Source organism: Flavobacterium sp. J27, assembly GCF_004303025.1.
Classification (GTDB): domain Bacteria; phylum Bacteroidota; class Bacteroidia; order Flavobacteriales; family Flavobacteriaceae; genus Flavobacterium.
This window is the reverse complement of record NZ_PJQW01000014.1, coordinates 10,889-68,559: the sequence shown is the minus strand read 5'-3', so window position 1 is coordinate 68,559 and position 57,671 is coordinate 10,889. Positions and strand designations below refer to the sequence as shown.

Annotated in this window: 43 protein-coding genes and 4 tRNA genes (1 of these 47 cut by a window edge); 15 read left to right on the top strand and 32 right to left on the bottom strand. The window is 32.9% G+C overall.

The annotated features are described in order from the left end of the window. The 21 genes from secE to CX675_RS16805 all read right to left on the bottom strand — a co-directional run. Positions 1-127 carry the 5' portion of a preprotein translocase subunit SecE gene (gene secE, locus CX675_RS16900; RefSeq protein ID WP_130736427.1) on the bottom strand. It extends 68 nt beyond the left edge of the window, so the window shows 127 of its 195 coding nt (coding positions 1-127); the start codon lies at positions 125-127; the stop codon falls past the left edge of the window. Between the two features lie 16 nt (positions 128-143). Then, positions 144-215: transfer RNA gene (locus tag CX675_RS16895), tRNA-Trp, on the bottom strand. A 62-nt stretch (positions 216-277) separates the two neighbouring features. Then, positions 278-1,465, bottom strand: coding sequence for an elongation factor Tu (gene tuf / locus CX675_RS16890; protein ID WP_130736426.1), 1,188 nt, complete (start codon positions 1,463-1,465; stop codon positions 278-280). Positions 1,466-1,522: 57 nt separating this feature from the next. After that, positions 1,523-1,594: transfer RNA gene (locus tag CX675_RS16885), tRNA-Thr, on the bottom strand. A 28-nt stretch (positions 1,595-1,622) separates the two neighbouring features. Then, a tRNA-Tyr gene (locus CX675_RS16880) sits at positions 1,623-1,703 on the bottom strand. A gap of 34 nt (positions 1,704-1,737) precedes the next feature. After that, positions 1,738-1,811 (bottom strand) — tRNA-Thr (locus CX675_RS16875). Positions 1,812-1,901: 90 nt separating this feature from the next. Beyond that, positions 1,902-2,204: a ribosome hibernation-promoting factor, HPF/YfiA family gene (hpf, locus tag CX675_RS16870; RefSeq protein WP_130736425.1), complete on the bottom strand. Its 303-nt coding sequence runs from the start codon at positions 2,202-2,204 to the stop codon at positions 1,902-1,904. Positions 2,205-2,237: 33 nt separating this feature from the next. Further along, positions 2,238-3,134 carry a tyrosine-type recombinase/integrase gene (locus CX675_RS16865; RefSeq protein ID WP_130736424.1) on the bottom strand — a complete coding sequence of 299 codons (897 nt, stop codon included), beginning with the start codon at positions 3,132-3,134 and terminating at the stop codon, positions 2,238-2,240. A gap of 67 nt (positions 3,135-3,201) precedes the next feature. Further along, complete coding sequence (rpsU, locus tag CX675_RS16860; protein ID WP_130736423.1) at positions 3,202-3,396, bottom strand: 30S ribosomal protein S21; 195 nt, start codon at positions 3,394-3,396, stop codon at positions 3,202-3,204. 263 nt (positions 3,397-3,659) lie between these two features. After that, positions 3,660-4,829 (bottom strand): acyl-CoA dehydrogenase family protein, encoded by a 1,170-nt coding sequence (locus CX675_RS16855; protein ID WP_130736422.1) that lies wholly within the window; start codon positions 4,827-4,829, stop codon positions 3,660-3,662. Positions 4,830-4,867: 38 nt separating this feature from the next. Continuing rightward, on the bottom strand, positions 4,868-5,755 hold the full coding sequence (locus CX675_RS16850) for a helix-hairpin-helix domain-containing protein (RefSeq protein ID WP_240723676.1): 888 nt from the start codon (positions 5,753-5,755) through the stop codon (positions 4,868-4,870). 40 nt (positions 5,756-5,795) lie between these two features. Next, positions 5,796-5,954, bottom strand: coding sequence for a hypothetical protein (locus CX675_RS19900; RefSeq protein WP_165396072.1), 159 nt, complete (start codon positions 5,952-5,954; stop codon positions 5,796-5,798). Between the two features lie 18 nt (positions 5,955-5,972). After that, on the bottom strand, positions 5,973-7,643 hold the full coding sequence (locus tag CX675_RS16845; RefSeq protein WP_130736421.1) for a sodium-dependent transporter: 1,671 nt from the start codon (positions 7,641-7,643) through the stop codon (positions 5,973-5,975). A gap of 83 nt (positions 7,644-7,726) precedes the next feature. Beyond that, a complete protein-coding gene (locus CX675_RS16840; protein WP_130736420.1) occupies positions 7,727-7,945 on the bottom strand; it encodes a PspC domain-containing protein in 219 nt (72 codons plus the stop codon). Between the two features lie 28 nt (positions 7,946-7,973). Next, positions 7,974-9,242, bottom strand: a complete 1,269-nt coding sequence (locus CX675_RS16835) for a DUF2851 family protein (RefSeq protein ID WP_130736419.1) — start codon at positions 9,240-9,242, stop codon at positions 7,974-7,976. 112 nt (positions 9,243-9,354) lie between these two features. Beyond that, on the bottom strand, positions 9,355-10,716 hold the full coding sequence (locus tag CX675_RS16830; protein ID WP_130736418.1) for a pyridoxal-phosphate dependent enzyme: 1,362 nt from the start codon (positions 10,714-10,716) through the stop codon (positions 9,355-9,357). A gap of 171 nt (positions 10,717-10,887) precedes the next feature. Next, a complete protein-coding gene (locus CX675_RS16825) occupies positions 10,888-12,810 on the bottom strand; it encodes a putative porin (RefSeq protein ID WP_130736417.1) in 1,923 nt (640 codons plus the stop codon). 97 nt (positions 12,811-12,907) lie between these two features. After that, the gene (locus CX675_RS16820; protein ID WP_130736416.1) at positions 12,908-14,836 is read right to left on the bottom strand and encodes a S8 family serine peptidase; all 1,929 of its coding nucleotides are present in this window, start codon (positions 14,834-14,836) and stop codon (positions 12,908-12,910) included. 73 nt (positions 14,837-14,909) lie between these two features. After that, positions 14,910-15,674: a hypothetical protein gene (locus tag CX675_RS16815; protein WP_130736415.1), complete on the bottom strand. Its 765-nt coding sequence runs from the start codon at positions 15,672-15,674 to the stop codon at positions 14,910-14,912. A gap of 12 nt (positions 15,675-15,686) precedes the next feature. After that, a complete protein-coding gene (locus tag CX675_RS16810; RefSeq protein WP_130736414.1) occupies positions 15,687-17,159 on the bottom strand; it encodes a RagB/SusD family nutrient uptake outer membrane protein in 1,473 nt (490 codons plus the stop codon). A gap of 10 nt (positions 17,160-17,169) precedes the next feature. Then, entirely contained in the window at positions 17,170-20,340 is a 3,171-nt protein-coding gene (locus CX675_RS16805; RefSeq protein ID WP_130736413.1) for a TonB-dependent receptor, read from the bottom strand. A 199-nt stretch (positions 20,341-20,539) separates the two neighbouring features. Between CX675_RS16805 and CX675_RS16800 the strand changes: the two genes are divergently transcribed. Next, the gene (locus CX675_RS16800; protein WP_130736412.1) at positions 20,540-21,199 is read left to right on the top strand and encodes a ribonuclease HII; all 660 of its coding nucleotides are present in this window, start codon (positions 20,540-20,542) and stop codon (positions 21,197-21,199) included. A gap of 10 nt (positions 21,200-21,209) precedes the next feature. Here CX675_RS16800 and lipB read toward each other — a convergent pair whose 3' ends face one another. Then, positions 21,210-21,914 (bottom strand): lipoyl(octanoyl) transferase LipB, encoded by a 705-nt coding sequence (gene lipB, locus CX675_RS16795; RefSeq protein ID WP_130736411.1) that lies wholly within the window; start codon positions 21,912-21,914, stop codon positions 21,210-21,212. Then, positions 21,907-22,677 carry a hypothetical protein gene (locus tag CX675_RS16790; RefSeq protein WP_130736410.1) on the bottom strand — a complete coding sequence of 257 codons (771 nt, stop codon included), beginning with the start codon at positions 22,675-22,677 and terminating at the stop codon, positions 21,907-21,909. The genes lipB and CX675_RS16790 overlap by 8 nt, the downstream gene beginning before the upstream one ends. Positions 22,678-22,914: 237 nt before the next feature. Between CX675_RS16790 and lysS the strand changes: the two genes are divergently transcribed. After that, complete coding sequence (gene lysS, locus CX675_RS16785; protein WP_130736409.1) at positions 22,915-24,612, top strand: lysine--tRNA ligase; 1,698 nt, start codon at positions 22,915-22,917, stop codon at positions 24,610-24,612. A 43-nt stretch (positions 24,613-24,655) separates the two neighbouring features. On the opposite strand, the gene CX675_RS16780 is transcribed toward lysS, so the two are convergent. From CX675_RS16780 to CX675_RS16765, 4 genes are all read right to left on the bottom strand, one after another. Continuing rightward, the gene (locus CX675_RS16780) at positions 24,656-25,606 is read right to left on the bottom strand and encodes a transporter (protein ID WP_130736408.1); all 951 of its coding nucleotides are present in this window, start codon (positions 25,604-25,606) and stop codon (positions 24,656-24,658) included. Positions 25,607-25,622: 16 nt separating this feature from the next. After that, positions 25,623-26,660, bottom strand: coding sequence for a cytochrome-c peroxidase (locus CX675_RS16775; protein ID WP_130736407.1), 1,038 nt, complete (start codon positions 26,658-26,660; stop codon positions 25,623-25,625). 164 nt (positions 26,661-26,824) lie between these two features. Next, positions 26,825-27,604 (bottom strand): MbnP family protein, encoded by a 780-nt coding sequence (locus CX675_RS16770; RefSeq protein WP_130736406.1) that lies wholly within the window; start codon positions 27,602-27,604, stop codon positions 26,825-26,827. A gap of 102 nt (positions 27,605-27,706) precedes the next feature. Further along, positions 27,707-28,081 carry a hypothetical protein gene (locus CX675_RS16765; protein WP_240723675.1) on the bottom strand — a complete coding sequence of 125 codons (375 nt, stop codon included), beginning with the start codon at positions 28,079-28,081 and terminating at the stop codon, positions 27,707-27,709. 130 nt (positions 28,082-28,211) lie between these two features. Between CX675_RS16765 and CX675_RS16760 the strand changes: the two genes are divergently transcribed. Then, positions 28,212-28,637, top strand: coding sequence for a Spy/CpxP family protein refolding chaperone (locus CX675_RS16760; RefSeq protein ID WP_130736405.1), 426 nt, complete (start codon positions 28,212-28,214; stop codon positions 28,635-28,637). 79 nt (positions 28,638-28,716) lie between these two features. Then, positions 28,717-29,040, top strand: coding sequence for a hypothetical protein (locus tag CX675_RS16755; RefSeq protein WP_130736404.1), 324 nt, complete (start codon positions 28,717-28,719; stop codon positions 29,038-29,040). A gap of 26 nt (positions 29,041-29,066) precedes the next feature. Here the strand turns inward: CX675_RS16755 and hemL are convergent, their stop codons facing one another. The 4 genes from hemL to CX675_RS16735 form a co-directional block, all read right to left on the bottom strand. Continuing rightward, positions 29,067-30,353, bottom strand: a complete 1,287-nt coding sequence (gene hemL, locus CX675_RS16750) for a glutamate-1-semialdehyde 2,1-aminomutase (RefSeq protein ID WP_130736403.1) — start codon at positions 30,351-30,353, stop codon at positions 29,067-29,069. Continuing rightward, on the bottom strand, positions 30,353-31,219 hold the full coding sequence (locus tag CX675_RS16745) for a glucosaminidase domain-containing protein (RefSeq protein ID WP_130736402.1): 867 nt from the start codon (positions 31,217-31,219) through the stop codon (positions 30,353-30,355). Before CX675_RS16745 ends, hemL begins: the two co-directional genes overlap by 1 nt. Further along, the gene (locus CX675_RS16740) at positions 31,216-32,109 is read right to left on the bottom strand and encodes a 1-aminocyclopropane-1-carboxylate deaminase/D-cysteine desulfhydrase (RefSeq protein WP_130736401.1); all 894 of its coding nucleotides are present in this window, start codon (positions 32,107-32,109) and stop codon (positions 31,216-31,218) included. The genes CX675_RS16745 and CX675_RS16740 overlap by 4 nt, the downstream gene beginning before the upstream one ends. Positions 32,110-32,174: 65 nt before the next feature. Next, on the bottom strand, positions 32,175-34,085 hold the full coding sequence (locus CX675_RS16735; RefSeq protein WP_130736400.1) for a T9SS type A sorting domain-containing protein: 1,911 nt from the start codon (positions 34,083-34,085) through the stop codon (positions 32,175-32,177). A 332-nt stretch (positions 34,086-34,417) separates the two neighbouring features. Between CX675_RS16735 and CX675_RS16730 the strand changes: the two genes are divergently transcribed. The 3 genes from CX675_RS16730 to CX675_RS16720 all read left to right on the top strand — a co-directional run bounded on the left by CX675_RS16730 (position 34,418) and on the right by CX675_RS16720 (position 47,081). Continuing rightward, on the top strand, positions 34,418-40,366 hold the full coding sequence (locus CX675_RS16730; protein WP_130736399.1) for a GEVED domain-containing protein: 5,949 nt from the start codon (positions 34,418-34,420) through the stop codon (positions 40,364-40,366). A 168-nt stretch (positions 40,367-40,534) separates the two neighbouring features. Continuing rightward, a complete protein-coding gene (locus CX675_RS16725; RefSeq protein WP_130736398.1) occupies positions 40,535-45,496 on the top strand; it encodes a GEVED domain-containing protein in 4,962 nt (1,653 codons plus the stop codon). 175 nt (positions 45,497-45,671) lie between these two features. Next, the gene (locus tag CX675_RS16720; protein ID WP_130736397.1) at positions 45,672-47,081 is read left to right on the top strand and encodes a hypothetical protein; all 1,410 of its coding nucleotides are present in this window, start codon (positions 45,672-45,674) and stop codon (positions 47,079-47,081) included. On the opposite strand, the gene CX675_RS16715 is transcribed toward CX675_RS16720, so the two are convergent. Next, positions 47,078-47,404, bottom strand: coding sequence for a hypothetical protein (locus CX675_RS16715; protein WP_130736396.1), 327 nt, complete (start codon positions 47,402-47,404; stop codon positions 47,078-47,080). The genes CX675_RS16720 and CX675_RS16715 overlap by 4 nt on opposite strands. Before the next feature lie 116 nt (positions 47,405-47,520). Between CX675_RS16715 and CX675_RS19895 the strand changes: the two genes are divergently transcribed. From CX675_RS19895 to ilvC, 8 genes are all read left to right on the top strand, one after another. Beyond that, the gene (locus tag CX675_RS19895; protein ID WP_165396071.1) at positions 47,521-47,697 is read left to right on the top strand and encodes a DUF5522 domain-containing protein; all 177 of its coding nucleotides are present in this window, start codon (positions 47,521-47,523) and stop codon (positions 47,695-47,697) included. 187 nt (positions 47,698-47,884) lie between these two features. Beyond that, positions 47,885-49,870 carry a urocanate hydratase gene (locus CX675_RS16710; RefSeq protein ID WP_130736395.1) on the top strand — a complete coding sequence of 662 codons (1,986 nt, stop codon included), beginning with the start codon at positions 47,885-47,887 and terminating at the stop codon, positions 49,868-49,870. Positions 49,871-49,958: 88 nt separating this feature from the next. After that, complete coding sequence (locus tag CX675_RS16705) at positions 49,959-50,480, top strand: DUF4136 domain-containing protein (protein ID WP_130736394.1); 522 nt, start codon at positions 49,959-49,961, stop codon at positions 50,478-50,480. 587 nt (positions 50,481-51,067) lie between these two features. Next, complete coding sequence (locus tag CX675_RS16700; RefSeq protein WP_130736393.1) at positions 51,068-51,970, top strand: branched-chain amino acid transaminase; 903 nt, start codon at positions 51,068-51,070, stop codon at positions 51,968-51,970. A 4-nt stretch (positions 51,971-51,974) separates the two neighbouring features. Continuing rightward, positions 51,975-53,654, top strand: a complete 1,680-nt coding sequence (gene ilvD, locus CX675_RS16695) for a dihydroxy-acid dehydratase (RefSeq protein ID WP_130736392.1) — start codon at positions 51,975-51,977, stop codon at positions 53,652-53,654. An 11-nt stretch (positions 53,655-53,665) separates the two neighbouring features. Beyond that, complete coding sequence (gene ilvB, locus CX675_RS16690) at positions 53,666-55,414, top strand: biosynthetic-type acetolactate synthase large subunit (protein WP_240723674.1); 1,749 nt, start codon at positions 53,666-53,668, stop codon at positions 55,412-55,414. A gap of 2 nt (positions 55,415-55,416) precedes the next feature. Continuing rightward, positions 55,417-56,004 (top strand): acetolactate synthase small subunit, encoded by a 588-nt coding sequence (gene ilvN / locus CX675_RS16685; protein ID WP_205728647.1) that lies wholly within the window; start codon positions 55,417-55,419, stop codon positions 56,002-56,004. A gap of 182 nt (positions 56,005-56,186) precedes the next feature. After that, positions 56,187-57,665: a ketol-acid reductoisomerase gene (ilvC, locus tag CX675_RS16680; protein WP_130736389.1), complete on the top strand. Its 1,479-nt coding sequence runs from the start codon at positions 56,187-56,189 to the stop codon at positions 57,663-57,665. Positions 57,666-57,671: the final 6 nt, after the last annotated feature.

Below are 57,671 nucleotides of genomic sequence, written 5' to 3'. Positions count from 1 at the left end.
GGGCAAAAATCACTGAAAACAAAGCCACTATAATTGTTAGACGTTGCACTTCAGCCCATTCTGGCCAAGTTACGTTAGATTTCAATTCTTGAAATGCTTCTGAAATATAATTAACAAAATTCGCCATTACTTTATATGATTTGCACGGGCGGAGGGATTCGAACCCCCATCAATGGTTTTGGAGACCACTATACTAGCCCTTGTACTACGCCCGTTTATTATAAGCCAGTTGAAAACAATCAACTGGCTATTTATTTATTTATAGACTTAAAATTAATTAGTCTAAGATTTCAGTTACCTGACCAGCACCAACTGTTCTACCACCTTCACGAACCGCGAAACGTAATCCAACAGATAATGCAATAGCGCTTAATAATTTAACTTCAATAGTTAAGTTATCACCTGGCATAACCATCTCTACACCAGCTGGCAAAGTAATAGTACCTGTAACATCAGTTGTACGTACATAAAACTGAGGACGGTAGTTATTATGGAATGGAGTATGACGTCCACCCTCTTCTTTTTTCAAGATATACACCTCTGCTTTGAAATGAGCATGTGGCTTAACAGATCCCGGTTTAACAATAACCATTCCTCTTTTAATATCTTCTTTAGCAATACCTCTCAACAAGATACCCGCGTTATCTCCAGCCTCACCTCTATCAAGGATCTGACGAAACATCTCAATACCTGTAATAGTTGATGTTAATTTCTCAGCACCCATACCAACGATCTCAACTGGATCTCCTGTATTAGCAATACCAGTTTCGATACGACCTGTAGCAACAGTTCCACGACCTGTAATTGTAAATACATCTTCAACTGGCATCAAGAATGGCTTATCAACATCACGAGCTGGTAATTCAATCCAGTTATCAACAGCTTCCATTAAAGCCAATACTGTATCAACCCATTTTTGCTCTCCGTTTAATGCTCCTAAAGCTGAACCTTGGATAACTGGACCATTATCCCCATCATACTGATAGAAAGACAATAAATCTCTAATCTCCATTTCAACAAGCTCTAATAACTCAGCATCATCAACCATATCAACTTTGTTCATGAAAACAACCATTCTTGGAACACCTACTTGGCGACCTAAAAGGATGTGCTCACGAGTTTGTGGCATAGGACCATCAGTAGCAGCAACCACCAAGATAGCTCCATCCATTTGCGCAGCTCCAGTAACCATGTTCTTAACGTAATCCGCGTGACCTGGACAGTCAACGTGAGCATAGTGACGGTTTGCTGTAGCATATTCTACGTGAGAAGTATTAATTGTAATACCTCTTTCTTTTTCTTCTGGTGCATTATCAATTTGATCAAACGATTTTGCTTCAGAATAACCAGCATCTGATAACACTTTAGTTATTGCAGCAGTTAAAGTTGTCTTACCGTGATCTACGTGTCCAATAGTACCAATGTTTAAGTGTGGTTTGGAACGATCAAAATTTCCTTTTGCCATGATTTAATAATTTAATCTTAGTTATATATTAGTGTTCAAAAATTATAACATTTCCAGAGCCAATGACGGGATTTGAACCCGTGACCTCTTCCTTACCAAGGAAGCACTCTACCCCTGAGCTACACCGGCTTACATCTGTCATCAACAGGAATGTTAGTGGGGAGAGCAGGATTCGAACCTGCGAAGGTTTCCCAGCAGATTTACAGTCTGCCCTCGTTGGCCGCTTGAGTATCTCCCCTATCTTTTTTATTATCAGTTACTTATCTTTTTCGAGCCGATGGAGGGACTCGAACCCACGACCTGCTGATTACAAATCAGCTGCTCTAGCCAGCTGAGCTACACCGGCAACTACAATAAAAAAGCCCGCTATTTCTAACGGACTGCAAATGTATATAATTTATTTTTTATTCAAAACTTTTTTTATCTTTTTTTTTCTTTAAACATGTGCTCTTATTTTTTCCTTATACTTTACCAAAATTCTTTCTAATGATTCTTCGGAAAGATCTACCGCCTCTTCAAAGGTTTTACACGTTTTTTTAACCATAAATTCATCTCCAGGAACATGAATTTTAATTTCTACTGTTTTATTTTCCTTATCACTCGTATTCTCAAGTTTTAAAAATACTTCTGAAGAAATCACTTTGTCGAAATACTTTTCCAATTTATCTAATCGCTCTTGAATAAAGTTGATTAATTTTTTATCAACATTAAAGTTAACTGCCTGAACATTTACTTTCATACTTTTTAAAATTACTTAGGTTAGACAAGCGAATTATTTTTGGTTTCTAGGATGCGCATTTTGATACACATTCTTTAACTCTGCGAGGCTACTATGAGTATAAATCTGTGTAGATGACAAACTAGCATGACCTAATAATTCTTTTACTGAATTTAAATCGGCTCCATTATTTAGCAAATGAGTTGCAAATGAATGCCTAAGAACGTGAGGACTCTTTTTTACTTTAAGAGACACACTACTAAAGTAATCATTAATTAAACGATAGACAAATGATTCACTAATTTTATTTGCTGCTTTTGACAAAATTAACACATCTGAATTTTGCCCTCCTAATTTTTCCAAACGTAAACCCAAATACTCTTTAAGTAAATCATTGGTACAAGCCAATAAAGGAATAATTCTTTCTTTATTTCTTTTCCCTAAAACTTTTAACGTTTTATTTGAAAAATCAATATTAGAAACCTTTAAATTTATCAATTCAGCCCTTCTAATACCTGTTGCGTAAAACAACTCTATAATTAATTGATTTCGCAACCCTTCAAAATCCTTAACAAATTGATGCATCTCAAAAACATTTTCAATTTCTTTCTCAGAAAATGGAATTTGTACTTTCTTTGGTGTCTTTAAAGACTTATGTTTCAACAATGGATTTACTTGAATAACTTTTATTTTAAGCAAAAACTTGTAAAAAGACTTTAGGGAAGCCATCTTTCTATTGATTGATTGATTTGAAATATCATTTTCAACCAAATAAACAATCCAACTTCTTATTAAGGAATATACAACACTTTCTAAAGACACGCTATCATGCTGATCTTTTAAAAACTGTTGAAAAGACAAAATATCCGCAAAATAAGCATTAACCGTAAGAATTGAATATTTTTTCTCTTTCAGTAAATAATCCTGATATGCTTGCAAATTTGTAGTCATAAAAAAAACCGTTAGAAACAAAGTTACACTTTATTATCTAACGGTTTTATATTTTGAATTCAAAATATTAAGACTCTAATGAATCTTTTAATCTTTGAATATAAGCTGCTTTTTGAACTTGAGCTCTTTTAACGATTGACGGTTTGTGAAAAGCTTGTCTAGCTCTTAACTGACGAACTGTTCCAGTTTTATCAAATTTTCTTTTATAACGTTTTAACGCTTTATCGATATTTTCTCCGTCTTTAATTGGTATAATTAACATAATTTAGGCACCCCCTTTCATTTAGACTGCAAAAGTAAAAATTTATTTTTAATATCAAATACTTTTTTTAAATATTTAAATCTATTTGAGTAGCCCTGAAGGCAATGACATCCTTTTCTAGTTGGTTATGGTATAATTTGTTATAAAAAAAAGCGACCAGAGGAAGCTCATTTTTTTATTAGAAATTGTAATAACCTATAGAAAAGATACAATGGACTGCAGGAATTGCTTCAAAAAAAATAAAAAGTTATTCAAAAAAATATTTATTCTACTGCTGGTTTATAGTTCTTATTGTCAATAATCATTTTAGAAAGAATTTCTTTAAGAATCTCAGAAGTTCCTCCACCTATAGGACCTAAACGACTATCTCTAAATAAACGTGCCAGCGGATACTCTTCCATATAGCCATAACCTCCAAGCATTTGTAAGCAACTATAAATAGCTTCGTCTGCTACTTTAGTTGATTTCAGTTTAGCCATAGTTGCTTCTTTTACCACATACTCACCTTTGTCCAAACATGCAACAGCCTCATAATTAAAGACTTTGCAATGCTCCACATCGGTTGCATGTTCTACTAATTTATGTCTTAACGCTTGAAATTTATCTATAGTTTTCCCAAACGCTTCTCTTTGCGACATATATTCTATTGTGTAATCGATAGCATATTCTGCTCTTGCATGAGCATTAATAGCCATTACTAATCTTTCCAAAGCAAAATGTTGCATGATATAAGGAAAACCTTTTCCTTCTTCTCCCATTAAATTTTCCGCAGGAATTACCACATTATCAAATGAAATTTCTGCAGTATCTGAAGCTCTCCATCCCAACTTATCTAGTTTTATAGCGGTTACTCCAGGTGTATTTGTTTCAATTAGAAAGATACTTATTCCCTTGTTGCCAAGTTCTGGATTTGTTTTTGCAGCCACCACATAATAGTCTGCATAAACTCCATTTGTAATGAATGTTTTAGAGCCATTGATAACATACTGATTGTCTTTTTTTACAGCTGTAGTACGCATTCCTGCCACATCACTACCTCCGAAAGGTTCTGTAATACATAACGCACCTATTTTATCTCCTGAAATACTAGGTACTAAAAAATCTTGTTTTATTTGTTCGCTAGCTTCTGCATTTAAATGTGTCATGGCTAAATAAGAATGAGCCCACATAGCTGCTGCAAAACCAGCTGATTTTATTTTTTGCAATTCTTCTAAAAAGATTACAGTATAAAATAGATCTAAATTGAGTCCACCATAAGCTTCTGGATATTTTAAACCAAAGAAACCCATTTCACCGAATTTTTTCCAAATGAAACGTTCAACTGTTCCTGTTTTTTCCCATTTTTCAATATGAGGCACGACTTCTTTTTGTAGAAAATCCCTAAAACTTGATCTAAATAATTGATGTTCTTCTGTGAAGTATTTTGAATTCATAAATCTGCAACTGACTTGTTTAAATTGAGTTATTTTTTTTAGAATTCCAAATATAAGGCGATTATTTTTAATTTTTCTAAAGGACAGCTGTTAATTTTTGCCAAATCATCAATATTTTGTAAAACGCCGTTCATACTTCTATAAGTAATAATTTCTTTTGAAAAGGCATAATTAAAATAAGGAAATTTAACCAATTCTTTTACTGATGCTGTATTGATATTTATTTTAGTAACCACAACGTTTGATTGCACAAAGAATCGCTGTTTACATTCTTGAAAAACTTCAGGAGAAACTCCCCAAACAAAGGCTAATTGCTCTATTGAAGCAAACGACCCAAATTTTTCCTTTTCTTTTAAAATTATATCTGAAATTTTATCTCCTATACCATATACTTTCATTAAATCTTCTTTGGTTGCTAGATTTAAATCAATAGGGATTATTTTCTCTTTTTCTTTTTTTACGAATGTTTCAAAAGATTTTTGTTTTTTATTAGCAGTTACCCATTCTGGAAATTGAAACAAAGGTGCCATTTTTTGTAACAATTCATTTGAAACTTGAGTAACTTCTTGAAACTCCTTAACAGAATTTACAAATTTCCCTTCTTTTCTATAGGCATGTAATCGATCTATTTCTGTAATAGACATTCCCAACATATAGCCTTTGTAATCTGAAATAAAATTTGGGTTGAACTTTTTAGGAATAGCAACTGTCTCTTCCTTTACATTTTTTAAACTATCAATCTTCTTTTGAATTAAAAGACACTCCTTATCTTCTTTTATAGTATTTTGAAAAAAGAAATTATTTGTTTTTATAACAAAATAAAAAAATTGTACAACTATAATTAATAGAAACAATAAAAAAATCCCACTTCTATGTTCTTTCGAAAATAGGAAGTAGGATTTTAATGTCTTTATTTGCTTTTTCAAAACAAATGTATTGAATGTAATTCTTAAAGAAACTGAACAACTACTCTTCTGATTGTCTCACCAATTCATCATCGTTTTCACTATATGAATCTGGCTCTTGCTTTGGAGGAATTGTTAATACTTTATAGAAAAAATAACTAGCAAAAGAAATTACTATTCCTTGTGTTGCTATCATTGTAATTAATGCTTCTGTATTCATTTTTTTCTTTTTTAAAAATTATAAGGTTGCTCTTCCTTCTCTTCTTCTTTTCTGGAAAGCTAAGTATACCAATAAAGAAATAAACACAAACAAACCTACAAGTAACAAACGAGCAATATTTAAATAGAACATTTTATCTTCTAATCCTGCTATGATTGTTGGATCTGTTGCTGCTGCTATTTGCTCTTTAATCCCAGCATGAAATATTGTTTTTATAATTGAACCATTATCTAAAGCCCATCCATTTCCAGAGAAGAAACTAGAAACATTTCCTGACCAATCATTATTTAAAGGCTTAAATAACGAACCTAAAAAGATAATAATTAACATAATAGGAGTGATAAACTTAATGATAAACTTATATACATTTGGCACACGTATATCTGCGCCACTGGTAATTTCTTTCCATCCTTTGTTCATACCAAAAATCCAAGAAAACAGAATGGTTTCTAACATTGCAAAGACAACTAAACTTACTGTTCCTGCCCAATAATCATACTCATCAAATACACCTTCTTGAAAAAATATTACTGTTGGTAATCCAAGAATTAAAGCCATCAATCCAAACGACCAAGCTCCTTTATTTTTACCCCATCCAAATTCATCTTTCATAAAGCCCATCCATGGTGTTCCCATAGCCAAAGAAGAAGTAATTCCGGCAAAGAACAATAATCCAAACCAAAATAATCCTGCAAAAATAGCCAACGTACTACCCCATTGTTGAAACAGATAAGGCATGGTTTGAAAAGCCATTCCAAAACCTGCGTTTTGTATTACCCAATCTAATCCTAAATATCCAGCAGCAATAGGAATAACAATTAAGCTTCCTAAAACCACTTCAACAAACTCATTCATGAATCCTGCAGAAACCGCATTTAAAGCAATATCGTCTTTACTTTTCAGATAAGAAGCATAACAATGAATAGTTCCCATACCTACAGAAAGTGTAAAGAAGATTTGGCCCGCAGCTGCCATCCATACTTTTAAATCCAAAATCGACTCATATTGTGGAGTCCATAAAAAGTTTAATCCATCCCATGCATTGGCGTCAGGAAAAATATCTGAAGCCCCACTTGTCCCTAAGGTTAATCCTCTTACAGCCAAAATAGCACCGAAGAAAATCAATAATGGCATCCCTATTTTTGCAACTTTCTCAATACCTCCTAAACCTTTAGAAAGTATAAAAGTGTTTAATAGCAAACAAACTATATAAAAAACCACCGCTTCATAAGGAATTCCAGTAGTTGAATGTGCTACATCAACATAACCATTAAAGAAATTAGCCACATCTGCCTGACTCATACCGTTAAATGTTCCTGTAACTGAATGATACACATATGACATTGTCCAAGACTCAATATAACAATAATAAGCAGCTACAGCAATATTGGTAAAAATTCCAAAAACACCTATGTATTTTAGAATTCTACCTTTTACCATTGAATCTAAAATATAAGGTGTACTATGATTTCCAAATTTACCTCCAAAACGTCCTGAAGACCATTCTATATACAATAACGGAATACCCATTACTAAAAAGCAAACTAAATAAGGAATAATAAATGCTCCACCTCCATTTTGAACAGCTTGTACAGGAAAACGAAGGAAATTTCCTAATCCTACTGCATTACCTGCCATTGCTAATATGAGTCCTACTCTAGAACCCCATGATTCTGATTTTGTTGACATATTTTTTTATTGGTTGTTAATTTTCCAAAGATAAGAAAAGTATCCAAAAAACAAAGAAAAGTTAAACCTTTGGCTTTCAGTACTTACAAATCAAAGACCGAAGAACGTTTTGTGTAGATCATGTCTTTTAACTTTAATAAAAAAGCTAAAGTAAGATAAAAACCAAATCCTAAACCAGCTGTAACAAAGGAAATATAAATGAAAAACAATCTCACGTTTGTAGCCCTCATTCCTAATTTATCTGCTAATCTAGTTGCCACAAAGAACCCGTGTTTTTCGAAAAAGTGTAGTATTTTATACATTTTACTTTAATAATTTATTCAAATATAATTAATTCTTAATTAAATCTATTCCAATATGACAGTTCAAACATCTATTGGTATCACAATACTGTTTCTTTAATTGTAGTAAACTTTGAGAATGTAAGCTTGTTTTTGAAATTATTCCAAAATGTTCAAACTTTTGAATAATGCTATTTTTTTCAGGTCGTAACTGCCTGATTAATCTTAGAATTTTTTCTGTATTATCCTTCCCCAAGTAATTAGCATATGCAAATTGAATCGGAATTATTGCATTAATAACTAATAAATCTACAAATTCTTTAGTAATTTTCTTTTTCCTAATAGCACTTTCTTTATCAAAATTATAATGATAATCCCAATAAGAACTAGCTGTTACATTAAATAGCTTGTAAAAATCAGTACTTTCATTAAGAGCAATACAGGTGTCGAAAAGATTAGGCACCTCATTATACAAAGCCGCTAATTGAGACAATCTTATCGTAGGAAAATTGTCTGGACGAAGCTTATAAAACTGTAGCGGTTCAAAAACAGCAATTTTTAATTGATACTTTTCTCGTAGCAACTGCCACTTAAAATACAAAACCTCAAAATAAGTATCTTCATGTTTTTTCTCTAAAAGATGTGTCATTCCATAAAAAATAGCTTCTAAATTTTCTTCATTAAATAATTCTTTTCTTATGATAGTAAAAGGAATTGCTTTTGCCATTTTTAAGAATATTTCTGCGTTTGTATTTAATCCAAAATTTTTCGCTAACAAACAAAATAAAACGCTATCCCAATCGTTTTTGGTTTCCTGTAGCAAATCAACAATTAGTTTCGTTTTATCTTCTATTCTTTCTAAAAAAAGACGTTCTAACCAATTTTCTAATAAAAATGAATCTACTTCTCTAATTTGATTTTCACAATTAATCCATGATTTTGACTCCAATAATTTATTATAATTAATATAATCGCTAGAATTAACATATTTTTTTAATTCTAAAACTGGAATTTCAGAGTTATCTTTTCGATAGACCTCTACGTCAAATTCCCAAACGACATGTAAAATAACATTGTCATAATTTCTATCCTTTTCATGATGATGCAAATACCAATCGGAAGATTTAATATGAATTTCAATATTTCCAGCCCATCTTTGGTTGTCTATAATAAGTTGCGCATTGAAAAAATCGGGCCCAGCAGTTTGTAAATAATGCCCAAAATGGAGAATTTCGAGTTTTTCTCCTTTAGTTGTTTTTAATTGATTTACATTTAGTTTTTTGTATAACCAAACGTAATGCAAGAAGTCTTCTTTCATTGATATGGCGTGTAATTTTATTTTTTTGGCGTATAGAAAGTACAAATATATATAAAAAACAAAAACCTGCAAATCATAGCTTTACAGGTTTTTTGTTTTAGATATTAAAATTTTATTTAATTGAACTAATTACATCATGTTTGGTTATAATGTGATATTTACCATTTTCAAGTTCAACTAAAACAGCTTGATTATCTTTATTAATTAATTTAGACACTTCTTCTACTGGGGTAGTGGCTTTTACAATCGGAAAGGCTTTTCCCATAACATCTTTTATTGGTTTTTCAGCGATGTTTTTATCTTCTATATAACTTCTAAACAAATCCGTTTCATCTAAGCTACCCACGAAACCTGTTGTATCTACTACAGGAATTTGTGATATTTTATATTTTTTTAATCTTTCGATGGCATGAGAAACTAATTCTTCTGTACGCACCACTACTAATGGCTTGTCTTGATGTTCTTTTATTAAATCAATAGCTTTGGTTACCTCTTCTTCTAAGAATCCTCTTTCACGCATCCAATCATCGTTAAACATTTTTCCTACATATCTACTACCAGAATCATGAAACAATACCACAACGACATCTTCTGGTTTAAAGTGTTCTTTTAATTGGAGTACTCCTTTTATCGCTGCACCAGCAGAATTACCCACAAAAATACCTTCTTCTAGAGCTAATTTACGGGTGTAAACCGCAGCATCTTTATCGGTTACTTTTGTAAAACCATCAATTAAAGAAAAATCAACATTTTTTGGCAAGATATCTTCTCCTATTCCTTCAGTAATATAAGAGTAAATTTCGTTTTCATCAAAAATCCCAGTTTCATGGTATTTTTTAAATACTGAACCATACGTATCAACTCCCCAAATTTTAACATTAGGATTCTTTTCTTTTAAATATTTTGCTACACCTGAAATAGTTCCTCCAGTCCCTACACCAACAACAAAATGAGTAATTTTACCATCTGTTTGTTCCCAAATTTCCGGTGCTGTTTGTTCATAATGCGCAATAGCATTGCTAGGATTATCATATTGGTTTACATACCAAGCATTTTCAGTTTCTGTGGCTAAACGTTTCGAAACAGAATAATACGAACGAGGATCTGTAGGCTCTACATCAGTAGGACAAACTACTACTTTTGCTCCAACTGCTCTTAAAATATCCATTTTTTCTTTGGATTGTTTGTCAGAAATAACACATATTAATTTATATCCTTTTACAATAGCAGCTAAAGCAAGTCCCATTCCTGTATTTCCTGAAGTTCCTTCAATAATTGTCCCGCCTGGTTTTAATCTTCCATCTGCTTCAGCATCTTCAATCATTTTTACTGCCATTCTATCTTTTACAGAATTTCCAGGATTAAATGTTTCCACTTTAGCCAATACTAAAGCCTCTATTTCTTGTGTTAACTTATTGATTTTTACTAATGGTGTGTTTCCAATAGTTTCTAGTATGTTTTTTGCAAATTTCATTTTATAATTGAAAAAAATTGTTAGCAAAGATAGTGTGAATATTACGAATACAAAAATGAAAATGAATGGCTTATTAACCCTGATGGAAGTGATAGCTTTTTAAACTTGTTTAAGAACTATAACAAACAGCAGGTGTAAGGATTACAAGAACACCCAAACCTTTCGTTTCCTCTAACTAAAGAAATTCCATACAATTCCAAAACGCACAATAAAATCGCGATATGGATAATTAGGAGCTGAATAAAAATTATAGCCTGTCATGGATGAATTAAAATGTTCTGCTTTTAGAAATAACCTAGCTTGACGTACTTTGGCATTAATAAAAAAATCAAACATTGGAAAGCCTCCTATTTTTCTTTCATTTTGAACATAAAATTCTCCTAAAAGTGGGTTATAATCATTGGCATAATACTTTGTGAAATAATTAAACACAATTCCAGTTTGTAAAAACATCGCTTTTTTGAAAACATGCTCTGAAAAATAAAGTGAATTTCGTGTTACAAATTGTGGTACATTTAAAGTATTATCTGCATTCACCACATTTTGATATAAAACGGTATTATCTAATCCAAATTTCCAAAATTTAATGTCCTTTGAAGCTTTAACAGAAGTATACGTTATTGTATTAGGGTTTTGAAATGGTTTTACTGTCAATTTTGTAATGTCGTTTGTTATGTTATCAAAATACAGATAATCATTTAATATGGTGTACTGTGCTTCAAGGTTTATCCATTTGGTATTAGCTAATAATTGAAACTGGTTTCTTTTTTCATTATTAAAATGGTTTGACCAATTATAATCAACATACCCACTTTGATATAAGGTATAATTTAAATTGGGCAATGTATTTAATTTTTGATACTGAAATTGAAATTGATAATCCTCGTTCAATTTGTAGTTTAAGGTTGCCTGTATATTTGAAACAGACTGATTTGTAATTGCATTAGAAACTAAAAGATTAGCTTTAAAATTCGAACCAAAATAAGTATAATTCCCACCTAAAGAATTGATTCTATCATTAATCGCATTGGGCACCAAAGTATTGCCTGATCCGTCAAAAACCAAACTTTTATAAAAATAATTATACGCATTATCATCTACAAAAAAACTCATTTCCCCATAGTTTTTAGTTGTAAAACCAACTCCTACTTTATTGTACAAATGATTATATCTCGTTTTATTATTGATTCCTACAGAATAAGAATCACCAAATCTTTCACTTATTGTTTTTTGTTCAAAATTGAAGAATTTATATTCGTGATTAAACTGATGATAAAAAATTAAACTATTTGGATTTTCTTTATTTAATTTAAATGAGTGATCTATAAAAAAACGGTTTCCTTTTAATAATGAAGTGGCATCATTATAATAAACATCTAAACGTTCTCTTTCATTAAAAGGCGGTTCACTTAACTCAAAAACAGCAGTATCTATAATACCTCCATTTTCCTGATTCATAATGTCTTGACCCGCGAAATGAGCATTAAGAATATACCTTTTATCTTTGGTAAAATAACTCGTTGTAAATCTAAAATTTCCAGAACTTGAAATATTATTAATATATTTTCCAATAGAGCGCAATCCTTTATAAGCTATAGAAAAATTGAGATTTGGTTTTGTATTTACAGTTAAAAAGGCATCTAATGATTGTCCTTGTTCCATAACCGTTTTAAAGTATAAATCGCTTAAGGGAGTGGGTACATTATAATATTTAATATCATTAACTTCTAAATAATTAAAATGCTTTCCTGTAAATCCCATATTTGGCATTACATTCTTTTTAACTAGAGAATATTGCAATGTATTATAAGTATGTCCTTCATTTGCAAAAGGTAATAATCCAAAAATATCTTTTCGCAACAAATTGAATTTATATTCTTTTTGAATCGAAAGCGTAGTATCTAAATAAGTTGTATCTTTTTGTAATGTATATATTTTATATAGATCTATAGGTGGTTTTTCTACTTTAGTTTTTTTCTCAGGGTTAAAAACTCTAGTAGAATCTGCTACACCACCTTCTAAACTACTTGCTCTTTTTTGAGAATAAGCTGAAAATACAATTAAAAATAAAGAAATTATCAGATTTTTTTTCATTACAAATAAATATGAGCAAATGTAAAAGAAAATTAGGGAATAAAAAAAGACCTACAATAATGTAGGTCTTAAATATTTTATAAAATTTATTAAATATTTATTTCTTAATAAACTTTTTAAGGATTTGTTTTCCTTCTGACATAATTTTCACATAATAAATCCCTTTAGACAAATCTTCAATATTGATAGAAACAAAATCAATGCTTTTTAATGAATAATTATCTTTAACAATTCTTCCTTGACTATCATAAATACTATAAGAACTAATCAATTTATTATTAGTTGCAATATTTAATATGTCATTTGCAGGAACTGGATACAAAGCAAATTTATCACTTTCTTCAAAAGTTTTATCGCTCAAAACAGCTGAATTAAAACCAGAAGCAATTAAACTAAAATTTTGAGCTCCAGAATTTAAAGTTCCTTTATGTGTAACGCGAATTGTATAAACACCCAAAGCGTTATCCACTTCTACCTTTTCAACATTATCTACTGTGTTATCCCCTTTTATTGCTGCAGCCGATACGTCTGACAATTGTAATTTCCAAGGCATATTAATCTCCGCTCCTTTAATAATTCTAATATCTAAATCGTTCACTAAAGCAGGAGTTGGAGAATTTAATTGATTATCTTTAGCAACGCCTACAGGATCCAACCAACAAATAGTAGCCTCGAGTTTTTGAGTTGTTGATACATTGACGTCTATTTCAAATGTTTCTCCTTGATTAAGAGTAACTTCAGAAAGAATTGCTGTAGGAACTGCATCATTTGCATTTTGCATTAATATAGCTGCATTTTTAGCATCTAAAAGTCCCCAACCAAATTTAGGATCTGGCCCAACTGAACCTCCATTTCTAGCTGTATGACAAACTAATCCTTTAATAGTAGAAGACCTCATGAAAGAACCATGTAAATCATTATAATATTCTTGTAATAATAATAAAGAACCTGCCACATTTGGTGATGCCATAGAAGTACCAGTTAATGTAGCATAAGAAGTGGCATTAGTATTATAAGAAGAATACACATTTGTACCATCTCCAGTAATATCTGGTTTAATTCGACCATCATCTGAAGGTCCTTGACTGCTCGAAGCATTAATAGGGACAGAAAGTAAAATTCCTGTAGTAGGACTAACAAAAGGATTTGCATTTGCAACTACTAAATTATTTTTAGAATTTTTCTCCCCTGTAAGTTTATCATAACCTTCAGCTAAACCACCAGAATAAGAATCTGCACCCGAGTTACCAGCAGATGTAACCATTAAATAATAAGGTGCATCAAATGCCACTTGATCCCAATCTCTAGCATCAGAATTATAACATCCCATCATCCAAACTGGAGCATTTAGGTTACCTTCATCATCTAACACTGGAACACCGTAAGAATGATTAGAAAGTAATAACGCATTATTTGTAATTTCTGATACCACTTCAGAGATATCAGAAGTCCAGTTATAAGAAACCAAATTTGCTTTTGGAGCCATACCTTTTGCATTAACATCAATTCCTTTTGCTATTAAAGTTCCAGCAACATGTGTTGCATGAGAATCGTTTGGTGGATTAGGTAAAGGAGTTTCAGGAGTAGTTACTCTAGTTACAGGCACAGCTTGATCATCTTTAAATTCTACATGATCGACTCTTACAAGACCACCGTCCCAAATACCTAAAAGCATATTTTCACCTTCTAAGTTCAGCCCAAGATCACCTCCTGGTAGTAATGATTTTGTTCTAGTGGCTGCTGCACTATTAACATTATCGGTTGCTACATATATAGGCTTATTATCTATAACATCAACAATTTGATAGAAAACGCCCTCAGAATGAAAAGATTTCTTAGTTAATGGATTATGACTTAAAAACAAATTGATTCTTGATTCTTTATTTTTATCAGATTCAATCAATTTTGTCTTAGTAGCATCTAAGCCTACTAAATTAGATTTATTAATAATTATTTCCTTTTGATCTAATGATTGAGAAAAACCAGTAACAGAAATAAATAGTAATGAGTAAAATATTTTTTTCATTTTTAATAACAGTTTAACATAAGTATAAAAAAAGCTGTCTTTCGACAGCTTTTAAAATATATATTTAAGAATATTACTGTAAAGTAAAAGATACTGATTGAGCTGCACCGAAGTTTCCTGAACCTGAACCTAAAACTGTACTTCCTAATTTAATAGTATAAGAACCCGTATTTGTTCCATCAAACATACCATCACCATATACATCTCTCATAGTAAAGGTATAATTACCTGCAGGTAAACAAAAATCTTGAGTAGCTGTTTCTAATCCATCATAATCACCGGCTGCAGTAGAGGCATATAAATTACCGTCCAAATATAAATCCCAATAAGATTCTTCAGGATAATCATCAAAAACTAAACTTAAATTTACTTTATTATCAAGACATTCTTTAACATAAAAAATTGTAGTAGTCTCTGCTGTAATATTACGAACACCGTCACTAGGCCAAACTAAATCGAATACCAATCTTGGTGGATTATTAGCATCAATTGCAAAAGAAAGGTTATCATAGTCAAAAACAATAGTACCTTCTCCAGAATTTGATCCAGCTGGTATAACTATTGAAGTTGGATATGAAATTACATCTCCTGGATCATAAACAGATTCTGTCTCGTTTAAAATAACTTGTAGTGTTCTATTTGATTCTGAAGTTTGAGTTGCAAATACAACTAATTTATATTCAGGATTAGTACTTGGCACATCAAAATTATCAGATTTAAATTTGTATCCATAATTTAAAATAGGATTTGCATTTTCTGTTCCTGCATCATATTCTTCACAATTCACAACTGAAATTGCTATTAAGAATAATGATAAAAGTTTAAATATTTTTTTCATAATAAATTCTTCTTAAAATGGATTATTTTGTGCAATATCTATATTATTATTCATTTCTAAGATAGGTATTTGGAAGATAAATTTAACAGATCCAGCTGGGTAATCTAATAATCCAAATGTAGCATGATTAGTACCTGAATAATTTCTTAACAAACCTTGATTCCATCTTTTCATGTCATAAAAAGCAAAACCTTCTCCCCATAATTCTATTCTTCTATGAGTACGAATCTCATCTAATAAGTTTTGACCAGAATTACTTGACAAAGTATAAGCAGCATCTCTCGTAGATACTAAATTATATAAAGCCTGTCTTGCACCTGCATCATCACCACCTAAAGCTAATGCTTCTGCTTCATTTAAATACATTTCAGCAGCTCTCATGAAAACATAATCTCCTTCAAAATCTGTAAAATCATAGAATTTTAAATTTGCATACTGAGGTATTCCAAAACCATTTCCTGCACTCGCAAACCAATCTTTTCTTTTATCAGTTGCAGATATAGACTCGACTAATCTTTTATCACCGCTTTTGAAAATTTGTAATAAACCTGCATAACCTGGGTTTAAACTTCCAACATTTGAGAAGAAAGAAGCATAGTAAGTTGAAGTATTCGTATTTAAATCAGCACCCCATAACCACTCTGGATTATTGATATTACACATCCCATCCCAGTTAGCATCGTTAAAGTTAATGTTATTTGGATCTAAAGTGTAACCTGTTCTAGCTTCAGCAGCATATTGTGCCGCTAATTGATATTCAGAACTATTAGAAGCATACTCTAAATAATATCTAGAAAGCATTCCAGCTACAACATTCTTATTAAGTTGAACAATAGATGGTCTAGAATACCCATCTAATTCATCATAAGCACTCATTAAGTCACTTATAATCAAAGCTTTAATTTCAGATGTTGGTACTCTTTCAGTTCTAGATGTATTTTCATCATACATAGGAATACCTGTTTCCCCATTACCATAAATTCTAATTAAGTCAAAATAGGCAAAACCTCTAATAGCTTTACATCTTGCTCTTAAGTAACGTAACTCACTTGTTGATGCGTCAGATGGAATTAACTTTAAAGTAGAGTTCATGTTGAAAATAACTTTATAGTAGAATTTCCAAACCATGTCAGTCACCCTATTTGTTTCTTGTCTACCAGTATAACGGTAATAATTACCAAACCAGTGATTAGCCACTTGAACTACATCATTAGACATTTCATCTAATCCAAACTGAATAGATTTTAAACCAAAATCATCATGAATGTTACCATTACCAGCAGTATTGAAATCATTCAAGAAAAAATTATTCCCTGCTTCTAATCCTGATGCTATAGTTAATAAAGCCTCTGGAGAAGATGCAGCTAAACCTTGAAGTTGTTGTTGTGAAACGTCACTTCTTAAATCCTTATCGGTGTAGCTATCTGAACAAGAAGACAACAAACCTACAACGGATATACTTAATAATAAACTAATTCTTTTCATATCTTTTTTTTTAAAATTGAACATTTAAACCGAAAGAAATTGTTCTTAATAAAGAATATTTAGAATCTGTTCCTCCCGTTAAGCTTAAACGTGGATCATAACCTTGTCTTTTAGACCATAAATGCACATTATCAACTAAACCGTAAAGACGTAATTGCGATAAACCTAAAACATCAGCTACTTTAGAATCAAATGTATATCCAAATGAAATGTTTTGAATACTTAAATAATCTGATTTAATAAGTCCTAATGTAGATGTTCCATAATTTAAACGCGTATCAGCAATATCAACTCTTGGCAAAGTTGCAGAAGTATTTTGAGGAGTCCAAGTATTTGCAAAATCTCTGTGGAAATTTTCACCTCTATCTGGAGACATTCTTGCCATATATGTACCATCATATCCGTAACCACCTACTTGATAAGCAAAATTAATCCCTACATCAAAACCATGATAATCCGCATTTAAACCAAAACCACCATAAAAATCAACTAAAGCAGATTTTCCTGTTTCCCTTTGTTCTGCTTCTGTATAATCTTCAGTAATGAAGGTAGCTCCTTCTTCACGAACACCAGTTGTTGGATTAAAATTTGTTTTAAATTGCGCATTACCATTCACTGGATTTACCCCAACAAATTCTCTTAAATAGTAATCATAAACTGATCCTCCTTCTTGACGAAGATACAAACCATTAACTTGTCCATTATTTTTTAAAAGACTTTCTGGCAATCTTGTAATTTTATTTTCGTAGTGAGTCGTATTAAAATTGAACGATAAATTAAATTTATCTTTTCTAATAATATCAGCATTAAGCGTTACTTCAAAACCAGTATTTTGCATATCACCATTATTTTCAGGAATATTAACATATCCTGCTGATGGTCCTAATGGTCTTAAATACAACATATCATAAATTTTTCTTTGGAAAAACTCAGCTTCAACAGTAAGTCTGTTGTTAAATAATCCTAAATCGAAACCAGCATTCAAGTTAGCATTCTTTTCCCAAGAAATATTTCTATTTTCTTGTGTTGGGCTACCTGTAAAAGAAATTGGTAAAGATGTATCTGTAGTTACGTTAACAGTATAACTATATAAATAAGGCAATTCAAAACCAATGTTATCATTTCCTTGCTCTCCATAACTTGCTTTTAATTTTAAGTTACTTAACCAACTTACATCACTTAAGAAAGATTCTTTAGAAGCTATCCAAGCTCCACCTAAACCATAGAAATTACCCCATCTGTTTTCAGGAGCAAATCTAGAAGAAGCATCTCTTCTGAAACTACCATTTAAAAAGTATTTACCATTGAAATCATATGTTAATCTTGAGAAGAAACCTTCTAAAGCATACGAATTTCCTCCTCCAGTATTCCCTTGAAGTACACCCGCTTGATCTACATACGGACTATCTGGTAATAACAACTTAGAGCGATCTGCAGAAACATAATCATTTCTTCTATCTAATGATTCATGTCCTAACAATAAGTTAAAGTTATGATTACCAAATGATTTGTCATATTTTAATAATTGTTGATTAGTTAAAGCTATTCTTCTATCATTTGAATAACTTATACGTCCACCAGCACCTACAGCATCTCCATATAAAGGAGTATCTAAACTTCTATCATATTGAGTAAATAAATCCCCAGTAATTGTATATGTAAATGTTAATCCTTTTAAAAGCTCAACATCTAAGAAAACACTAGAATACAAGTTATCTGTTCTATACTCTTTTATGTCATAGATTGCTGTAGCATAAGGATGTTGCAATGAACCATAAGGTCTAACTGGAAATCCTGGCGTTCCATTATAACCCGTTCCATCATCATAAACTTGTGAACCATTTGCAGCAAATACAGGATTACCTGCATTGTCATACAAATAAACTGGGTAAATTGGCGCAACTGCTCTTGTCCAAGCAAATGGATTACTATAAGCACTACCTCCAGTATAACCATCATTGTAATCTTGAGAATTGTGTGTATAACTTGTAGTTCCACCCATTCTGAAATTCTTAGCAATTTGGCTATCAATACTTAATCTCGAAGTAATTTTTTCAAATCCTGAATTAACTACATACCCTTCATTTTTTTCATACCCTAAAGACAGAAAATGTTTTGTTTTTTCATTACCTCCTGATATACTTAAATTAGACTGTGAAAAAAGACCGTCACCAAAAAGAAAATCAGACCAATCTTCATTATACTTCAGTCTTGCATTAGGATTTAATTGTCCTGTTGCTGGATTGATTAATTGATCATTTGGAACATTGTAAGCATTATAGTTCAAACCATTAGAACCAGTGATTAAGTCATTAGCTGCTAATGCAGCAGCTTGAGCTTCTGGTAAGTTTGGACCATTAAACATCAAGTCATTTTTATACGCTTGAAAATATGCTTCGTAATATTCTTTTTGACCTGTCATTAAATCATATTCCTTAACAGCTCTATTAACAAAACCTACTTTTGAATCAAAAGTTATTTTAGTTGCTCCTAACTTTCCTTTTTTAGTAGTCACAATGATAACCCCATTCGCTCCTCTATTTCCATAAAGAGCCGCTGCAGAAGCATCTTTCAAGAAAGTCATCGACTCGATATCTTGAGAACTAATAGACGCGATATCTCCATTGAATGGCACACCATCTACAACATATAAAGGCGCAGCTGAAGCATTAAGTGACCCAATACCTCTAAATCTAATAACTGGAGGATCTCCTGGCATACCGTTATTGTTAATTACTTGAACTCCGGCAACCTTACCTACTAAACCTTGCAAAACGTTACCAGATGTAATCTTGGCAATATCTTTAGATTTAACCTCGGCTATCGAACCTGTTACAGATTCTTTCTTTTGCACACCATAAGCAACTACTACTACTTCTTCTAAATTAACTCCAGATTGTAATGTTACATTATACGTGTTTGAGTCACCAACAGTGATAGTTGAATCATCCATACCAACATAAGTAAAGACTAAAACATCACCTGCGCTAGCTTTAATAGAGTATCCTCCATTAAAATCAGTAGTAGTACCTTTATTAGTACCTTTAACAATAACATTAGCTCCTGCTAATGGGCCTAAAGCATCAGAAACGACACCTGTAACAGTTTTCTCTTGCGCGAACGAAAACTGCATTGTAAACGCTAATAAAAGCGAGAAAATCCATTTAAACTTCGATCTCATATTAATTTTTATTTGAGTTAGTTATTTCGCAAACTTCTTAATAATTTCTTAAATAACCAAATAATACTTCGGAATATTACTTTTTTAAAATGTTAAATATTTAATTATTAAATTGCATTAAACTAATCAATACTACTTTTTAGATAATAAAAATTCAAAAAGGTTGCGTTAAAAACTATATTTTTGTCAAAAAAATAAAATGTTAATTAAAAGTTACAGTAATTTAACACTTGAATGCGGAACAGATGAAGCAGGGAGAGGTTGTTTAGCTGGACCAGTAACAGCTGCAGCAATAATTTTACCTAAACACTTTGAATCAAATACTTTAAACGACTCAAAACAAGTGTCTGAAAAAAATCGCTTCAAACTTAGACCTTTTATTGAAGCTGAAGCCTTATCATTTTCTTTTTCTCATGTACACCATCAAGAAATTGATGAAATAAACATTTTGAATGCTTCAATGAAAGCCATGCAAGAAAGCATTTTACAATTACAACCTCTTCCAGAATTTATTATAGTAGACGGGAACAGACCTATCTTTTCTAAATTAGGCCTAAAAAACAAGTTTGGGAAAATATTTACGGATGAAGAAATTTCAATTTTAAAACAAATTCCGAATCAAAGTATTATTAAAGGAGATTCAAAATACTTAAGTATTGCTGCCGCATCAGTTCTTGCTAAAACCTACAGAGATGAATACATGGACAAAATTCATGAAGAATTTCCTATGTATAATTGGAAAAAAAACAAAGGATATCCCACAAAAGAACACCGTGAAGCTATAAAAAAATACGGGCCGTGCAAATACCACAGAATGAGCTTTAAACTCCTTCCAGAACAATTAACTTTAGATTTATAATTTCAATTCATTAAGAAACTAATACAAATTCATTTTCAAACAATACTTTAAAATGTTTTAATATTTTTTCTTTAACCAAAGCTTCATCAACATGAGTATTCAATTCAGCATGCATTGAAGTAACTGCTTTTCCTTTAATCCCACAAGGAATTATATTATCAAAATAACCTAAATCTGCATTCACATTCAAAGCAAATCCATGCATGGTTACCCAACGACTAGCACGAACTCCCATTGCACAAATTTTTCTTGCAAAAGGAGTACCTACATCTAACCAAACACCTGTTTCTCCTTCACTTCTAGTTCCTACAATATTATATTCAGCTAAAGTCAAAATAATCGCTTCTTCCAAAAAGCGCAAATATTTATGTATATCGGTAAAGAAATTTTCCAAGTCTAAAATTGGATAACCCACAATTTGACCCGGTCCGTGATAGGTAATATCTCCTCCTCTATTAATTTTATAAAAAGTAGCACCTTTCGCTTCCAATTGTTTTTCAGAAAGCAATAAATTTTCAATGTCACCACTTTTTCCTAACGTATACACATGCGGATGCTCTACAAAGAGAAAATAATTGAATGTTTCAATCGCTGTTTCTTCTCTTCTATTTTGTATTTTTTGATCTACTATTTCTTTAAAAAGGACTTCTTGGTAATCCCAAGTTTCTTTGTAGTCTTTTTTACCTAAATCCTGAAGTTTTATTTTCTTATTCATAAAATTGCACTTTAAAACTTAAATCTTCTTGATTCTCTAAATCATCTAACAATATTTCATACGTAAAAGATTTTTTATCTTCACTTATTTTTGCGTTCTTTAAAGAAACCGATTTTATTTTCTTAGGAAAGGTATATTTCATAACATACGAACATTCTTTCAATGCCTCTTTAAGTTGTTTTGAAAACTCATCCTCTCCTAATTCTTCATTTTCAGATAATTTTTTCTTTTCTTTCTTTTTCTTTATTTTGGAAACAATTTTCTTTTCAAAATAACGCTCATTATAGGTATAAGTCGTTTCATAGTTTTCCTTATCGTCATCTGCTTTATCTGCTCCCATAGCCAAACTTTTATCCATTTTTGACAAAGCTCCTATACTTTTAAAAGGATTCATATCTTTAGACATGGCTTCAAAAGAAGGCAGTTTCATACCCATTTCGTAAAGAAAAATATCTTTTGATTCATCAACTTTCATATGAATATCAAAATCGGCTAAAAATTCTAATTGGGTTCTAACACTATCTGGTAGTTTTGCAATACTATCTTTATGCTCCGCTAACAACGCTTTGAAATCTAAAACTGTATCATACACTTTTTGATTTTTCTTAGCTTCACCTTCTTTTTTCCCTAGCTTTAACATAGGTGAAAAATCAAAACCGTATTTTAAATCTACTTCTTTCAATTCATTGACAGCTATTGTTTCTTGAATTTTACAACTCACTAAAACAGATAATATACCGATAAGAAAGATTATTTTTTTCATTTTTACAAATTTGATACAAATATACAAATACTTTCTAGTATAGCCCTGACAGAAGTAACATCCTTTTTTGCATTTTAACATCTTTTTTTAATAACAAAAAAGATAGAACGAATGGCAGGAAAATAGTGCGCAAAAACAAGACAAACCTTCGCTCCAAATAAAATGCAAACTTTTGAAGTTTTATACTTTTAAACTTTTAAACTAATACTTATCTTTGCACGCTTAAAAAGAATTTATATGCAACTTTCAGAACAAGAAATCATTAGAAGAGACAAGCTTACAGCTTTGCGCGAACTTGGTATCAACCCTTATCCTGCAGATTTATTTCCTGTAAAAGAAACATCGAAGCAGATTAAGGAAACTTTTGAAGAAGGTAAGAAAGTTGTAGTGGCTGGACGTTTAATGAGTGTTCGTGACCAAGGTAAAGCTGCTTTTGCTGAATTACAAGACAGTGAAGGACGTATTCAATTGTATTTGAATCGTGATGTAATTTGCCCAAACGAAGACAAAACATTATACAATCAAGTTTTTAGAAAATTAACCGATTTAGGTGATTTTATAGGGGTTGAAGGGGAATTATTTACTACGAAAGTGGGTGCAAAATGTATTCGTGTAGAAAATCTTACCTTTTTAAGTAAAACATTACGTCCTTTACCATTACCTAAAACGGATGACGAAGGTCATGTTTTTGATGCTTTTGTGGATCCAGAATTGCGATACAGAATGCGTTATGTAGATTTAGTAGTAAACCCTCAGGTAAAAGAAGTATTTGTTAAGCGTACCAAATTATTTAATGCGATGCGTACTTTTTTCAACAATGCAGGTTATATGGAAGTGGAAACTCCTGTATTACAAGCGATTCCTGGTGGTGCTGCAGCTAGACCTTTTATCACACATCATAATAGTTTAGACATTCCATTATACATGAGAATCGCTAACGAATTGTATTTAAAAAGATTAATCGTAGGTGGTTTTGATGGTGTATATGAATTTTCTAAAAATTTCCGTAATGAAGGGATGGACAGAACGCACAATCCAGAATTTACAGCTATGGAAATTTATGTAGCTTATAAAGACTACAACTGGATGATGGAATTTACCGAAAACCTATTAGAATATTGCGCATTACAAGTTAATGGAACAACGGAAGTTACTTTTGGAGACAAAAAAGTAGATTTCAAAGCGCCTTATGCTCGTGTTACCATGACCGATGCTATCAAACAATTTACTGGTTTTGACATTACAGGAAAAACTGAAGCAGAATTATTTGAAGCTGCAAAATCTATGGGGATTGAAGTAGATGATACCATGGGTAAAGGAAAATTAATTGATGAAATATTTGGTGAAAAATGTGAAGGTAATTTTATCCAACCTACCTTTATTACGGATTATCCAAAAGAAATGTCTCCTTTATGTAAATCCCACAGAGATAATCCAGATTTAACCGAACGTTTTGAACTGATGGTTTGTGGAAAAGAGATTGCCAATGCCTATTCGGAATTAAATGATCCTATTGACCAAAGAGAACGTTTTGAAAACCAAATGGCATTAGCTGCAAAAGGAGATGATGAAGCCAACGGAATTATTGACGAAGACTTCTTAAGAGCGTTAGAATATGGTATGCCTCCAACTTCTGGTTTAGGGATTGGTATGGATCGTTTAATGATGTTCTTAACAAACAATGCTTCGATTCAAGAAGTATTATTCTTCCCGCAAATGCGACCAGAAAAAAAAGGCCCGGAATTAACGGAAGATGAAAAACATATTCTTGAACTTTTAAAAGCTAACGAAGGAATCTCAATAGGTGATTTAAAAGAAAAAGCAGGCTTAAGCGGGAAAAAATGGGATGCTGCAAGCAAAGGTATCGTGAAACATGGTTTAATGAAAATTAAAGTGGAAGGCGATGCAAAAATTGCTGAATTTTTAGGAAAATAATTATTTAAATAAAAAAAGGAACTCAATTGAGTTCCTTTTTTGTTTACAAACTATAATTAAAATGGATACTCCACCTATAATTAGCTTCTACATTTCCACCTGTTAAATTTTGATGAATCGGCAACATAGCATTGGCTCCCAAAGAGAATCTATTTTTACCAATTTCAAAACCCATTTTCCCAAACAAAATATCTCCTTCAGTATTTCTTACTTTTTGTTGGTGTTGGTAATTACTTTCATACACTTCTCCTGCAAAACCTAGCTGAGGCACAAAAGAAAAACTTTCGTTAGCTACAACATAAAAAAAGGTACCGCCATAATTAAATTGGTTCCCAAAACGATAGTTTTTTTCATTTTCCGTTTTAATAGTATAATTCAACATCGCATTGAAACCGATTTGTTTTTTTCGAAATATGTATTCTGTTGCTACAATATAATCCCAACTTCCAGTTCCTAATTGGTAACTTGGATTAACACTTCCATTGTTTGACTCATTGTATTTTCCTGTTGGTATTTTTACACCACCACCCAACAAAACATGATGTTTAAACGTTAAGGAATCCTTCTTTGTTTTTACAATGGAATAAAATCCTAAAGCTGTAAGATCTCCTAGACCAGAAATAGATTGGCCACCTGTATTTGATTCTCGATTATGAAATTGATAAGGTAAAAGCAAAGAAACTTGAATTTTAGTAGTAACTGGTATTCTTCCCCAAAGTTGAATGGTGTTAAAATTTTCGTTGTACCAAGGTGAATTGCTATACAACCCATCTGTACTTTGATAGGATTGATAAAAATAACGAACTCCAATAAAATTAGGATTTAACATCGAGGAAAAACCCATACTTCCACCACTCGCAGAACAACCGCAAGCATCACAATCATCTAATAATTTGTAATATCTTTTAAAAGGATTTTCCGTAACTAAACTATCTTTTTCGGCAGCATAAGTCATTGAAAACCCAATTATTATAAATAGCATTATTTTTTTCATCTGTATATTTCATTTTTTAAAATTCTGCAAAACGCGTATCTGTCAAAAACTCATTATCGGTTAATGTTTTTAAGAAAGCGATAATTTTTATTTTTTCATCGTTTGCTAAGGAAATTCCTAAAACACCATTTTGATTTAAACTAGAATCTAAATTTTGTGTATTTACAACTCCATTGGAATAATGATCTAAGACTGCTTCTAAAGTAAAAAAACGACCATCGTGCATATAAGGTGCCGTTTTTTCTATATTCCGTAAACTAGGAACTTTAAACGTGTACCGATCTTCTTCAAGTTCTGTTACATGATATCTTCCATTATCTTGAATTTGAGGATTAATTGATAGACCGTTGTTTCGAAACGAATTATCTGTAAAAATATCGGTAGCATGACAACTTGCACATTTTTGATTAAAAAGAGCATAACCTTCTAATTCCTCAGAAGTAAGTACTCCTCCTGCCTCGTTTCTTCTATATTTATCAAAACGCGAATTAGAAGAAGTAAGCATCGTCATGAATTGCGCTAAGGCTTTTAGCATATTTTCACTATTAATGACACCGTTTTCAAATGCTTGTTGGTAAAGCTTTTTATATTGGGAATCATTTTGCATCATGGTTATAATGTTACCAATGTTCCCGTTCATTTCTACTTCGTTCGAAATAGGATTCATAGACAACAATTCGATATGATTAGCTGCTCCATCCCAGAAAAACTGGGTTTGATAAGCCATATTCTGAATAGGTGGTGCATTGCGTGTTCCAATGCCTTCTCCCACACCATGACTAAATGTATGCCCGTGATGTGTAAAAGCATTTTCTTGAATATGACAAAAACCACACGCCACCACGCCATCTGAAGCCAATCGGCCGTCATAAAAGATTTTTTTTCCTAATTCGAATCCTTTTTCTGTTAAAGGATTGTATTCCATAGTATAAGCCAAAGGAGGAAAGTTACTGGGTATTTGATAATTTATAGGTATATTTTGATATTCCGAATCTTTATCGGAACTACAGCTTACAAATAACAATAAGACTGCAACAATTACTATTTTTTTCATCTTTTTAGGATTTTAGCCCTGATTGAAAGGAATAGCCCGCAGGGTGTATCATTATATTTTCTTATTTTTAAAAAGCGACCTAAGAAGCTCTTTTAAAAATTGTAGAAAATAAACGATACAACCGAGGACTAGTACTGTAAAGCAGGAATGGCTTCTATATACAATTAATCATTATGTACATGATGTACTTCAAACATGTTGGGTACATTATTTGCCATAATATTTTGCACTTTGGCTCCACCCATAACCATGCCACCATCTTCGAAATTAACCACTGTAGTTCCGTCGATAATGTCTTTTAAATTTGACATAATGTGGATTTGAGGTGTAATTGTAGTGCGTACTAAAGCCTTCTCTGGTAAATTTAAACTTACTTCAGCATAATTGTAAATTTCCCCAGTTTTCCCAGTATGAACCATAAAACTAGCATCGGTATAACTAGGCGAAGTATAGGTTCCTTCAAATTTAACGAACTTATAACCCGCTGCCCAAGACCAAGTCATTCCCAAAACATCGGCTCTTTCCCATAAGTTGCCTTGTCCTGTGCCACCCATATTAAATTGGGCTTCATCAACCCCAATTCCAAAAGAAATTTTCGTGTAGTTTGCCGCTGGAATATTAGGTAAAGAAAGCAAAGTACTAGCAGCATCTGCTTCATTAACAAAGAAATAACTATCGGATTTAGGCACTGTATAAGTAGCCCCATCTTCTTTGGTTAAAACGATATTGCTTACGATATAAACCACATCGGTTACCTTAATAATTTCTCCGTTAGAGTTTGTATAAGGTGTATTAAATGCAAAATTGGCATCGCCATAAATGTTATCAAATTCTACTTTTAGTGTACCTGTACCATTAGTAGTTGTATCGTCTTCGTTTGAACAAGAAAGTAAAGTTGTAGCAGCAACCATTGCGATTGCTATATTTTTTAATGAATTTTTCATCTTTTATTTTTAAAATTTTATATATGAGTAATTGCTCCAAGGCAAAACCTTAGAAAATTTTGAACATAAGTGTTCTCAGATTGATATAAAACCTATCTGTAATTAATTAAAAAAATTAAGATGTAAAATGGGAGGATGAAAGATGGAATATGTAGCAACAGATTGATACAAATTCTGATAAAAAACGTCTTTTTCTTGGATTAAAAAGAAATCTTTAAAAAGAATGTTCAATCTTTCTATTTCGTTACAAAATAAAACTTCGATTTCTTGATGTCCATTTTTTTTGTTGGATGAAATAGGTTTTTCTGATTCTGAAGCTTTAGCAAGCTCTTTGGCTAAATGACACTTTCCATTACATTTTAGTTCTGGTTTGGCTACATTTTCGCATAATTCTGTTGCTATATATTCATAATTAACAATATAATCCAATACTGGAATTACTGGTCTTACCAGTATAAATAATGCTAAAAGGAACATTGCTTTTTTCACGAAGCAAATATACATAATACTGACTTAATGAAGGCATGATATGAATCATTTTTCCGTGTTAATTAAACCTTTTAAAATTTTAAGTATCTAATAGATATAAACATTAAAAAAAAGAATTATGAGAACAATAATGTTAGCATTAGTTTTAGCTTTTAGTACAGTTAGTATGGCACAAAACAAGGAAATGAAAAGAGAAAAATTAAGTTCGGAAGAAAAAGTGGCTAAACAATTAGAAAAAATGACCACTGATTTAAGCCTTACCAATGAGCAACAGGAAAAGTTAAAACCTATTCTTGAAACTCAAATGAAAAAGAGAGAAAAGAAAAGAGAAGAGATGAAAGAAGCGAGGGCGTCTCAAGAAAAAAAGAATCGTGAAGAGAGACAAAAAATGAAGCAAGAAATGGAAGAAAACCATACTGAATTCAAAAAAAGTCTATCAAAAGTTCTAACTCCTGAGCAAATGGAAAATTGGGAAAAAAATCAAAATGAAAGAAAAGAAATGGCTAAAGAACATATGAGAGAAAGAAAAAGAAATAAGAAATAAATAAAAGAGGACATTTTTTTTGGATTAAAGCTAAAATTAATTTAGATTTGATACCTTATAACCAATAAATCCATTAAAAATGAAAAGAATACTAGCTATTTTTGTTTTATTATTTGCATTCGGTTTAAATTCATATGCTCAAGAAAAAAACGAAAAATTTACAGCTTTAGCTAAAAAAGACAGCAAAGATGTAGTTACTTTATTAGAATTAGGAGATAAAGAAGAAACTGATTTTTTCAGATTATTTTATCACAAGTACGAGGAACAAGCTCTAACTACTGATGCTGAAAGAAAAAAAATTATTTCTAATCAAATATCTAAAAAATTACAAGCTTCTTTAACTCCAGAGAAATTTGAAAAATTGAAAAAAAACACAACTCTTTATGAAAGAGTAGTTAACTAAAAAAACCTGCTTTAAGCAGGTTTTTTTTATATTGTCACTGTTACTTCTTTAATTGTGTTTATGGTATAATCCAGATCTTCATAAGTCAATGCATCTGTAATAAACCAAGTTTCATATGCTGAAGGAGCAATATAAATTCCTTTTTCAAGTAATGCATGGAAAAAGTTTTTAAACATTGCATTATCTCCATTTTTAGCCGTTTCAAAATCATACACAGGAGCAGCATCAAAATGAACCGAAATCATAGACCCTACTCTATTAATAGTGAATTGAACTTTATTTTCAGATAAAACTTTATGTATTCCTTTTTCTAAATAAGCGGTCTTTTCTTCTAGTCTTTGAAAAATTGTAGCATCTTCATGTAATGATTTTAACATTTCATAACCCGCAGCCATAGCCAATGGGTTTCCTGACAAAGTTCCTGCTTGATATACAGGACCTAAAGGCGATAAAAAATTCATAATTTCTTCTCTAGCAGCAAAAGCACCTACAGGCAAGCCTCCACCAATAACTTTTCCAAAACAGACAATATCTGCAACAACATCATATAATTCTTGTGCTCCGCCTTTTGCAAGACGAAATCCCGTCATAACTTCGTCAAAAATAAGTAATGCTCCATTACTAGAACAAACTTCTCTTAATTGACTTAAAAAGCCTTCTTTAGGAGGAATACAACCCATATTTCCCGCAACTGGTTCAATAATTAAAGCCGCTATCTCATCTTTATTGGCTTCAAATAAAGCCTTAACATTATCTATATCATTATATTTTGCTAATAAAGTATCTTTAGCTGTTCCAGTAGTTACACCAGGACTATTTGGAACACCAAATGTACTTGCTCCACTACCCGCAGCAATAAGAAAAGAATCTGAATGCCCATGGTAACAACCCGAAAATTTAATTATTTTTTCTCTTTTTGTAAAACCTCTTGCTAAACGAATGGCACTCATACAAGCTTCTGTACCTGAGCTAACAAAACGTATTTTGTCGATATTTGGCACCATAGAAACTGCTAATGCTGCTATTTTAGTTTCTAATTCTGTAGGTGTACCAAAAGAGGTACCTTTCTTTGCTTTTTCTATAACTGCATTTACAACTGGCTCATATGCATGACCTAAAATCATTGGTCCCCAAGAATTAATATAGTCTATATATTTTCGATCGTCTTCATCAAACAAGTAAGCTCCTTTGGCTTCTTTTATAAAAATTGGAGTGCCACCAACTGCCTTAAAAGCTCTAACAGGTGAGTTTACTCCTCCAGGTATTACTTGGTTTGCCTCTACAAATAACTGATTACTTCTTTTGTATAACATTATTTAACTTTAATTTTTTGACCAATAGACAACGAATTATCTTTTAGTCCATTTATTTTTTTTAATTCTTCTACAGATACATTGAATTTCTTTGACAATGAATAAAGCGTATCTCCTTGTTGTATGATGTAAAAAGTATCCTTTTTTGAGGCTAGCAACACTTCATTTCTTTCCTGAGAATCGATTGTTTTACCTTTTAAGACCTCTTTATCATATTTATCTAATTCATACCTTTCAATAATTCCAATGAGTTTGGATGGATATTTTGGATCTGTAGCATATCCAGCGGCTTTAAGTCCTTTTGCCCATCCTTTAAAATCATCTTTATCTAAGTCAAATAATTTATTATACCTACTTCTCGAAGTAAGAAACAACGAATGATCTCTATAAGAGTCTGCTGGGTCTTGGTATTTTCTAAAACATTCTTGTGCAGCGTCGTCATCGTGAGTAATCGATGGTCCATTCCACTCTTTATGACATTTTATTCCAAAATGATTATTTGCTTCTTTACAAAGTCTTCCGTTTCCAGCACCAGATTCTAAAATACCTTGGGCTAAAATAATACTAGCTGGTATTCCATATTGTTGCATATTTTGTTTAGCTACTTCTCTAAAAGAGTCGATGTAAGCATTCACACTGCTATAAGTAACAGAAACTTTAGATGTTGCTTCAAGTTCCTCACTTTGTTCTGTTATTTCCTCTGAAGTAGCATTTGGGTTGTTACTTACTGGATTGGGCTTTTTAGCTGTAGTTATTGTTCTTGTAGTTACTGTTTTATTTCTATTAGCAGTAGTTTTTTTGCTTTTAGAAGCACCACAACTAAAAATAAAACAAGCCATGCAAATATAAATTAGTTTCTTAATCATTCGTATTGTAATAGCGCTTTATTCTTTTTTAATCTAATTGTATTTATTCCTTTTATTCCTTGTAAACCTCCTGTATGAATCAATAAAATTTTACTATTACTCGGAAATTTATTTTTTTGAATCATGTGTAAAACTCCATACATCATTTTACCCGTATAAATTGGATCCAAAGGTATTCCTGTAGTTTTATAAAATTCATTTAAAAAAGTTATTAAATCGTCTGAAACTTTTCCATAACCTCCAAAATGATACTCGTTATTTATATTCCAATTTTTTTTAGATACAAATTTACAAATCACTTCTGATAAAAAATCCCCTTTTAAAGCAGAAAAACCAATTATTTTCTGATGCTTTGTTGAAGCATTAATTATTCCTGACAATGTTCCTCCTGTTCCAACGGCACAACAGATATAATCAAACTGAACATCTTCTTGCACTAAAATTTCCTCACATCCTTTGATTGCTAAATCATTTGTTCCTCCTTCAGGTAAAATATAGCCCCCTTCAAATTTTATTTTTAATTCTTCTAGATAGGATGCGTCTTCTTTTTGTGAATACTTTTCTCTGGAAATAAAATCAAATTGCATTCCAAAACTACTTGCTAAAGATAACGTTGGATTTTCGATAATCTTATTTTCCAATTCCTCTCCTCTAATAATTCCCAATGTAGCTATACCATACTCTTTACCAGCAGCAGCTACAGCTAAAATATGATTTGAATATGCTCCTCCAAAAGTAATGAGTAGTTTCGCTTTTTTATTGAGCGCTTCTTGTATATTATATTTTAATTTTCTAAACTTATTTCCAGATATATAAGGATGTAACAAATCGTCTCTTTTAATATACAATTCTATATTATTTGGTAAGCTTATATCTATTTTTTGATTCACTTTGCAAAATAACAAAAAAACCTCGATACTAATCGAGGTTTAAAAGAATAAATAAAGGGTAAATATTATTTTCTTGTTATAGAAACTTTCTTATCTATTTGCAAATTATCTTGTGTAGCTAATTTCACAAAATAAACTCCATCGCTTAAACCACTTGTAACTACTTGAATTTCTTCCGAATTTCCTAAATTTCTTTTACTAACAACCATTTTACCAGTTACATCAAATAGATTTATCGATTGAATATCTTTTTGTAAAGGATTAAAAATGGTTAGCTGCTGATTATCATTATTTTGATAAACCTGAAAAGAATTTACCACAGCATTGTCATCTAAATCTAAAGTAGCTGTATTTGATTTAAAAGTAATCTCAAAACGTGTTTTATATACTCCTGGATCTAATGTAACGCTAAAAAAACTATTTTTGATGTCATAATACAAGTTAGCTTCTTTGTCATGTATGTAGATTTCATTAGCTAAATCAAAATTAATCAACTCATTAACGGTCACATTAAACAAAGTTTGAACATCAGCTTTAAAAGCAACTGGTATTTTTTTATCTATATCGAACGTCATCGTAGAAATAACAAACTGCTTGTCAGCATCTAAAGGAAAATACATATCTCTTGGCAGATTAGCTTCTGGAGTAATTGCATCTAATCCAATATCATATCCATCGGTTGCATAATTATTAAAAGCTAAGGCAGTTTCTCTAGTATACTCATCATTCATAATCGTATGAATTTTAAACTGAGGGACTTGTCCTTTGCTAAATTGCGTATAATCAACATTAGCTACATTAGGAATTTCATCCCAATTACCACTACTCAATGTTGCATTTGCATTACGTTCAAATTGAGAATTACTAGCCACACCCTCTTTAACAAAGGCTCTATAACGATTTCTCATCTGTGCATTTCCTACAGCAACCCCTTGCACTTTAAACCCTTGTCCTACTGGTGTAAACATTCTTACATAAGCACTTCCAGCCGAAGATCCAGTAGTATTAGGTGTACCATCTCCATTGTAAGTATTCCATGTTGGCGAGGTATACGTTCCTGGAGAAAAAGCAGTGGCTCCATTGGCTACATACACACCATAACCTCCTACATACTGTGATACATAATGAGAAGTAGCTGGCTTTTGATGTTCCCAAAAATAAGCATTTCCATTAATGACTGGTGAACCCGTTAAAGAGTAGGCTCCAGTAGAATAATTTACAGTGTAACCACTATTTTCTAATAAGAATAAATTTAAATTTATCGCTGAAGGATAAGGGTTCCCTGTTAAAGTTCTATTAGGATAATCTGGACCTGCGAGTGTTCCTACAGGAATAGAAATAGTTCCTTCATTTGGTTTCCCTCTAAAATCATAACGCTGATTATTACCAGGGTTATTTGCTACACCTTCATTGCTATCAGCAACAACTGTATCTGAACCTGAAACACCTTTCATAGTAAATCCTTCACCTGCATTTAAACTAGAATTATCGCCCACATATGCCCATTGTCCATATTGATTTGACTGAACATACTTATAAACCCATCTCGCTGCTATGGAAAGAGAAGAACTTGAAGACACCCCATTTAAAGATGAAGCTGGTAAAATAGTAGCTGCTGAGCTCGTTGTTATGGCAGTAGGCCTAAACAACCTTGTAATTCCAAAACTAGCATTCCCTACAGATGCAGCAGGAACACCTACTGGCGAACACCAATAATTATAGCCATAATTATTTGAAGTTCCTTCTTGAAAAACTGATAAATTACCTAAACCACTATTTAAACTGGTTGCTGTATTTCCTTGTAATAACTGGGATTTATTTCTTAAATAAAAATTACCATTATTATCTAGATTTACATCTTGTGCAACATACACATAAGCGTCATTTACAAAAACATAGCTGTTTGGACTAACATACATTTGAGCATTTAAGTCTAAAACAAATAAAAACAAAAAATAAAATAATGCTTTTCTCATAATCAAGAAATTTTGTTATTACATCGTGCAAAAGTAATTAAAAAAAAACAAGCATTGATACTTAATAGTTTAAATGCAAAAATTATCTTCAAATTACACTTTAAAGATAAACAATCTAATTAGAAAACAATCATAAGTACATAAAAAAAATACCTACAAAACAAAAAAAAATCGACAAACGGTAATTAAAAAAGCTAAAACAAACTTAATTTAACATAAAATACAGATTATCTATTGGTTATGTTAAAAAAAAGAATTAATTTTGTACCAGTTTTAGGTTAAAAAAATGCTAAAAACCAGTAGAAAAAATTACTAATTTAACCAAATCGTCTATGAAGATACTTTACTCATTAAATGAGTTATGCTCTATTTTTGTGTCCAAAAATAATCATAACTTAAGAAAAAACAATTTTTTTATTGTTTTGTGTGTTCTTTTATTTTCAACCGTTACTTTTGGACAACTTAACAATTGTGGAGATGGAGCATCGGGAGAAATTATTGTAGGAACTACTTGCTCCCCTGTCTCTTTTGATTCAGACAACAATACTGATTATTGGAATGGTGCTTCTGGCTGTAATGCAGAAGATAGAGATGATGCTTGGGGATGGTTTGATGCCACCACCAACTCAACAACGATAACTTACAACAGTAATCAAGATGCTATTCTTCATCTATTTACCGGATCATGTTCTACTGGAATGACAGAAATTGCCTGTTCAGATAATACATGGTTTGGAGACGAAACAATAACTTATGCCACTACACCTGGCGTTCGATATAGGATAAGAATTCAAAGATACAACTCAAACAACAACATGACTGGTACTATTTGTGTTTATTCAAATATTCCAGCTCCAACTATCACGAGTTTTTCACCTACAAGTGGATGTGTTGGCTCTACATTTACAATTACTGGAACTAGTTTTTCTAGCGCAACCGCTGTTAGTATAGGCGGGACAAATGTAACCTCATTTACCATTAATTCAGACACTTCAATAACAGCTACAGTAGGTACAGGAACTACAGGTTTCGTCAGAGTTACTAACCCTACTGGCACCGCTACATCATTAGGTTTTTTTACTGTAGTTGCTACACCAACTATTACTTCACAACCAGTTTCAACACTAATTTGCAAACCTGGTAATGGTTCCTTTAGTGTAACCGCTAGTGGTGCAACTACCTATCAATGGCGTAGAAATGGGATAAATTTAACCAATACAGCGCCATATAGTGGTGTTACAACAAACACCCTAACCTTAACTGACCCGGCTTTAGCTATAGCGGGAACATTTGATGTTGTGGTTGGAAATGGATTTTGTTCTACTACATCTAATTCAGCTACTTTAACAATAGATAACACACCAGTAATCAACACACAACCTAGCGCTATTGCTATTTGTGAATCTGGAAGTGGTTCATTTACTGTTACTGCAACGGGAGGCGCTACATATCAATGGAGAAGAAACGGAGTAAACTTAACCAATACTGCTCCTTACAGCAATGTAACTAGTTCGACTTTAAATATAACAAATCCACCTGTTGGAGCCGCAGGAAATTTTGATGTGATTGTTACCTCAACTTCTGGATGTACAACTATATCAAACACAGCAGCATTAACAGTTACAGCAGTTCCTACTAATCCAGGAAACCCAACAAGTAATTCTCCACAATGTAATCCTACTGGAGTCACTTTAACAAGAACTGGAACGCCACCTGCTGGAGAGACTTGGTATTGGCAAACAACGCCGGGAGGAACAACCACAACAAATAGCAACTCAACACTTACAGTTAATACCTCTGGAACATATTACATTCGATCAAGAAACAACACTACTGGCTGTTGGAGCACTGGAGAAGGAAGTTTAGCTGTAGTGGTAAGCAACACTTTATCTACAATTGCAACCACACCTAGCCCTGGTAATGCTACCTCAGGAATATGCTATGCTGGCTCAGGAACTGTTTCTTCTATAAGTTGGGCAGCGGTAGCTGGAGCTACTTCATATGATGTTTACTTTAGCGCTGGAAGTTTACCAGCTGTTGTAACCGCTAACGTAGCAACAAACAGCTATAACACTGGTGCATTAACAGCATCTACTACATATTATTGGAAAGTTGTACCTCGAAATCTTTGTGGAGCAAGTACAGGAACTCCTACAGTATGGAATTTTACAACTACTGATAAACCATGTTATTGTACTTCTTCAGGAGGAGGAAGTTCTAACGGAATTACAGGTGTTCAATTTAACACTATAAACAATACAGGAACAGCTACTAACATTAGCTATTCAAACTTCACAGCAATATCAACTACTGTATTAAAAGGAATTGCATACAATCTAAATGTATCAGTAAATACAGCCGGAAACAACACACATTACCAAACCGTATGGATTGACTGGAACGGTAATGGCTTATTTACAGATGCTGGTGAATCTTATAATTTAGGTACTGCAACTAATGTAACCAATGGTTTAAGTTCTGCTTGTCCTTTCTCTATAACTGTTCCAGCAGGAGCCATAACAGGTCAAACTAGGATGAGAATTCAATGCAAATACAATTCTGTTACAGGTGATCCTTGTGCTACAGGTTTTAGTGGCGAGGTTGAAGATTATACTTTAAATATTATTCCAGCTTCACCATGTTCAACACCAACAGCACAACCTACTGCTTTATCGTTGAGCCCAACAGGTACTTTTATATCAGGTTCATTCACACCAGCCTCACCTGCTCCAAATAATTATTTAGTTATTTACAACACAACAGGTGTTACTCCATCTCCTGCAAACGGTACTACTTATTCTGTAGGAGGAACAGTAGGCGCTGGAAATATTGTGGTTTCAAATGACAGCAGTACCAGTTTTACTATATCTGGGTTAACCAATTCAACCACTTATTATGTATTCGTTTTTTCATATAATTCATTTTGTACAGGAGGCCCTCGATACAACACAACAAGCCCTCTAACAGGATTTACGAGTACCAATACGCAAAATTACTGTACTCCTTCTGTTACTCCTGGATTACAATCGTCAAATTATATCACTCAAGTAGATTTCTTAGGAAACATTGTTAACTCAAGCAACACCTCTACTTTTTCAACAAACCCATCTGGCTTTCAAGATTTCTCATCTTTAACCCCTAAAGCTACTCAAGCACAAGGTGAAGGTGTAAATATTTTTGTAGACACTAACAGAAACTCTGCTGTATACATGAAGGCATGGGTAGATTGGAATAAAGACAATACTTTTGACAATACAACAGAAATAGTTTACCAATCGACTAGTGGTTTCTTAAATACAACTTTTGGATTTGTTGTTCCAACAACTGCAACTCCAGGAGATTATCGAATTAGAATTAGAATCAACACCGGAAGTAATAGTTTTAACTCTTGTGGCAATCTAAACAGTGGAGGTGAAACTGAAGATTATACTTTCACAGTAATCGCAAATTGTGCTGCTAAAATTCAAACCATATCATCAGCAACTAGATGTGGTACAGGAACAGTAACATTAGGTGCTACAGGAACAGCAGGAACAGTACAATATAGATGGTATTCTGCTAAAACTGGCGGTGTATTAGTAGGAACTTCAAACACAACTACTTGGACAACACCATCAATTTCAACCAACACGCCTTATTTTGTAACTGCTTTTAATGGAACTTGCGAATCTCTTTTTAGAACTCAAGTTATAGCCTATGTTAAGCCAGTTTCTGATATTACCTTTACAACTTCAAATCCTGAAGTTTGTGGAGAAGATAGTATCATTGCATTATCAGCAAACACAACAACTGAGCAAGTTTATTTAATTAATGAGAATTTTGAAAGTGGCCTTGGTGTATTTTCAAACAACAGCATTGCTTCACCAAATACTTCAATAACGAATTGGCAATCAAGAAGCAGTACTTATGTTCCACCATACCCTACATACCCTGTTTGGTATCCTGCAATTTCTTCAGGATTTAGCCCAAATAATTTTGTAATGTCTACCTCAGATTTATCAACAGGAGGTTCTTCCTTTGGCAAAGTAGAAACAGCTTTAGAATCTACAACAGTAAACACAACAGGATTCTTAAACTTAACATTATCTTTCAGAATGTATTTTTCAAGCTACTATGACGCTAATAGTTCAACAGTAGAATTTGTAACTGTTGAATATAGAAATGGTTCAGGTGCTTGGACAGCAGTACCTTCTGGGATATATGTATCAGATGTGGGAATTGGAACTCAATTTGCAACACAAACTTTCGACTTAACTTCTTATGTTAATATATCATCATTCCAATTAAGGTTTAGATATAAAGCAGGATGGTGTGATGGAGTAGCTATTGATGATGTTCAATTATATGGAGACAGGCCATTAACACCTGCCTTTACATGGACAAGTGCTTTACCTGTTGATGCTTATATTGATGCTGCTTGTACCATTCCATATACTTCTGGAACACCAATTTCAACAGTATACATTAAACCAACTGTAACGCAATTAGAAACACCATCATATTCTTTTACAGCTAATGCTAATTTAACGAATGGATGTACCACTAGTTCAACAATAAATGTTACCAATAAAACTAAAATTTGGAAAGGTGGCACTTCTACAGATTGGAACGATGCAAATAACTGGTCACCTGTAGGTGTTCCAGATATAAATACTTGTGTTATTATTTCTAACACAGGAGTAAACTCTTTATTAAATACAGGAGCTAATGGAAATGGTAAAAATTTAACTATCAAATCTGGAAGCACTTTAAATATTCAAAACAACCAATCGTTAACAATTAAAGAGTTTGTTGTAAATAATGGCAATTTCAATTTAGACAACAACACTAGTTTAATTCAAATAGACAATGTAGCAAATTCTGGATCAGGCACTTCAACCATGAACAGACAAACTACAACGGCAAATACTTTTGATTATATTTATTATTCTTCTCCAGTAAGTAATTTCCCTGTAAATAGTATTCCAGGAACTCCTAGATACATTTGGTTACCTACAGTTAACAGAGCTCCTACTTATCCAAGTAACTTTGGAAGTTGGACTGGTGCAACTGGAAATATGACAATAGGTAAAGGATATATTATTAGACAAGGAGCCGCGGGTCTTGTATCAGCAAACTTCACTGGCACATTTAACAATGGAAACATCTCAATTCCAGTTTCAAGAGGAACTTATGACGGAGCTAATTACACTGGACCTACAACCACACCAGTAACAAAAGATGATGATAATTTAAACTTAATTGGTAATCCATACCCTTCAGCCATCAACGCTATAGATTTCTTAAACACTAATACAAACCTTGAAGGTTTTGTTAAAATATGGACGCATGGAACTGCAGTAAGTAGCTCTACAACAAATCCGTTTTATCAAAACTTCCAAAGCAATTATTCTATAAATGACTACATTACTTATAATGCGAGTGGTTCTTCATCAGGACCTGGAGTATTTGGCGGTTTAATAGCGTCTGGTCAAGGATTTTTTGTACAAATGAAACACACTAGTGTAGCAACTACAGAAGCTGTAACTTTCAACAATAGCATGAGAAATGCAACTTACAGCAACAGTCAGTTTTATAGAAATACCAATACAAACAGTAATGAAGCCAATAGAATTTGGCTAGACTTAACTAAAGAAAATGGACCATCTGTAAGAACGTTAGTTGGTTACATTTCCAATGCCACCAATGATGTAGATAGACTATATGATGCTCCAGCAGTTGATAAAAACTATTTTGATATTTATTCTTTTGCAAACACAAATCAAAAATTAAATATCCAAGGTAAAGCCGTACCATTTAATACTACTGATCTTGTTCCTTTGGGAATGTATATTACTCAAGATGGTAATTATACTATTGGCATAGGCGCAGTTGATGGTTTATTTACAGACACCAATCAAGGGATCTATTTAGAAGATTTAAATGATGGAATTATTCACGACTTAAGATTAACACCATACAGTTTTACTTCTAATGCTGGTAATATAGACAATCGATTTATCTTAAGATTTACACCTTCAAATACTTTGGATAATCCAAATTTTGATTCCAATGAAAATGATGTATTAATTCTTAATGATGATATTCTTACCATAAAATCAGTAACAAATGAAATTGAGAGTATTGAGTTATATGACATTTTAGGAAAAAGAATTAGAAATATTGAAAAAGTAAATTCATTTGAACAACAAATTAATAATTTATTAAAAAATAGTAGCCCATATATAATTAAAATAAAATTAACTAATGGGGTTACTGTAAATAAAAAGATTATATTTTAAAAAAATAAAAATTTCTTCATAGTCAAAAAAACCAGTCTACGACTGGTTTTTTTATGTCTTTTTATTAAATAAAATATCACAAATTCAATAATATTGTTAAATTATTTTGTATATTTTAACAATATTATCTATTTTAGTCGATAATTATTGTTTTTAACCGATAACAACATGAAGAAACACTACTTTATTCAATCATTTTGGTTGATTTTAACTATTTTATGCATTAACTTATCTTTTTCTCAAGGCGCTACTTGCGCAACCGCAACTCCACTTACAATAAACGGAGCATGTGGTAGTGGATTAATTACTGATGGCACTCAAAACAATCCTGCAATTTCAGGATGCTCACCGAGCAATTTCAGAAGAGAAGGTTGGTATACATTTACAGTTTCTGGCGGACCTTTAAATGTAACCATCACTGCTTCGGCTGCTGATAAAGGATTATATCTACAATTAATTTCTTCTACAGCTTCTTGTACAGGCTTATCTGAAGTTACTTGCCAGAATGCAGATGGTGCAAATAACTCCGCACAAACGGAAACCATTTCAACTAATTTAAGTAATGGAATATATTACATTAAAGTAGTTAACGAAGGAAATAATGGCGACATGACTTTAAACAGTATTTGCTTAACAGCGGTGAGCGCACCTACTAATGACAATTGTAATAACGCAACCCCTTTGACAATTACAAGTAGCTGTAGCTATACAACCTATACAAATGTTGGCGCAACAGCTTCAACATCCCCTTCAACACCTCCTGCTCCAGGATGCGGTAACTATTCAGGAGGCGATGTTTGGTTTTCATTTATTGTCCCTGCTAATGGAACAGTTACTGTAGACACACAAACAGGAGGAATAACCGATTCTGGTATGGCATGGTATTCTGGTTCATGTGGTAGCTTAACATTAATAGAATGTGATGACGATGACAGTGCAAATGGCTACATGTCGTCAATTACAAGATCAGGATTAACGCCAGGTTCAACAATATATGTACGTTTTTGGGAATATGGCAATGATAACCAAGGTACATTTGGCATTTGTGCTACTTCTCCATTACCATGTACAAGTCCATTAACACAAGCAAATAATTTTACTACTGGAGCAATAACATCTTCATCATTTCCTGCCTCTTTTAACGGATCTGCTGATGGCTATTTGGTAATACGTTCACTTACATCAACCCCACCAACACAACCTACAAATGGCACAATATACAATTCAGGAAACATCAATACTCTTGGTACAGGATTAACTTTTGTTCAAAGCAATACATCTACATCAATCGCAGGCACAGGATTAAATGGAAATACACAATATTATTATTTCATTTACTCATATAACAACTCTGGTTGTTCCGGAGGACCAATATACAACAATTTAGGACCATTAACAGGTAATGGTACAACTTGCCCAATACCTCCAGCAACTGTATCAACCTCATCAACAGTTTCTAGTATTGATTTTTCATGGTCGTCTAGTATAGGTGGTGGAGCAAATGCTGTTAGTTATGAATTACAAGTTACTTATGATTCGGGTTATACAATTAATGTTCCTGGATCACCTTTTACAATAAACGACCCTACTACATCCAAAAGCGTAACAGGATTAGCATCAAACACAAGCTTCTATTACCGATTAAGAGCTAATAATGGTTGTTATAGTAGTTATAAATCTGGTACTGCTGTTACTGGGTATTGTTTAGCTCAAAACACAACTAACACATCATACTATATCAGTGGTGTTAGTACTTCTGGTGGTGTCTCCAATTTTTCAAATACCCCTACCGGATTTACAGCAGGAGGCTACGCAGATTATACGGCCTCTTATTCTGTATCTCAAAATTCTGGAACAGGTTTCAGTATAACCGCGACTCATCCATCTAGCACTTATGGCTATTCTGTATGGGTAGATTGGAACAATGATTTAGACTTTGATGACCCTGGAGAAAATGTTATTAACACAGGATATTTATCAAGTCCAGCTTCATTAGGAACAGTTACCATACCAGCTTCTACACCAGCAGGAAATTATAGAATGAGAATTAGAAATGCCTATTTAAGCAACCCTGCTCCATCATGTGGAGACTTTCAATATGGGGAAGCAGAAGACTACACTATCAATTGCTTAGGTCCATTACCATGTTCAGGAAACCCAACAAGTATTATCGCTAATGTAACTTCTCAAACCGATGTAGACATTTCTTGGACCGCAGCCTCACCTGATCCTACTAATGGATATCAATATTATATATCTTCCTCAGCTACACCAACACCAAATTCCGGAACGACTCCTACTGGATCTGTCGGCGCTGGAATAACCACAACTACAATAAATGGATTAACACCCGGAAACACTTACTATATCTGGATAAGATCAAATTGTGGTGGAGGTTTAGGTCAAGGCGTATGGGGAACTTATGTACAATTTATTATGCCTACATGCAGTGTAGGTAACAGTCAAGGAACTACTACCCTAGGTTGTCCTTCTGTAATTTCTGGTGGTTTAAGCTTAAATGGTGCAGATCCTTCACCTGTAAGTTGTTCCGCAGCTTCAACTTGTGTAGACCTAGAAGCAACCTATCTAAATCTAGGAGACACTTCTACATATACTGTAGAATCAATTCCATATAATCCACCATATCAATTTACTTGTTTAAAAAACCCAGTGAGTGTAAATGTAGATGATATTTGGTCACCAGTTATTAACTTACCCTTTGATTTCTGCTTTTACGGCAATACATATAATCAATGTTTAATTGGCTCTAACGGTGTAATTACCTTTGACATTACAAATAATCTTCCTGGGGATTATTGCGACTGGAGTTTTTCTGCCAATTTACCTGTAAGTTCTGATGCATCGCTTGTAGAAAATTCAATTTTTGGAGTATTCCATGATATTGATCCTTCTGTAGGTGGTGAAGTCGGATGGGAATTAATAACATTAGATACCGGATGTAGAGCACTTGTAGCTTCATGGAGTGATGTTCCAATGTATGATGAAAATTCAATTTTATATACTGGAATGATGGTTCTTTACGAAAACACCAATGTAATTGAAGTATACATACAAGAAAAGAACATTGATAATTTTGGTGCTGGAACATGGAATGACGGAAATGCTGTAGTTGGTATCCAAAATGCAGATGGAACAATCGCAACCGTGGCACCTAACAGAAATGGATTAGACGCCAACTGGGCTGTTACTAATGAAGCTTGGCGTTTTATTCCAAGCGGATCTTCTATTACTTCAATTAAATGGTATGAAGGTTCAGGAAACACAGGTCCAGTAGTAGGAACAACCGATCAAATAAGTGTTTGTCCAACAGCAACAACAGTATATACCGCAGAAGTAACATACACGCTTTGTGGAGGAGCTACATTAAAAGAATTAGACGAAACAACAGTTACAATTAACGGAGGCAAAATTTGGACAGGTGCAATTGATTCTAATTGGAATGATAATAATAACTGGTCTCCAACAGGCATTCCTACTGCCTCAGATTGTGTTATTATACCTGTTACTGCAAATAATCCAATCATTTCTGGAACCAGTTATGATGCAGTAGGTCTAAATTTAACCATTCAAAACGGTGCAGATTTAACACTAAATCCTACAAACAACTTAACCATTACAAATTGGATAAATAACAACACAACTGGAAATCTTATTTTAGAAAACAGTGCTAGTTTAATTCAGATAAATAACAATACTAACATTGGGTCTATGGATATGACACGAGAAGTAGATGTTAAACTATATGATTATGTTTACTGGTCATCACCAGTGGCAGATTATGCAGTAAACAACATTAATGGAAGCTATCGATTTAAATGGGAACCAACAATACCTAGCACCTACACAAGCGACTTTGGTAATTGGGTGGGTGCCAATGAAAACATGGTTGCAGGAAAAGGATATATAGTAAGAACACCAAATACTTTTAACACTTCTTTACAAGCATTCTCAACAACATTTACAGGGACTCCTAACAATGGAGACATTACAATTCCTATTAGTAGAAGCACCTATGATGGTCCAAACTACACCGGACCAACCACAACACCTATTACAAAAGATGATGACAATTGGAACTTATTAGGAAACCCATATCCTTCAGCTATAAATGCTATCGATTTTTTAACGCTTAATACAAATATAGATGGCTTTATAAAAGTTTGGACGCATGGCAATTTACCAAGTTCTGCGGTAGCTGATCCATTTTATGATACATATACTTATAATTACTCATTGAGTGACTATATTACTTATAATGCATCTGGTAGTTCTTCTGGACCTGGCGTTTTTGGAGGTTATATTGGGGCAGCTCAAGGCTTTTTTGTTTTAATGAATCATGCAGGTACTACCTCCAATGAAACTGTCACTTTTAATAACACAATGAGAAGTAGCACATACGATAATTCTCAATTCTTCAGAACAAATACAAATGAAGAGAAAAATAGAATTTGGCTAGATTTAGCCTCTGAAAATGGAACGGTTTCAAGAACATTAATTGGTTATTTTAGCAATGCAACAAATGCTATAGATCGCCTTTATGACGCCAAAGCTCCGGACAAAAACAATTTTGATATCTATTCTATAAATAGTAATCAAAAATTTAATATCCAAGGACGAGAATTGCCTTTTGATGACTCGGATCGAATTCCAATTGGAATAAATATTCTACAAAATGGAAATCACAGTATAGGAATTGGAGCATTAGACGGTCTATTTAATGAAACAAATCAAGCCATTTATTTAGAAGACTTAGAAAATGGTATTATACATGACTTACGTGTTGCTCCATATAGTTTTACTAGTACTATAGGTGCTATAGATAATCGCTTTGTATTAAGGTTTAACAACAATACCCTTAACGAAACAAATTTAGCATCAACTAATGATGATATAATTGTTACATCTAATGAAAATTTAAATATTAAATCACTTAAGTCTACAATAGATTCCATAACAATTTATGATGTTTTAGGAAGAAATTTAGGTATCTTTGAAAATATAAATGCAACCGAAAAAACCATTTTCAATCTGCAAAAAAACAAAGCACCTATCTTTATCAAAATTAAACTTAATAATGGAAGTTTAATTACTAAAAAAGCAATACACTAACAAATTCACTTTTAAGATTAAAAATCCTCTTCTTTTACAGTAAGAGGATTTTTTTATTCATACAAATAGTACAAAAAAAATATATTATTAACAAAAAAGGCAGATTTATTGTAAAATTTTAAGATTTGTAAGCGATAATTTTACAATATGTCGTAAATAATAAAAATCTAAGAGTATGAAAAAGCTGTTATTTCTTTGTTTCTTTTTATCTGTCCAATTCATGTTTTCTCAAGTAGGAATTGGCACAACCACACCAAATGGCGCCCTAGAAATTACCTCCACTACACAAGGTATCGTTCCTCCTAGGGTAGCACTAACCGCATCCAATGTGTCAGCACCAGTAGTAAATCCACAAGGTGGCGCTTTATTGTCTGGTACCTTTGTTTGGAATACTGCAACAGCAGGAACATCTCCAAATAATGTGTCGCCTGGTTTATATTATTGGGATGGTACAAAATGGGTTGCTTTCGCAGGAGCTTCTGGTGGTCTTGACTGGTCATTACAAGGAAATAGTGGAACAACACCAGGAACTCATTTTCTTGGAACAACAGACACTCAAAATATTCAATTTCATACTAATAATTTAGAAAGAATGCGCATTTTAAGTGGCGGTACAATGGGTATAAATTCCGTTGGAACCACCTCTAGCCAACTAACCGTTGTGGGCGCAAGTACCAATGATGCTGTAGCTGGTTCTGCTAACAACAATGTTGCAAACGGCTTTTGGGGTAGAAATGCTCATGCCACAGGAACTGCAGTAATTGGCGCTACAAATGGATTAGGAGGCGTTTATCCTACCAAAGGTGCAGGAGTGGCAGGTTCATCTACAAATGGTGTTGCAGTTTATGGTAGTACAGGTAATGGTCTTCCTAATGACGCTACTCATAACGGAAATTATGCTGGAGGATTTACATTAGATACCGACAATAACGTTTCAACAAATAACGCTAGTGCATTTGCAAATATCGCAGGAAAAGATGAACAAGCCGTAGGTGTATTAAGTGCTACTGTAAGAAGAATATTATATGGAGGTTACTTTGTAGGCGGTACTTCAACTGGAGGTCAATCCTATAGTTACGTAGGTTTAAAATACAATCACAATAACGACGCAACCGCTACAGGTGGAACCAATTATAAAATTGTAGGTAACGGACTCGTTTCTACCTTAATACCAGACGAAAATAACGAACCACGAATTATGTTTTGTCCAGAAGCTCCAGAAGTCCTATTTGAAGATTATGGCGTTGGTCAATTAACAAATGGAACTGCTTATATTGAGCTAGATAAAATAGTAGCTAAATCACTTAAAATAGATGATAAGCATCCACTAAAAGTATTCATTCAATTAGAAGGAGAATGTAACGGTGTTTTTGTAACTGAAAAATCTCAAAGAGGGTTTAAAGTAAAAGAATTAAGTAACGGAACTAGTAATGTAAGTTTCTCATGGCATATTATTGGCAATCGTGCCGATGCTGTTGACGCTTCAGGAAATGTTACTTCTTACCACCAAGATTTACGTCTTCCATATGGACCAAAACCACTGAGTGAACCTAAATTAGCTTCAAAAAAAGTAGCTAAAAACTAAAGATATTTTATCCAATTCCAAAAAGACCTCCTCTTTAAATAGTCGAGGTCTTCTTCATTAGCATAGGATTCTTTTTCAAAGGAAATATTTCGATACGCCTTACTCCAACTTCGATACATCAAAAATCGAATTAAAAACTCAACACCATACCATATAAAAAAAGGGATAATTAACAATTCTAGCTGTTGCTTTATATGTATTCTTTCATGGTTTAACAACACTAGATTTCGACCGTCCTCTTTCTGAGTTAAAATCACAAAAGGATAAATCGTAATGCCTCTATAACGTTTATTTGTAAAAAATCGAACTATTAAAAGTATCATCTCGCTGCAATTATTTCAAAAACCTACTCATATTTAAGAATAAGTATAATCAATCTTGGATAAAAATATTTATTTTTGGGGAATCTAAAAAGTATTTTTGGATAAAGATTGCTACTATGAACAATAAAATAGACCCAAATACCCTTGTTGAAGGAGAAGATTTTTATTTTACTCCAGAAGGTTATAAATGTTTTACCGAAAAATACCATCTTAAAAGAGGCTATTGTTGTAAAAGTGGTTGTCGTCACTGCCCGTATGGTTTTGATAAAAAAACGGGAACAATAAAAAAATAAAAATGGACATTGTTTTATTACAATATAAAATTAAAATTTACAAAACCTATCACAGGTCAGATATTCGCTATCCCTAGTTATTATTTAGGGCGTGCCCTTCATTACATTTCGGTCGGGCTGTTCGCACTACAAGGTAGTTTACTACCATCCCTCACGCAAAAACTAGACAAAACAAAAATAGCATACAATGACTTTTAAAGAACAAATACAACAAGGAATCCCAAATGAATTACCTACAATAAAACCATACGAAACACATATTAATCACGCACCTAAAAGAAAAGAAATTCTTTCAGATGAAGAAAAAAAATTAGCGCTACAAAACGCCTTACGCTATTTCGAACCCAAACATCATGCCACCCTATTACCTGAATTTAAAGCAGAATTAGACACATATGGTCGTATTTATATGTATCGCTTTCGCCCAGATTACGAAATGAAAGCTCGTCCACTAGAGGATTACCCTGGAAAAAGTAGTCAGGCTAAAGCCATCATGCTAATGATTCAAAATAATTTAGATTATGCTGTAGCACAACATCCTCACGAATTAATAACGTATGGTGGCAATGGAGCCGTTTTTCAAAATTGGGCACAGTATTTATTAACAATGCAATACTTGTCTGAAATGACAGACGAGCAAACTTTAGTGATGTATTCAGGTCATCCTATGGGTTTATTTCCAAGTCATAAAGAAGCACCAAGAGTAGTTGTAACTAATGGAATGGTAATTCCTAATTATTCTAAACCCGATGATTGGGAAAAAATGAATGCTTTAGGGGTCTCTCAATACGGACAAATGACAGCTGGAAGTTATATGTACATTGGTCCACAAGGTATTGTTCATGGAACTACAATTACGGTTTTAAACGGCTTCAGAAAAATAAAAAAAACACCTAAAGGTAGCTTGTTTGTAACTTCTGGTTTAGGTGGTATGAGTGGCGCACAACCTAAAGCAGGTAATATCGCTGGTTGTGTCACAGTTTGCGCAGAAGTTAACCCTAAAATAACACATATTCGTCATTCGCAAGGTTGGATTAATGAAATTATAGAAAACCTAGACGAACTAGTTCCTAGAGTTAAAAAAGCATTAGAAAATCAAGAAGTAATTTCAATTGCTTATTTAGGAAATGTAGTAGATGTTTGGGAACGCTTTGATACTGAAAATCTACATATCGACTTAGGTTCCGATCAAACTTCTTTGCATAATCCTTGGGCTGGTGGTTACTATCCTATTGGTTTTACTTTTGAAGAATCTAATGAAATGATGGCAAATAACCCAGAACAATTTAAAGAAGAAATTCAAAAAACATTACGCCGTCATGCAGATGCTATCAATAAACATACTGCAAAAGGAACCTATTTCTTTGATTATGGAAATGCTTTCTTATTAGAAGCATCCAGAGCTGGAGCTGCTGTAATGAACGAAAACCCTACATTAGGCAGAGAATTTAAATATCCAAGTTATGTTCAAGATATTATGGGTCCAATGTGTTTCGATTATGGATTCGGTCCTTTTAGATGGGTTTGCACTTCAGGAAAACCAGAAGATTTAGCTAAAACCGATGCTATAGCTTGTTCTGTATTAGAAGAAATGATGCAAACTGCTCCTACAGAAATACAGCAACAAATGGCAGATAACATTCAATGGATCAAAGGCGCTCAAGAAAACAAACTAGTAGTGGGTTCTCAAGCTAGAATTTTATATGCAGATGCAGAAGGTCGTATAAAAATAGCAACTGCTTTCAACAAAGCTATTGCTCAAGGGGAAATTGGTTATGTTGTTTTAGGAAGAGATCATCATGATGTATCAGGTACAGATTCACCTTACAGAGAAACCTCTAACATTTATGATGGTTCTCGATTTACATCAGATATGGCGATCCACAATGTAATTGGAGATAGTTTTAGAGGAGCAACTTGGGTTTCTATTCATAATGGCGGTGGCGTTGGATGGGGAGAAGTAATCAATGGAGGTTTCGGCATGGTTCTTGATGGTACTAATGAAGCATCTAAGCGTTTGGAATCCATGCTTTTTTGGGATGTTAATAATGGTATCTCAAGAAGAAGTTGGGCACGTAACGAAGGGGCTATTTTTGCAATAAAAAGAGCTATGGAGACGCAACCTTTATTAAAAGTTACCATCCCTAATATAGTAGCTGACAATTTATTATAAGTTTAAATTTGTTTCTTAGTTTCTTTTTATTTGAACATTTTTTAAACTGTTGTAAGTAATATTGAACCATTTGACAATACATAAAATTATGAAAACATTAAAATTAATTCCACTGTTCATGCTATTTGTTTTAGCGTCTTGTAGCTCTGTTAGAGTAAATGCGGATTACGACAAAAATGCTACTTTTACAAATTATAAAACATATGCTTTTTTAAAAAGTAGTATTGATAAAGCAGAAATTTCTGACCTCGACAAAAAAAGAATTCTTCGTTCTATAGATGAAGTAATGAGTAGCAAAGGGTTTAGTAAAAGTGAAAATCCAGATATGTTAATTGGCATTTTTACTCAGGAACGAGAACGTGTAAATGTCTATAATACTGGTGGATTTGGATGGGGATGGAATCCTTATTGGGGCATGAATTACAACAGAGTATATACCACTCCAGAAGGCACTCTATTTATAGATATTATTGATTCAAAATCTAAAGAGCTCGTTTGGCAAGGAGAAGGAAGTGGTACACTAACGAAAGATACAAACAAAAAAGAGGAAAGAATCATGGAGTTTGTTTCAAAAATATTAGATCAATACCCTCCTGGAAGTAAAAAATAATTACATTTTTTTAAAAAAGGCACGTTTTTTCAAAAATAACCAAAAATAAATTTGATTACTCAAATAAAAAAATATGATTTTAACAAAAATTCTTTATTTTTTCCCTAATACCTATTTCATATAGGATAATTTTATATTTTTGTAATAGTCAAAAACAACAAATGCAAAAAACAGTTATCATTATTGTCTTTATTATTATTCCAATTCTGGGATAGGAGACTTTATACATATATAACATATTTTAAAAGCCTCCTTTTTAGGAGGCTTTTTTATTTAAAAATCTAAAATGAATTGTAACACAGTAATTATCGTCATTATTATCATTCGTCTACCACAACGAGTCAGGTAATTATTGTCTATAAAATAAATAAAAAGCCTTTCTCAAAACAGAAAGGCTTTTTTATTTACGCTTTTAGTTAAAAAGTAAAATCTAAAAAACAGCAATCAAACATCATAAAAAACAAAAACAAAAACAATTGAAAAACAGATACTTATAAAAAAAACAAACCTTTTAAATATTGTATAAGATTAAAAATCTAAAAATAATAAAAAACACATCCTAGTACATTTACATTAACAACAATAAAATGAATACAAAAAACAATCCATATTATTCTTCAGAAACATTTCTTTTCTATAATGGCGAATTTAAAAAAGCTTCTGAAACAACAGCTGATCTTTTTGGGCAAACCTTGCATTATGGCTATGGAGCCTTCGAAGGAATTAGATCTTATAAAACAGATGAAGGAACAAAAATTTTCAAAGCTGTTGAGCATTATGAAAGATTAAAAAAATCATGTGAATTGATTAACATTCCTTTTTCTTATTCAATAGATGAGTTAATTGAAAAATCCTATCAATTACTTGAAATGAATAATCTCGATGATGCTTATCTTAGACCTATCGTTTTTTGCGATCCAAATATGAGCCTAACCAAACCTACAGGTGTAAACTTGATGATTTGTGCCTGGAAATGGGGAACCTATTTAGGTGATAATTTATTACATCTTTCTGTTTCTTCTTTTTGCAGACCTCATCCAAAATCCATCAAAATAGAGGCTAAAATTTGCGGGCACTATATCAATTCTATTTTAGCTACCAATGAAGCTAAAAACAAAGGCTTTGATGAAGCTTTACTCCTTGATTGTGAAGGTTATGTGGCTGAAGGTCCAGGAGCAAATCTTTTCTTCGAAAAAAACGGAACTCTTTTCACACCACAACTAGGAAACATCTTACCTGGAATTACTCGCGCTACTATAATTGAACTCTGTAACAATCTAGACATCAAAATTCAAGAAGGCAAATTTACGCTAGACCAATTATTACAAGCTGATGCTGCTTTTTATTGTGGAACGGCAGCAGAAGTAATTGGTATTAAATCTATTGATAAAAAGGAGTTCTCTTTAAACTGGGAAAAAAGCCTTGGTAAAAGATTACAAATTGCTTATAAAAACTTAGTAAAAGAAAACCAATTTTCATTACAAAATTAAAATCATGTCTTTAAACAAACATAGTAAAACCGTTACACAAGATCCAACACAACCAGCCGCTCAAGCCATGCTTTATGGCATTGGACTAACCGACACACAATTAGCACAACCTTTTGTAGGTATTGCTTCTATGGGATACGATGGCAACACCTGTAACATGCATCTGAATCATTTGGCCACTTTAATTAAAAAAGAAATTAACGATACCGATATGGTAGGTTTAATTTTTAATACTATTGGTATCAGTGATGGTATTACAAATGGAACCGATGGTATGCGTTATTCTTTAGTAAGTAGAGAAGTTATTGCAGACAGTATAGAAAGTGTGGTAGATGGTCATTATTATGATGCTGTAGTAGCCATTCCTGGTTGTGATAAAAACATGCCTGGCTCCATCATGGCTATGGGAAGATTAAACAGACCTTCCATCATGGTTTATGGAGGTACTATTGCTCCAGGAAAATATCAGGGTAAAGATTTAAATATAGTTTCTGCTTTTGAAGCTTTGGGAGAAAAAATCGCAGGAAAAATTTCAGAAGAAGAGTTTAAAGGTATTATCAAAAATTCTTGCCCAGGTGCGGGAGCTTGTGGTGGTATGTATACGGCAAACACCATGGCAATTGCAATCGAAGCTTTAGGTATGAGCTTACCCTATTCTAGTTCAAATCCAGCTGTATCCCATGAAAAAATAGAAGAATGTGAAAAAGTGGCGTATTATATCAAATTACTTTTAGAGAAAAATATTTGTCCGAAAGACATCATGACCTTCAAGGCTTTTGAAAATGCTATCACCACTTTAATTGCATTGGGCGGAAGTACTAATGCTGTCTTGCATATTATTGCTATGGCAAAAAGTGTGGGCGTAAAAATCACACAAGATGATTTTCAAAGAATAAGCAATAAAACACCACTTATCGCAGATTTTAAACCTGGAGGCAATTATTTAATGCAAAATCTTCATGAAAAAGGAGGTGTACCTATGGTATTAAAATACTTACTATCAAAAGGAATGCTGCATGGTGATTGCTTAACCGTAACAGGACAAACTCTTGCTGAGAACTTAAAAAATATAGTTGATATTGATTTTGAAAATCAAAACATCATCAAACCCATAGAAAATCCTATTAAAACTACAGGCCATTTACAAATTCTATATGGCAATTTAGCAGAAAAAGGATCGGTAGCTAAAATTACAGGTAAAGAAGGCGAAAAATTTTCTGGTCCTGCCAAAGTTTTTGATGGTGAAAAAGAACTCATAAAAGGGATTGAAGATAAAAAAATAAAACCTGGTGATGTGGTAGTTATTCGTTATGTAGGACCAAAAGGTGGTCCCGGAATGCCTGAAATGTTGAAACCCACTTCTGCCATTATTGGAGCTGGTTTAGGCAAGAGTGTCGCTTTAATTACAGATGGAAGATTTAGTGGTGGAACGCATGGCTTTGTCGTAGGACATATTGCTCCAGAAGCGTATGATGGTGGTACCATTGCATTGGTAAAAGATGGTGATCGCATTGAATTAGATGCTGCAAACAATTCTATTCATTTAGCTATTTCAGAAACGGAGTTGGAAAACAGAAGAAAAACTTTTGTCAAACCCCAACCTAAAGTTAAAAAAGGAGTTTTATACAAATATTTACAATTAGTAACAGATGCTTCAGAAGGCTGTGTTACAGACGAACTATAATTATGAATACTATGGAAACAGTAGCGCAAACAACATTGGAAAACAACATTGGAAAAACCCATAATGTATCAGGGAGCTTAGCCGTTATCGATGCTCTACTATCGGAAGAGGTCACCACTGTTTTTGGATATCCTGGCGGAGCCATTATGCCTATTTATGATGCTTTATATGATTTTGGAGATAGCTTGCAGCATATTTTAGTTCGTCATGAACAAGGTGCTATTCATGCAGCTCAAGGTTATGCTAGAGCCAGTGGTAAAACAGGTGTTGTTTTTGCAACTAGTGGTCCTGGAGCCACAAACTTAGTTACAGGTTTAGCTGATGCACAAATCGACTCAACTCCTATTGTTTGTATAACGGGTCAGGTTTTTGCCCATTTATTAGGTACAGATGCCTTTCAGGAAACCGATGTAATTAACATAACCACGCCAATTACAAAATGGAACTATCAAGTAACGGATGCAAATGAAATTCCTGAAGTTTTAGCAAAAGCTTTTTATATCGCAAGTTCTGGAAGACCGGGACCTGTTTTAATTGATATTACCAAAAATGCACAATTGCAACTTTTTGAATACAAAGGTTACAGACAATGTGTTCATGTAAGAAGCTATCGTCCGGAACCTATTGTTCGTAAAGAATACATAGAGCAAGCAGCCCAACTTATCAATCAGGCTAAAAAACCTTTTGTGATTTTTGGCCAAGGTGTTATTCTAGGAAATGCTGAAAAAGAATTTTTAAGTTTTATTGAAAAAGCAGGTATTCCAACTGCATGGACGATTATGGGAATGAGTGCTATTCCTACAGATCATCCTTTAGCTGTAGGTATGCTCGGCATGCATGGCAATTATGGCCCAAATTATCTTACGAATGAATGTGACGTCTTAATTGCCATTGGAATGCGTTTTGACGATCGTGTAACGGGTCGACTCGATAAGTATGCAAAACAAGCACAAGTGATTCACTTGGATATTGATCCTGCTGAAATTGATAAAAACGTACAAACTACGGTTCCTGTTTGGGGAAATTGTAAAGAAACCTTGCCTCTTTTAACCGAATTAATTGATAAAAAAAACTATCCAGAATGGTTTGCTGAATTTGAAGCAAAGAAAGAAAGAGAAACTACTTTATTAATCGATAAAGAATTGAATCCTACTTCAGAGCAATTAACCATGGGTGAGGTTATGAAAGTACTAAACGAATTAACGAATGGAGATGCTGTTATTGTGACCGATGTTGGCCAACATCAAATGGTGGCGTGTAGATACACCAAACAAAATTTTTCAAGAAGTAATATTACTAGTGGTGGCTTAGGTACCATGGGATTTGCTATACCTGCTGCCATCGGTGCCAAATTTGGTGCTCCAGAAAGACAAATTGTAGCCATTATGGGTGATGGTGGTGCTCAAATGAACATACAAGAATTAGGAACCATCATGCAGTACCAACCTAATGTAAAAATACTCATCTTAAACAATAGTTTTTTAGGAATGGTAAGACAATGGCAAGAGTTATTTCATGAAAAAAGATATTCTTTTACCGATATCCAAAGTCCGAATTTTGTAACACTTGCAAGTGCTTACAATATTGCTGGAAAACAAATTTCTAAAAGAGACGAACTAAAAAGTAGCCTAAAAGAAATGTTAGACCATCCAGCATCGTTTTTATTAGAAGTTGCTGTTTTACATGAAGACAATGTATTTCCAATGGTACCACAAGGAAAAGGAGTTGCAGAAATTGTTTTAAGCAAAGAAGAAATATAATTATGAAGAAAGAGCATACATTAACCGTTTATACCGAAAATCAGGTAGGACTTCTGAATAAAATAGCAATTATTTTTTCGAGAAGAAAAATCAATTTGGAAAGTTTTAATTCTTCTCCTAGCGAGATTGAAAAAATCTATCGCTTTACTATTGTCGTTATCGAAACTGAAGAAGTAGTTCGCAATCTCGTGAGACAAATTGAAAAAATTGTAGATGTTTTTAAGGTATTTAATAACACAAATGATGAAATTATTTGGCAACAAATTGCTTTGTACAAAGTACCTACTAGTGTGATTATGAAAGATGTAAAAGTAGAACGTCTGCTACGAGAATTTGGTGCAAATGCAGTGGTTATTCGAAACGATTATACGGTTTTTGAAGCCACAGGACAAGATGATGAAATTAATAATTTATTAAAAGAATTGGATAAATATGGTCTTATCGAATTTGTCAGAAGTTCTCGTATAGCAATCATTAAATCGAGTGAAGGGGTACATAAAAAAGTGCTGGATATGCAAAAAAACGATCCTCGAAAATCACCAATTAACAATGAATACTTAAATCATAAAAGTAAGATTTTTCAAATGTAGTAGATAGAAGAAAATCTAAATATATAATTAATATTTTTTTTAAAGATGCGTCAGTTCGAGTGTTTTTGTGAAGAGAAACGCAACTAAAATGTATCGAGAACAACTAAAAAACGGCTCGATACGTTTCGCACTCGAAATAACATATAAACTAAAAAATACAAACTAAATTAAAAGAAAGAATCATGTCAAATTATTTCAACGCATTGCCTCATCGCTTAAAAGTTCAAGAATTAGGAAAGTGCGATTTCATGAATAACACCGAATTTTCTGAAGGTGTAACCCAATTAAAAGGTAAAAAAATTGTGATTATTGGTTGTGGTGCCCAAGGTTTGGCTCAAGGCCAAAATATGAGAGATAGCGGCTTGGATGTTGCATATGCCTTACGAAAAGAAGCTATTGAAGGCAAAAGAGCCTCGTTTGTGAACGCTACCGAAAATGGCTTTGAAGTGGGAACATTCGAAGAAATGATTCCAAAAGCGGATTTAGTTTCGAACTTAGCACCCGATAAACAACATACGGATGTAGTTAATAAAGTAGTGCCTTTGATGAAAAAAGGAGCTTGTTTGTCTTACTCTCATGGATTCAATATAGTAGAAGAAGGCACAAAAATAAGAGAAGATATCACTGTTGTAATGATAGCTCCAAAATCGCCTGCATCTGAAGTAAGAGCTGAATATTTAAGAGGTTTTGGTGTTCCAACATTAATTGCGGTTCACAACGATAACGACCCAAATGGTGATGGTTTAGAAATTGCGAAAGCCTATTGTGTAGGTACAGGTGGACATAAAGCAGGTGTACTACTTTCTTCTTTTGTGGCGGAAGTAAAATCGGATTTAATGGGGGAACAAACCATTCTTTGTGGTTTATTACAAACGGGTTCGATTCTATCGTTCAACAAAATGGTGGAAAAAGGAATTGATGCAGGTTATGCTTCTAAATTAGTGCAATATGGTTGGGAAGTGATTACCGAAGCATTAAAAATTGGTGGTATTACCAATATGATGGATCGCTTGTCTAATCCTGCAAAAATTGAAGCGTTTAAACTGGCTGAAGAATTAAAAACGATTATGACGCCTTTATTTGAAAAACATATGGATGATATTTTATCCGGACATTTTTCAAAAACGATGATGGAAGATTGGGCGAATGGTGATAAAAATTTATTACAATGGAGAGCTGAAACAGGTGAAACTGATTTTGAAAAAACTCCAGCTTCTGAGGTGAAAATTAATGAACAAGAGTATTTTGATAACGCCCTTTTAATGGTGGCTTTTGTAAAAGCAGGTGTAGAATTGGCTTATGAAACCATGACGCTTTCTGGAATTAAAGAAGAATCAGCTTATTATGAATCGCTACACGAAGCGCCTTTAATTGCGAATACTATTGCTCGTAAAAAATTATTTGAAATGAACCGTGTTATTTCGGATACTGCAGAATACGGTTGCTATTTGTTTGATCATGCGTGCAAACCTTTGTTAGCTGATTTTATGCAAAAAATAGATACGAATCTTATTGGTAAAAACTATAATGATACCGCTTCGAATCAGGTGGATAATTTCGAATTGGTAAAAGTAAATGCTAGCATTCGTAATCATTCTATTGAAATTTGTGGGGCGCAGTTAAGAGCGGCTATGACTGCCATGAAAAAAATTGTAGCATAAAAGAGC

What these genes read in the sequence shown, in the direction of transcription:
- tuf (WP_130736426.1), bottom strand. Translation starts at nt 1,465, where the DNA reads ATGGCAAAAGGAAATTTTGATCGTTCCAAACCACACTTAAACATTGGT.
- hpf (WP_130736425.1), bottom strand. Translation starts at nt 2,204, where the DNA reads ATGAAAGTAAATGTTCAGGCAGTTAACTTTAATGTTGATAAAAAATTA.
- CX675_RS16865 (WP_130736424.1), bottom strand. Translation starts at nt 3,134, where the DNA reads ATGACTACAAATTTGCAAGCATATCAGGATTATTTACTGAAAGAGAAA.
- rpsU (WP_130736423.1), bottom strand. Translation starts at nt 3,396, where the DNA reads ATGTTAATTATACCAATTAAAGACGGAGAAAATATCGATAAAGCGTTA.
- CX675_RS16855 (WP_130736422.1), bottom strand. Translation starts at nt 4,829, where the DNA reads ATGAATTCAAAATACTTCACAGAAGAACATCAATTATTTAGATCAAGT.
- CX675_RS19900 (WP_165396072.1), bottom strand. Translation starts at nt 5,954, where the DNA reads ATGAATACAGAAGCATTAATTACAATGATAGCAACACAAGGAATAGTA.
- CX675_RS16845 (WP_130736421.1), bottom strand. Translation starts at nt 7,643, where the DNA reads ATGTCAACAAAATCAGAATCATGGGGTTCTAGAGTAGGACTCATATTA.
- CX675_RS16840 (WP_130736420.1), bottom strand. Translation starts at nt 7,945, where the DNA reads ATGTATAAAATACTACACTTTTTCGAAAAACACGGGTTCTTTGTGGCA.
- CX675_RS16835 (WP_130736419.1), bottom strand. Translation starts at nt 9,242, where the DNA reads ATGAAAGAAGACTTCTTGCATTACGTTTGGTTATACAAAAAACTAAAT.
- CX675_RS16830 (WP_130736418.1), bottom strand. Translation starts at nt 10,716, where the DNA reads ATGAAATTTGCAAAAAACATACTAGAAACTATTGGAAACACACCATTA.
- CX675_RS16825 (WP_130736417.1), bottom strand. Translation starts at nt 12,810, where the DNA reads ATGAAAAAAAATCTGATAATTTCTTTATTTTTAATTGTATTTTCAGCT.
- CX675_RS16820 (WP_130736416.1), bottom strand. Translation starts at nt 14,836, where the DNA reads ATGAAAAAAATATTTTACTCATTACTATTTATTTCTGTTACTGGTTTT.
- CX675_RS16815 (WP_130736415.1), bottom strand. Translation starts at nt 15,674, where the DNA reads ATGAAAAAAATATTTAAACTTTTATCATTATTCTTAATAGCAATTTCA.
- CX675_RS16810 (WP_130736414.1), bottom strand. Translation starts at nt 17,159, where the DNA reads ATGAAAAGAATTAGTTTATTATTAAGTATATCCGTTGTAGGTTTGTTG.
- CX675_RS16805 (WP_130736413.1), bottom strand. Translation starts at nt 20,340, where the DNA reads ATGAGATCGAAGTTTAAATGGATTTTCTCGCTTTTATTAGCGTTTACA.
- CX675_RS16800 (WP_130736412.1), top strand. Translation starts at nt 20,540, where the DNA reads ATGTTAATTAAAAGTTACAGTAATTTAACACTTGAATGCGGAACAGAT.
- lipB (WP_130736411.1), bottom strand. Translation starts at nt 21,914, where the DNA reads ATGAATAAGAAAATAAAACTTCAGGATTTAGGTAAAAAAGACTACAAA.
- CX675_RS16790 (WP_130736410.1), bottom strand. Translation starts at nt 22,677, where the DNA reads ATGAAAAAAATAATCTTTCTTATCGGTATATTATCTGTTTTAGTGAGT.
- lysS (WP_130736409.1), top strand. Translation starts at nt 22,915, where the DNA reads ATGCAACTTTCAGAACAAGAAATCATTAGAAGAGACAAGCTTACAGCT.
- CX675_RS16780 (WP_130736408.1), bottom strand. Translation starts at nt 25,606, where the DNA reads ATGAAAAAAATAATGCTATTTATAATAATTGGGTTTTCAATGACTTAT.
- CX675_RS16775 (WP_130736407.1), bottom strand. Translation starts at nt 26,660, where the DNA reads ATGAAAAAAATAGTAATTGTTGCAGTCTTATTGTTATTTGTAAGCTGT.
- CX675_RS16770 (WP_130736406.1), bottom strand. Translation starts at nt 27,604, where the DNA reads ATGAAAAATTCATTAAAAAATATAGCAATCGCAATGGTTGCTGCTACA.
- CX675_RS16765 (WP_240723675.1), bottom strand. Translation starts at nt 28,081, where the DNA reads ATGTTCCTTTTAGCATTATTTATACTGGTAAGACCAGTAATTCCAGTA.
- CX675_RS16760 (WP_130736405.1), top strand. Translation starts at nt 28,212, where the DNA reads ATGAGAACAATAATGTTAGCATTAGTTTTAGCTTTTAGTACAGTTAGT.
- CX675_RS16755 (WP_130736404.1), top strand. Translation starts at nt 28,717, where the DNA reads ATGAAAAGAATACTAGCTATTTTTGTTTTATTATTTGCATTCGGTTTA.
- hemL (WP_130736403.1), bottom strand. Translation starts at nt 30,353, where the DNA reads ATGTTATACAAAAGAAGTAATCAGTTATTTGTAGAGGCAAACCAAGTA.
- CX675_RS16745 (WP_130736402.1), bottom strand. Translation starts at nt 31,219, where the DNA reads ATGATTAAGAAACTAATTTATATTTGCATGGCTTGTTTTATTTTTAGT.
- CX675_RS16735 (WP_130736400.1), bottom strand. Translation starts at nt 34,085, where the DNA reads ATGAGAAAAGCATTATTTTATTTTTTGTTTTTATTTGTTTTAGACTTA.
- CX675_RS16730 (WP_130736399.1), top strand. Translation starts at nt 34,418, where the DNA reads ATGAAGATACTTTACTCATTAAATGAGTTATGCTCTATTTTTGTGTCC.
- CX675_RS16725 (WP_130736398.1), top strand. Translation starts at nt 40,535, where the DNA reads ATGAAGAAACACTACTTTATTCAATCATTTTGGTTGATTTTAACTATT.
- CX675_RS16720 (WP_130736397.1), top strand. Translation starts at nt 45,672, where the DNA reads ATGAAAAAGCTGTTATTTCTTTGTTTCTTTTTATCTGTCCAATTCATG.
- CX675_RS16715 (WP_130736396.1), bottom strand. Translation starts at nt 47,404, where the DNA reads ATGATACTTTTAATAGTTCGATTTTTTACAAATAAACGTTATAGAGGC.
- CX675_RS19895 (WP_165396071.1), top strand. Translation starts at nt 47,521, where the DNA reads ATGAACAATAAAATAGACCCAAATACCCTTGTTGAAGGAGAAGATTTT.
- CX675_RS16710 (WP_130736395.1), top strand. Translation starts at nt 47,885, where the DNA reads ATGACTTTTAAAGAACAAATACAACAAGGAATCCCAAATGAATTACCT.
- CX675_RS16705 (WP_130736394.1), top strand. Translation starts at nt 49,959, where the DNA reads ATGAAAACATTAAAATTAATTCCACTGTTCATGCTATTTGTTTTAGCG.
- CX675_RS16700 (WP_130736393.1), top strand. Translation starts at nt 51,068, where the DNA reads ATGAATACAAAAAACAATCCATATTATTCTTCAGAAACATTTCTTTTC.
- ilvD (WP_130736392.1), top strand. Translation starts at nt 51,975, where the DNA reads ATGTCTTTAAACAAACATAGTAAAACCGTTACACAAGATCCAACACAA.
- ilvB (WP_240723674.1), top strand. Translation starts at nt 53,666, where the DNA reads ATGGAAACAGTAGCGCAAACAACATTGGAAAACAACATTGGAAAAACC.
- ilvN (WP_205728647.1), top strand. Translation starts at nt 55,417, where the DNA reads ATGAAGAAAGAGCATACATTAACCGTTTATACCGAAAATCAGGTAGGA.
- ilvC (WP_130736389.1), top strand. Translation starts at nt 56,187, where the DNA reads ATGTCAAATTATTTCAACGCATTGCCTCATCGCTTAAAAGTTCAAGAA.